Here is a 52,386-nt window from a genome sequence, read left to right on the forward strand (position 1 = left end):
TGGCGGCCGACACCGAGCTGTTGCTGGTGTTCGCCGCGCGCGCCCAGCACCTGGCCCTGGTTATCCGCCCGGCGCTGGCCCGTGGGGCGGTGGTGTTGTGTGATCGCTTCACCGATGCCACCTACGCCTATCAAGGCGGCGGCCGCGGTTTGTCAGTGGAGCGTATTGCTGCGCTTGAGCAGTTCGTCCAGGGCGCCTTACGCCCCGACTTGACACTCGTCTTCGACCTGCCAGTGGAAGTGGGCCTGGCCCGTGCGGCTGCGCGGGGTCGTCTGGACCGCTTCGAACAGGAAGGTCAGGCCTTCTTCGAGGCCGTGCGCCAGGCCTATTTGCAGCGTGCCCAGCGTGAGCCGCAGCGCTACAGCCTGCTGGACGCCGCGCAGCCACTGGAGGCCGTGCAACGTGCCTTGGATGCCCTGTTGCCGAGCATCCTGGAGCGTTGCCGTGGCTGAGGCCTACCCCTGGCAGCAGGCGTTGTGGCAGCAGTTGGCCGGTCGTGCCCAGCACGCCCATGCCTATTTGCTGCATGGGCCTCAGGGCATCGGCAAGCGGGCCTTGGCCGAGCGCCTGATGGCTCGGCTGTTGTGCCAGCAGCCACAAGGGTTGGATGCCTGCGGGCAGTGCAAGTCCTGCCTGTTGTTGAAGGCGGGCAGCCACCCGGACAACTTCGTGCTGGAACCAGAGGAGGCTGACAAGCCGATCAAGGTCGACCAGGTGCGCGAGCTGGTGTCCTTCGTGGTGCAGACTGCCCAGCTTGGTGGGCGCAAGGTGGTGTTGATCGAGCCGGTCGAGGCGATGAACGTCAACGCCTCCAACGCGCTACTCAAAAGCCTGGAAGAACCCTCGGGCGATACCGTGCTGCTGCTGGTGAGCCATCAGCCCAGCCGCCTGTTGCCGACCATCAAGAGCCGTTGCCAGCAGGTCACCTGCCCCCAGCCAGGCCTGGCTCAGAGTCAAGCTTGGCTAGCCACGGCGCTGCCCGACAGCGACGAGGCCGAGCGCGCTGAGCTGCTGGCCCTGGCCGCCGGCTCGCCACTGATGGCCGTGAGCCTGCAGGCGCAGGGTGTGCGTGAGCAGCGGGCCCTGGTCACCGACGGGGTGAAGAAACTGCTCAAGCAGCAGCTGTCACCCAGCCAGTTGGCCGAAGCCTGGAACGGCGTGCCGTTGCTGCTGTTGTTCGACTGGTTCTGCGACTGGTCGCACCTGATCCTGCGCTATCAGTTGACCCAGGATGAAGAAGGGCTAGGCTTGGCCGACATGCGCAAGGTAGTGCAATACCTGGCGCAGAAGAGCCGGCAGGCCAAGGTGCTCGAGGTGCAGGCGTGGATCCTCGAGCAGCGCCAGAAGGTGTTGGGCAAGGCCAACCTCAATCGTGCCCTGCTGCTGGAGGCCTTGCTGGCCCATTGGTTGCAGCTGCCAGGTGCGCGCTGATCTTTAATTTCCTCATGTGTGCCGTATCCCATGCTCGTAGATTCCCATTGCCATCTTGACCGTCTTGACCTAAGCGCCCATCAGGGCTCCCTCGATGCTGCCCTGCAGGCTGCCCGCGAGCGGGGAGTGGGGCATTTTCTGTGCATTGGTGTAAGTGCCGAGAATGCCGGTGCGGTCAAGGCCCTGAGCGAGCAGTATGCCGATGTCGATTGCTCGGTTGGCGTCCACCCGCTTGACCTGGCGCCGGGTGAAACACCGGCGCTGGAATGGCTGCTGCGCGAGCTGGCGCATCCGCATGTCGTGGCCATAGGCGAAACGGGGCTGGACTATCACTACGAGCCGGAGGCTGCTGAGCTGCAGCAGGCATCGTTCCGCCTGCACCTGGAAGCATCGCGCCAGACCGGCAAGCCGGTGATCGTGCATACCCGCGCAGCAAGGGCGGACACCTTGGCGCTGCTGCGCGAGGCGAACCTGCCCCAAGCCGGGGTGTTGCACTGTTTCACCGAAGACTGGGACATGGCCAAGGCGGCCCTGGACCTGGGTTACTACATTTCGTTGTCCGGCATCGTCACCTTCCGTAATGCCGATGCGCTGCGCGAGGTGGCCCGGCAGGTGCCGGTCGACCGCCTGCTGGTGGAAACCGACTCGCCGTACCTGGCGCCGATCCCGTACCGGGGTAAGCCCAACCTGCCGCAGTACGTGCGTGAGGTGGCGGAATATGTGGCGTCGTTGCGTGGGGTGAGTTACCAGCAGTTGGCCGAGCAGACCACGGCCAACTTCAAGCGGTTGTTCCCCTTGGCCCGTGTGGCCTAAGCCAGCCCGGCGCGGCAAGCTCGGGTGTAGCGGCACCATCGCCGCCGTGGCGGCGGGCTTGTCGGCCGAAAAAAAACCCGGGTTCTGGGGGGGGAATCCGGGTTAAGACCATTAGGAGTAAAACAAAGGTACGCGGTCCCTGAGCACCTTTATCGGCGCGCCACTTGGGGGGGATGCGCCGCGCCAACACTTCAAGTATTGGTCAGGTTTGGCGCAGTGCCAGTGCCTGTTGTACGTTTTTTAAACAGATTTGGAATACGCGCGGCGTCCCTTCCTTCTTCAGCGCATGGCCAAGCGCCTTACCTGCTGGACAGCTTCCTCGATAATCTTCGGGTCGGTATAGAAATGCGGCGAAAACCGCACGCCGGGGCCGCGCAATGCGCAGATCGTGCGTTCGGCGAGCAGGCTGCGATAGAGCTCGGTGCTGTCTTGCCCCGCGACACTGAATGTTACGATTGCAGCGCGGCGGCCCTCGCTGACCGGGCTATGCAGGCGCAGCCCCGGGATGCTCGCCAGCCCTTGCAGCAACTGTTCGACGCGCTGCTGCAACAGCAGGGCGACCGCGTCCATGCCGACGTCCTCCAGCAATGACAGGCTTGCCTCAAGCGCGCAGGCACCCAGCATGTTCGGGCTGCCACACTCGAAGCGTCGTGCGCTACGCGCGGGCTGCCACTGGCGGCGCTCGAAATCTCCCAGGTGTTCAAGCATGTGCCAGCCGTAAGCATGGAGCTTAAGTTGTGGGCGCAGCGCGGCGCGGCAGTAGAAGAGACCCAGCCCCTCAGGGCCCAGCATCCATTTGTGGCCATCGGCCATGGCGAAATCGCACTGATAATGCTGCACGTCGAAGGGCAGCGCACCGATCTGTTGAATGGCGTCGACGCAGAACAGCACATTGCGTGTCCGGCAGCCCGCACCGAGGCGCGCCAAGTCCAGGCGCAGCCCGCTGCCGAACTGCACGGCACTGACCGCAAGCAGTCGCGTGCGCTGGCCACAGGCCGCCAGCAGCGACGCCTCCGGGTCGGCGCCGGCAAGGCTCACCTGAAGCACGTCGACACCGCGATCGGCCAGCGCCTCCCACACCACTCGGTTGGAGGGGAATTCCTCATCGCTGATAACAACCTGGTGGCCGTGTTGCCAATCAAGGCCGAACGCAACCAGCGAGAGGGCCTCGGAGGTGTTCTTGACCAGTGCGATGTCGCCGTGTGAAGGCGCGTTTATCAACCGTGCCAGGCGTTCGCGCAGCCGCCGTTCGGTGGCCAGCCAGGTAGAGTAGTCACTGGCCCCCAGGTGCACATTGGTCTGGGCAAAGCGTGCAACGGCTTCGCTGGCCCGGCGCGGCCACGGCGCGATGGCCGCATGGTTCAGGTAGCGCAGCCCTGGGGCCTGGACGAACTCATCGTGAAACATAGACATGGTTGGATGATCCGTGCAATTTGCTGCAAGTTAGGCATAATAAACCGCTTCAATGTCATCCAGTCCTTCCTATGCAGAAAGAACCTCGTAAGGTCCGTGAGTTTCGCCGTCGCGAACAGGAAATCCTCGACACCGCGCTCAAGCTGTTCCTCGAACAGGGTGAAGACAGCGTCACTGTCGAGATGATCGCCGACGCCGTAGGTATCGGCAAAGGCACGATCTACAAGCACTTCAAGTCCAAGGCGGAGATCTATCTGCGCCTGATGCTCGACTATGAGCGGGACCTGAACGCGCTGTTGCACTCAGCCGATGTCGATCGTGACAAGGAGGCGCTGTCGCGCGCCTACTTCGAGTTTCGCATGCGTGATCCGCAGCGCTACCGGTTGTTCGACCGCCTGGAAGAAAAGGTGGTCAAGGGCAACCAGGTGCCGGAGATGGTCGAGGAGTTGCACAGCATCCGTGCCTCCAATTTCGATCGCCTCACCCAGTTGATCAAGGGCCGCATCAGCGAAGGCAAGCTCGAAGACGTGCCACCGTACTTCCACTACTGCGCAGCATGGGCGCTGGTGCATGGCGCAGTAGCGCTTTACCACTCGCCGTTCTGGAGCAACGTGCTGGAGGATCAGGAAGGCTTCTTCCAGTTCCTCATGGACATCGGCGTACGCATGGGCAACAAGCGCAAGCGGGATCCGGAACCTGCCAGCTGAGGCATCTGGCCGTTTGTGAGTAAACCCGGCATGGACAGGGGCTTGCAAAAACCTGAATTTTGAGTCAGGTTTTGCCAGCCCCGATTCATCCATGCCGGAGTCATCCATGATCGTCGATCGTCAAGGCAGGCGTTTTCGCAACCTGCGCGTCAGCCTGACGGCTGCCTGTAACTACGCGTGCACCTATTGCGTACCGGATGGCAAGCGGCTCGTGGCGGCGCAGGACGAACTTCCGGCGCAGGCGCTGGCAACAGGTGTTGCCTACCTGATGGAAACCGCGGGTATCCAGCGCCTGCGTATCACCGGCGGCGAGCCTCTGGTCAGCCCCAGGCTGGATGCATTTCTCGCCGCAGTGGCCAGGCTCGACCTCGAAGACATCACCTTGACCACCAATGGCCAACTGCTTGCGCGCAAGTTGCCGCAACTACAGGCGGCGGGGATCCGCCGCTTGAATGTGTCCCTTGATAGTCTCGACCGGGAGGCTTTCCGACGTATCGCGCGGGGCGGGGACCTGGCCAGTGTCTTGGCCGGCATGCAGCAGGCCCAGGCCATGGGCATGCAGATCAAAGTCAACATGGTGCCCATGCGCGGGCAGAACCTGGACCAGGTGCTGCCAATGCTCGAGTACTGCCTGGCCCATGGTTTTGAACTGCGTTTTATCGAGCTGATGCGCATGGGCCACCTGGCACGTGATCACAACGCCTTTTTGCAGCAGTTCGTGGGGCTCGAGCAGTTGTTGGCGATGATCGGCCGCGAGCATGCGTTTCGACAGGCCGATGCGCCGCCGGACGCTACCGCGCTGCGTTATCACATTATGGGCAAGGGCCATTTTGGCGTGATCGCCAATGAAAGCGTACCGTTCTGCCGGAGCTGTTCGCGCTTGCGTCTGTCGTCCACGGGTTGGCTGCATGGCTGCCTGTCGTCGGGCAATCGTCACTATATCGGCGACGTGCTGGAGCAGCCGCGTCACCAGGCACTGCCCGCCCTGCAGCAATTGCTGGTGAAGGCGCTGGGTGACAAGCAAGCAGTGGCATTTTCCGGTGATGTGATGGTGATGAAAGTGATTGGCGGCTGATCTGGCGCAAAAGCTGCATCCGCCGGCTATTCGCCGGTTTTTCGTCACCGGCCACTGGAGGGAAGATGCGTAGCCTGGTCTTGCCGCTGGCGCTGTTGGCGCTGGGCGGCTGCATGAATGTCAGCGATATGGGCGAGGGCGTCCGTTACCACATGAGCGATGCCGGCCTGCTGGATCACAGCGATACGCGCCGCACCTTGTCGATCCGCCTGCAACCCGATTCGTTCATCTTCATCGGCCAGGGCGCCTTCATGCCGCCGGGCAAAGGCCCGGTGCCAAAGCAGAACGTGGTAGCCGAGGAGGCGTTCAAGAGTTTCGTCGAGTACTTCCCGCTGGTGCGCCGCGCGCAAGGGCCGCTGGGCCTGGAAGAGGCGATCGCCGAAGCGCGTGCGGTCGGCGCCGACTATGTGCTGTATACCCGCTTCGCTCGCACCGATGACCGCATCGGCAATGGTGACGAATGGTATGACGAACAGGCTGTCGACCGCCTGGGGTGGGACACGGGCGTGGTGCAGATGATGCTGATCGAGACCAACACCCGCTACCTGATCGACACGGCGCGGATCAAAAGCCGTGGCGGTTTGTTGACGTTCCACGACAACTCACCGCAGGATTTGCTCGCAGCGCCTATGCGCGAGTACGCTCGTAGCCTTCTGGGCATGAGTGAGTGAGGGCAGGGTAATGACGGATTCCGGCAAGGCCAATGATCTTCTGGCGCAGGTCCCCAAGCACAAGGGCTTGCCGCCGGTGCATCTGTGGAATCCGGATTTCTGCGGTGACATCGACATGCGCATTGCCCGTGATGGCACCTGGTATTACCTGGGCACGCCAATCGGCCGCAAACCGATGGTGCGGCTTTTTTCCACCATCCTGCGCCGTGATGGCGATGACTATTTCCTGATCACGCCCGTGGAAAAGGTGGGTATCCGAGTCGACGATGCCCCCTTTGTTGCCGTTACCCTGGACGTGCAGGGCAGTGGTGAACAACAGGTCCTGCGGTTTACCAGCAATGTCGACGATCAGGCCGAGGCCGGGCCGGACAACCCGGTGCGGGTCGAGATCGATCCACTCACGCAGGAACCCTCGCCTTATGTGCTGATGCGCAGCAACCTTGAGGCATTGATCCATCGTAATGTGTTTTACCAAATGGTGGAGCTGGCGGTACCCCGGGTGATCGAAGGCGAAGAATGGCTAGGGGTCTGGAGCCATGGCCAGTTCTATCCGATCGGGCGTAGTGCCTGACATACCGGCGCAGCAGCGGCCCCCTGCTTTTTCCCTGAATTGGCCATTGGTCACCCACGCGCCAGGGCATACCCTGCTGGCAGTTGCCAATCAGGAGAAACCCCATGAAGCCCTCGCGTCTTTCCCTTGGCTTGCTTGTCAGTGCCGGTCTGCTCACGGGGCAGCCCAGCGCCTGGGCGCACGGTAACGTGACTGATCAGGTCGAAGTCCTGCAGGAACAGCAACCGTCGAACGCCCCCGGCAAGACCGCCGTGATGCTTACCGTCCGCTATGCGCCCGGCCAGGCATCTCCCGCCCACCAGCATCCTGGTGCAGTGATGGCCTATGTGCTCGAAGGGACGGTAGTGTCGAAGCTCAACGACCAGCAGGAAAGGACCTACAGGGCCGGTGATTACTGGTACGAAGCGCCGGGTACGGTACACAGCGTTTCGCGCAATGCCAGCAAGACCGAGCCTGCCAGGTTGCTGGTCTGGAGCCTGGTGGACACGGGTAAGCCTGTTACCGAGCCACTGCTCAATCCGGCCGAGCAGAAATGAAAAAACCTCCAGTGCTTGCGCACTTGGAGGTTTTCAGTATTTGGCTCCGCGACCTGGACTCGAACCAGGGACCCAATGATTAACAGTCATTTGCTCTACCGACTGAGCTATCGCGGAATCTGCGCCTATCTTACTGATTGCTAAGGGGAAGTCAACCCACCCCTTAGCAGTCCAGGCAGCCAGATCAAGCCGTTACAGTACTTCGACGATGGCTTTGGTCACCACGTGGATGTTGCTTTGATTCAGTGCGGCGACCGCGATGCGGCCGGTGTCCAGCGCATAGATCCCGAACTCGTTCTTCAAGCGTGCCACCTGCTCGACGGTCAGGCCCGAGTAGGAGAACATGCCCGCTTGGCGGCCAACGAAGCTGAAGTCGCGCTTGGCGCCATATTCGGCCAGCAGTTCGACCATCTGCTTGCGCATGCCGTGGATGCGGGTGCGCATTTCGGCCAGCTCGGTTTCCCACATCTGGCACAGCTCAGCGCTATTGAGCACGGTGGCGACGATGGTCGCGCCGTGGGTCGGCGGGTTGGAGTAGGTGGTACGGATCACACGCTTGACCTGCGACAGCACACGGGTGCTTTCGTCCTTCGAGCCCGTGACGATCGACAGCGCGCCGACGCGCTCGCCGTACAGCGAGAACGACTTGGAGAACGAGCTGGAAACGAAGAAGTCCAGGCCCGACTCGGCGAACAGGCGCACGGCGAAGGCGTCTTCGGCGATGCCAGCACCAAAGCCCTGGTAGGCCATGTCGAGGAACGGCACATGGCCCTTGGCCTTGACCACTTCCAGGACGTTTTTCCAGTCGTCCAGGGTGAGGTCGACACCCGTCGGATTGTGGCAGCAGGCGTGCAGCACGACGACCGAGCCGGACGGCAGCGCGTTCAGGTCCTCAAGCATGCCGGCGCGATTGACGTCGTTGCTCGGGGCGTCGTAGTAGCGATAGGTCTGTACCGGGAAGCCAGCTGTTTCGAACAGCGCGCGGTGGTTTTCCCAGCTTGGGTCGCTGATGGCCACCACGGCATTGGGCGACAGGCGCTTGAGGAAGTCGGCGCCGATCTTCAGAGCGCCGGTGCCGCCCACGGCCTGCACGGTGACCACGCGGCCAGCGGCCAGCAAAGGCGATTTGGCGCCGAAAATCAGTTTCTGCACGGCCTGGTCGTAGGTGGCGATGCCGTCGATCGGCAGGTAGCCGCGCGATGCATGCTGGGCAGCACGCTGGGTTTCGGCTTCGATCACGGCGCGCAGCAGCGGAATGCGGCCTTCCTCATTGCAGTACACGCCCACGCCCAGGTTGACCTTGTCGGTCCGGGGATCGGCGTTGAATGCTTCGTTGAGGCCCAGAATGGGGTCGCGGGGTGCCAGCTCGACAGCGGAAAACAGGCTCATTGTTACCTTGGCTCTGAATGGAGAGTGATAGGACGTACACGCTCCAGCCGAAATGCACTGAAGCGGTGCACAAACGGGGAGTCAGTATAGTGATACCGACCGGTCACTGCGACACTCTGGCGCAGCTTTTCCAATCATTTGCGCAAATATTTTTCAACCATTGGTCGAATTGGCGGGTCCATCGCAAAGAGTGCTCGCACCTGGGGCTTGAATCTGGACCCCTGCGGGCCTATTTGCGTATAGACTACTGGCTAAATTTACAGTTACTGCGTTACCGCGAGGTCCGTCATGTCCGAGTTCCAGCTCGTCACCCGATTTCAGCCATCCGGCGACCAGCCCGAGGCTATTCGCCAGATGGTCGAGGGCATCGATGCGGGGCTGTCGCACCAGACCCTGCTCGGCGTGACCGGTTCGGGCAAGACCTTCAGCATCGCCAACGTCATCCAGCAGGTGCAGCGGCCGACCCTGGTGCTGGCGCCGAACAAGACCCTGGCTGCCCAGCTGTATGGCGAATTCAAGGCGTTCTTCCCGAACAACGCAGTGGAGTATTTCGTTTCCTACTACGACTACTACCAGCCCGAAGCCTATGTGCCATCGTCGGATACCTTCATCGAGAAGGATGCCTCGATCAACGACCACATCGAGCAGATGCGCCTGTCCGCCACCAAGGCACTGCTGGAGCGGCACGATGCAATCATTGTCACTACCGTATCGTGCATTTATGGCTTGGGTAGCCCCGAGACCTACCTGAAGATGGTCCTGCACGTCGACCGTGGCGACAAGCTGGACCAGCGTGCGCTGCTGCGCCGCCTGGCGGACCTGCAATACACCCGCAACGAGATGGACTTCGCCCGTGCCACCTTTCGCGTGCGGGGTGACGTGATCGATATCTTCCCGGCCGAATCGGACCTGGAAGCCATCCGCATCGAGCTGTTCGATGACGAGGTGGAGAACATCGCCGCCTTTGACCCGCTGACGGGCGAAGTCTTCCGCAAGCTGCCACGCTTTACCTTCTACCCCAAGAGCCACTACGTCACCCCGCGGGAAACCCTGCTGGGCGCGGTGGAAGGCATCAAGGAAGAGCTCAAGGACCGTCTGGAGTACCTGCACAAGGCGAACAAGCTGGTCGAGGCCCAGCGCCTGGAGCAGCGCACCCGCTTCGACCTGGAGATGATCCTCGAACTGGGCTACTGCAATGGTATCGAGAACTACTCGCGCTACCTGTCCGGGCGCCCGGCCGGTGCGCCACCGCCCACCCTCTACGATTACTTGCCGCCCGATGCGCTGCTGGTGATCGACGAGTCCCATGTCAGCGTTCCCCAGGTGGGCGCGATGTACAAAGGGGACCGTTCACGCAAGGAAACACTGGTCGAGTACGGCTTCCGCCTGCCTTCGGCACTGGATAACCGGCCGATGCGCTTCGATGAGTGGGAGGCGGTGAGCCCGCAGACCATCTTCGTCTCGGCCACACCAGGCCCCTACGAAGCCGAACATGCCGGCCGAGTGGTCGAGCAGGTGGTGCGCCCCACAGGCCTGGTCGACCCGCAGGTCGAGGTGCGCCCGGCGCTGACTCAGGTCGACGACCTGCTGTCGGAGATTCGCAAGCGCGTGGCCCAGGGCGATCGGGTGCTGGCCACCACGTTGACCAAACGCATGGCCGAGGACCTGACCGATTACCTGGCCGATCACGATGTGCGGGTGCGCTATCTGCACTCGGACATCGACACGGTGGAGCGGGTCGAGATCATTCGCGACCTGCGCCTTGGCACCTTTGACGTGCTGGTGGGCATCAACCTGCTGCGCGAGGGCCTGGACATGCCTGAGGTGTCGCTGGTGGCGATCCTCGATGCCGACAAGGAAGGGTTCCTGCGCTCCGAGCGTTCGCTGATCCAGACCATCGGTCGCGCTGCGCGTAACCTCAATGGGCGCGCCATCCTCTACGCCGACCAGGTCACCGGCTCCATGCAGCGGGCCATCGACGAAACCGAGCGCCGCCGCGAGAAGCAGATCGCCTTCAACACTGCCAACGGCATCGTGCCCAAGGGCGTGGTCAAGGACATCACCGATATCATGGAAGGCGCCACCGTGCCGGGTTCGCGCAGCAAGAAGCGCAAGGGCATGGCCAAGGCTGCGGAGGAGAGCGCCCGTTACGAAGCCGAACTGCGTACGCCGGGCGAAATCACCAAGCGCATCAAACAGTTGGAAGAGAAGATGATGCAGTTCGCCCGCGATCTGGAGTTTGAGGCGGCGGCGCAGTTGCGCGACGAGATCACTCAGCTTCGGGAGCGCCTGATTACCAGTTGACCGTGCCCGGCATGGCGCTCCGCTCAAGGAGCGCCGTCAGTGCGCCTCTGCGGCCTTCAACCCCTCCGGTAGCTTGCGGGTCAGTAGCACTGCCACCATGCTCACTGCCAACCCGATCCCCACGAAGTGGAAGGCATCGTTGTAGGCCATGATCAGCGCCTGCTGATGGGTAATCTCGCTCAACTTGCCCAGTGCCGCATTGTCATTGCCCAACCGCTCCGCCAGTTGCGCCAGGCGTTCGGCCACCTGTGGATTGCTCGGCACCACGGCCTCGCGCAAGTAATCGAAATACACCTTGGTTCGCGCATCCAGCAAGGTGGCGAGCAGGGCGATGCCAATAGCGCCGCCGAGGTTGCGCAAGATGTTGAACAGGCTCGATGCAGAACCGGCATCCTGCTGCTGGATATAGGCGGTGGCGATCAGTGAGATGGTCACCATGATCATCGGTTGCCCGAGCGCGCGAATGATCTGGATATGGTTGAACTGTGGCCCGGCGAAGTCGGGGTTCAGCACGCCGGACCCGAAGCTGGCGGCGCCGAACAGGCAAAAACCCAGCGCACACAACAGCTTGGGCGGCACCACCTTCATCAACTGCGGCACCAGCGGTATCAAGAACAGCTGTGGCACGCCCATCCACATGATCACCTCGCCAATCTGCAAGGCGTTGTAGCCCTGTATCTGTGCCAGGTACAGCGGCAGCAGGTAGATCGACCCATATAACCCAACCCCCATGCCTAGGCTGGCAATGCTGGACAGGCCGAAGTTGCGGTTGCCGAGAATGCGCAGGTTGATCAACGGGTGCGGTTTGGAAAACTGCAGGATGACAAAGGTGATCAGACTGATCAGGGCGACGCTGCCCAGCCCGACGATCAGGTTGGATTCCAGCCAGTCCTTGCGGTGGCCCTCTTCAAGGAACACCTGCAGGCAGCCCAGCCCCAGGCCCAGGGTCACGATGCCCGCATAGTCGGTACTTTTGAGCAGTTCCCAGTGTGCCTCCTTCTTCTCGAGTCCGTACATCAACCCGGCGATCATGACCAGCCCAGGCGGGATGTTGATGTAGAAGATGTATTCCCAGCCCCAATTTTCGGTCAGCCAGCCGCCCAGAGTGGGGCCGATGGAGGGGGCGAAGGTGGCGGTCATGGCGAACATCGCCATGCCTTTGGCACGGTGGTGTTCGGGCAGCTTGATCAGGGTCAGGGTGAACGCCAGGGGGATCAGCGCACCCCCTGTAAAGCCTTGCAGGGCGCGGAACAGGATCATGCTCTCCAGGTTCCAGGCCATGGAGCACAGCAGGGAGGACAGCAGAAAACCGGCGGAAACCCACACTGCAAGGCGCCGCGCCGACAGCAACTGCACCAGCCAGGCGGTCAGCGGTATCATGATGATCTCCGCCACCAGGTAGGAGGTGGAGATCCACGAGCCTTCCTCCAGGGTCGCCGATAGCGCCCCCTGGATGTCCTTGAGCGAGGAGTTGGTGATCTGGATGTCCAGCACCGCCATGAAGGCGCCGAGCATCACGCTCATCACCGCGATCCAGTCGCGCCGGCTGGGCTCTGCGGCAGGCCGGAGCAACTGATCACCGGCCATTGTGGTCTTTGTCTGCAGTGCGCAGGTCGACGGTGGCGGTTACCGACATGCCGGGGCGGATACGCCCGTGTAGCGGGTTGTCGGCGGCGAAGGTCAGCTTCACCGGGATACGCTGGACCACCTTGGTGAAGTTGCCCGTGGCATTGTCCGGCGGCAGCAGGCTGAACTGCGCGCCGGAGGCGGCGAACAGGCTGTCGACACGGCCCTCGATCGGCGTGTCGGGGTAGCTGTCGAACAGCAACTCGGCGCGCTGGCCGGGCTGCATGCGGCCAATCTGGGTTTCCTTGAAGTTGGCCTGCACCCAGATAGCTTCGTCGGGCACGATCGACAGCAGATAAGCGCCGGCTTGCACCACCTGGCCGTTGCGCGCGTTGCGCTGGCCGATGGTACCGCTGATCGGGGCGCGGATCTCGCAACGGGTCAGGTTCAGTTCGGCCTGGGCCAGGTCGGCACGGGCGTTGGCTATCTGCGCGTCAAGGCGCTTGAGCTCTGCGGACAGCGCATTGACTTGCTGGCGCTGGCTTTGCAGGTCGGCACGGGCTTTGTCGACCTGGGAGCCGGCGACATGGTTTTCCGCCGACAGGGTGGTCACTCGCTCTTCGGAAACGAAGCCCGGTATGCGCAGCTTCTCGGCCCGGTTGAGGTCCAGGCGCGACCGGTCGAAGGTGGCCTGGTTGGCGGCAACCTGGGCCTGGCCTGCAGCGATCAGGCTGCCTTGCTGGGTCAGGCGGCTTTGTGCCTGCACGTATTCCGCTTCGCGGGTGGCCAGGGCTGCGCGTGCGCGTTCCAGGGCCAGGTCGAAGTCTGCCGCTTCCAGGCGCACCAGCAGCTCACCTTTTTCTACATGCTGGTTGTCCTCCACGCGCACCTCGTCGATGCGGGCGCCAAGCTGGCTGGAGATGCGCGTTATCTCACCCTGCACGTAGGCGTTGTCGGTGCTCTCGTAGAAACGGCCCTTGAAATACCAGTGGGCCAGGAAGGCGAGGGCGATGATGGCCACCAGGGTGAAGAAGATCAGCAGGCGGCGTTTGAGTTGAGCGGGCATGGGGACTATCGTTCCAGAAATGTAAGCAAATTTAACAGCGATAGGCAGGCTCACCACAAGTGACGTTCGCGCCATTGCTGGAGCCAGGTGCCTGCTCCCTGCTAACATCCCGCCTTTGTTTCATCTTTCGTTCGAGACTCTCCATGACCACCGTTCGCACGCGTATCGCGCCATCGCCCACGGGCGACCCCCATGTCGGCACCGCCTACATCGCCCTGTTCAACTACTGCTTTGCCAAGCAGCACGGCGGTGAGTTCATCCTGCGCATCGAAGACACTGACCAGTTGCGCTCGACCCGCGAGTCGGAACAGCAGATCTTCGACGCCCTGCGCTGGCTTGGCATCGAATGGAATGAAGGGCCGGATGTCGGCGGCCCGCACGGCCCGTACCGGCAGAGCGAGCGTGGCGAGATTTACGCCAAGTACGCCAAGCAACTGGTCGATGCCGGCCATGCGTTTTATTGCTTCTGCACAGCCGAAGAACTCGAGCAGATGCGTGCCGAGCAGATGGCCCGCGGCGAAACCCCGCGCTACGACGGCCGCGCCCTGCTGCTGAGCGCCGAAGAGGTGCAGCGCCGCCTGGCCGCAGGTGAGCCCCATGTGATCCGCATGAAGGTGCCGAGCGAAGGTATCTGCGTGGTCCCGGACATGCTCCGTGGCGATGTCGAGATCCCATGGGACCGCATGGACATGCAGGTGCTGATGAAGAACGACGGCCTGCCGACCTACTTCCTGGCCAACGTGGTCGACGACCACCTGATGGGCATCACCCACGTGCTGCGTGGCGAAGAGTGGCTGCCGTCGGCGCCGAAGCTGATCAAGCTGTATGAGTACTTCGGCTGGGAACAACCCAAGCTGTGCTACATGCCGCTGCTGCGTAACCCGGACAAGAGCAAGCTGTCCAAGCGCAAGAACCCAACCTCGGTAACGTTCTACGAGCGCATGGGTTTCATGCCTGAGGCAATGCTCAACTACCTGGGCCGCATGGGCTGGTCGATGCCGGATGAGCGCGAGAAGTTCTCCCTGGCCGAAATGGTCGAGCACTTCGACCTGTCGCGCATCTCCCTGGGTGGCCCCATCTTCGACATCGAGAAACTGTCGTGGCTCAACGGCCAGTGGCTGCGTGAGTTGCCGGTGGAAGAATTCGCCGCGCGTGTTCAGCAATGGGCGTTCAACAGCGACTACATGATGAAGATTGCCCCGCACGTGCAGGGCCGGGTCGAAACCTTCAGCCAGATTGCCCCGCTGGGCGGCTTCTTCTTCGAAGGTGCGCTCAGGCTCGACGCCACGTTGTTCGAAAGCAAGAAGCTGTCTGCAGACCAGGTGCGTCAGGTGATGCAATTGATCCTGTGGAAGCTCGAAAGCCTGCGCCAGTGGGAAAAAGACCGCATTACCGGGTGCATTCAGGCGGTGGTCGAAGCGCTGGCGCTGAAACTGCGTGACGCCATGCCGCTGATGTTCGCTGCCATCACTGGCCAGGCCAGCTCGGTGTCGGTGCTCGATGCGATGGAGATCCTTGGCCCGGACCTGACCCGCTACCGTCTGCGTCAGGCCCTGGACCTGCTGGGTGGCGTGTCGAAGAAAGAAAACAAAGAGTGGGAAAAGCTGCTGGCGACCATCGCCTGAGGCGGCCGTAACCCTAACCTGCAAGGGCGGGCATGCCCGCCCTTGCAGGTTCAATTGCTCAGCAATCGTTGCAATGTTTCGGGGCAGGGCGGTAAGTGATTGTTATCTGTGAAAAAACTTTTGAATTTTTTCAAGAATTTGTTTGACAGCACTGCAATCCGATCTTAATATGCGCCCCGTCCACAGCGATGAGCGAAACGAAGCGCAAGGCACCCAGCCAGCGACTTCAGCTCAAAGCGACATTGTGGGGCTATAGCTCAGCTGGGAGAGCGCCTGCATGGCATGCAGGAGGTCAGCGGTTCGATCCCGCTTAGCTCCACCAAATTCCGCTTGGTAGCCAAGGCTGCCAGGCAAGACCGGTTCCAGCAAACGGGTCTTGAAGGTAAGAAGGTTCGTCCCCTTCGTCTAGTGGCCTAGGACACCGCCCTTTCACGGCGGTAACAGGGGTTCGAGTCCCCTAGGGGACGCCAGTTTTGCACAAGCGATGTTTTAGGATGTCGCTGGGCCGAGAGGCTAGAAATCCGGGGCTATAGCTCAGCTGGGAGAGCGCCTGCATGGCATGCAGGAGGTCAGCGGTTCGATCCCGCTTAGCTCCACCAATTTAGCCAGGGTTCGCGTTGGCGGATCTTAGCGAAGGTTTCGTCCCCTTCGTCTAGTGGCCTAGGACACCGCCCTTTCACGGCGGTAACAGGGGTTCGAGTCCCCTAGGGGACGCCACTTTACCCGCGTTTTGCGGGGCTTTAAGAGGCTCATTCGCACATTGGATGAGCCTTTTGTTTTCGGGGCTATAGCTCAGCTGGGAGAGCGCCTGCATGGCATGCAGGAGGTCAGCGGTTCGATCCCGCTTAGCTCCACCAATTTAGCCAGGGTCTGCGCAGCAGATCTTCGCGAAGGTTACGTCCCCTTCGTCTAGTGGCCTAGGACACCGCCCTTTCACGGCGGTAACAGGGGTTCGAGTCCCCTAGGGGACGCCACGTTTACCCGCGTTTTGCGGGACTTTAAAGGCTCATTCGCTTATTGAATGGGCCTTTTGTTTTTTTACCCTTCCCAAAACCAGCGCGCGGCGATAGAGGCGGCAGATTCTGCTTGCGGAAAAATATGATGAGTATAATATTTCGATCATCATATTTCCCCGGTGAACTGCACCATGAGCGACAAGAAGACCAAAACCCGCGAGCGCATTCTCGAGGCTGCCTGCAGTGCGCTGATCCAGCATGGCCCGGCGGAGCCGAGCGTCAGCCAGGTCATGGGCGCTGCGGGGCTTACTGTAGGGGGCTTCTATGCCCACTTCGACAGCAAGGACGAGCTCATGCTCGAGGCCTTTCGCCAATTGCTTGGCGAGCGCCGGGCCTTGCTCGCCCACGTTGACCCCACCCTGGATGGTGCAGGGCGGCGAGCGCTGGTAAGCGCTTTCTACCTTTCGCGCAAGCACCGTGATGCCGAAGTGCATGCTTGCCCGTTGCCCAATTCGATCGGCGAGATGCAGCGCCTGCCGGACATCTTTCGTGAAGTGCTGGCCGAACATATCGAGCTGATGACTGCGGCGATGGTCGATCGCCCCGAAGACGCCGACAAGGCTTTGGCTGACTTGGCCCTGATGGTCGGTGGTCTGGCGCTGGCCCGTGCCTTGGGCACCGGCGAGTTGTCCGACCGTATCCTGCGCGCCGCCAAGTCGGCGGTTATCTGAAGCCTCTGACCTGGAGCACGGTGATGACTACCTTGAGCTGGATTCGTGGTGTGAATGGCTCCCTCGGCCGCCTCGCCCCCGAACATATCGCCGGCAAGATGCGCCGCGCCTTCATGACCCCGCGCAACCTGCCACCTCGGCAATGGGAGCTGCCCTTGCTGGCCAGCGCCGAGCGCATCACGCTGCGCTTTGGGTTGTCTGCCTTGCGCTGGGGCAAAGGGCCAACGGTGTTGTTGATGCACGGCTGGGAAGGGCGCCCGACCCAGTTCGCCGCGCTGATTGACACCCTGGTGCAAGCGGGGCACACCGTGGTCTCGCTGGAAGGCCCGGCCCATGGTTGCTCACCGGGGCAGCAGGCGCATGTGGTGCTGTTCGCCCGAGCGCTGCTGGAAGCTGCTGCCGAGTTGCCGCCGCTACGTGCCGTGATCGGTCATTCAATGGGCGGTGCCAGTGTCTTGCTGGCCCTGCAGATGGGCCTGCGGGCCGAGGCTGCGGTGAGTATCGCCGCACCTGCGCAACTGCTCGGCGTGCTGCGCCGCTTCGCCCGGCACTTGGGCCTGCCCGCGCGGGCCAGGGCCGCCTTCATTCGCCAGGTCGAACGGGATGTCGGGATGCAGATAGCCCGGCTGGATGTCAGTGGCTACCAGTTGGAGTTGCCGGGCTTGGTGGTGCATGCGGCCGATGACACGCTGGTACCCGCCACTGAAGCCGAGGCCATTCACAAGGCCTGGTTCGACAGCCGCCTGCTGCGCCTGGAGGAGGGGGGACATCAACGGGTGCTGGCTGATCCACGCCTGGGCGAGGCGGTGCTTGATTTGCTCAGCCGTGCCAGCGCACCTGCGCGGCAAAGCGCCTGAACATCCGATACACTCTGCCCGTTTACTGACAAGGGGAGCGGGCATGAGCTGGGACCTGGCAACGCCATTCATCATTGACCTGCGCGTCGGCAGCGAGGATATCGACGGCCTCGGCCACGCCAACAACGCCGTCTATGTCACCTGGTTGGAGCGTTGCGCGTGGCGCCACTCCCAGCGGCTGGGCCTGGACTTGGCCGAATACCGGCGCCTTGACCGGGCCATGGCGGTGGTGCGCCACGAAATCGACTACCTCGCTGCGGCCTACGAAGACGACGAGCTGCAACTGGCCACCTGGATCATCGACTGGGACCAGCGCTTGCGCATGACTCGTCGGTTTCAGCTCAAGCGCCCGCGTGATGGCGTGACCTTGCTACGCGCGCAGACCACCTTCGCCTGTATCGAACTGTCCAGCGGCAAACCCAGGCGCATGCCGGCAGCGTTCATCGAAGGTTACGGCCCGGCGCTGATCGGCGCCTGAAACGCTGGCATTTTTTGCTAGACTGCCGCCTTTTCCCGCCGAGAGCCTTACATGCAAATTGCCCTGGCCCCCATGGAGGGGCTGGTCGACAACATCCTGCGCGATGTCCTGACCCGCGTGGGGGGGATTGATTGGTGTGTCACCGAGTTCATTCGGGTGTGTGACCGCCTGCTGCCCCCCTCATCGTTCGACAAGCTCGCCCCTGAGCTGCGCCAGGGTGCCCGCACCGCTGCCGGTGTGCCAATGCGTGTGCAGTTGCTGGGTTCTGATCCAGTCTGCCTGGCTGAGAACGCCGCGTTGGCCTGTGAGCTGGGCGCGCCGGTGATCGACCTGAATTTCGGCTGCCCGGCCAAGACCGTTAACAAGTCACGGGGCGGCGCGGTGCTGCTCAAGGAGCCGGAACTGCTGCATGCCATCGTGCAGGAGGTGCGCCGTGCTGTGCCAGCGCACATTCCGGTCACTTCAAAAATGCGCCTGGGTTTTGACAGCCCAGATGGTGCGCTGGCGTGTGCCACAGCGTTGGCGGAAGGTGGCTCGGCCCACCTGGTGGTGCATGCGCGAACCAAAGTCGAAGGCTACAAGCCCCCGGCGCACTGGGAGTGGGTGGCGCGGGTGCAGGATGTGGTCAAGGTGCCGGTATTTGCCAATGGCGAGATCTGGACGGTTGATGACTGGCGGCGTTGCCGTGAGGTCAGTGGCGCCGAAGACATCATGCTAGGGCGGGGGCTGGTGTCGCGACCGGACCTTGCCTTGCAGATTGCAGCCGCACGTGACGGGCGTGACTATCAGCCGATGAGTTGGGAGGCGTTGTTGCCATTGCTGCGTGAGTTCTGGCGTCAGGCACAGGCCAAGCTGTCGCCGCGCTATGCACCCGGTCGGATGAAGCAGTGGTTGGCGATGCTGACGCGCAGTTATCCGGAGGCGGTGGTGCTGTTTGCCGAGTTGCGGCGCGAGGACGATTGTCAGCGTATCAGCCGTTTGCTTGGGGTTGAGGTACCGGCCGTCGAGGCATGCGTCGCCTGATCCAGCCCAGTCGCCGGCAAGCCGGCCCCCTTAATCATGCTCAGGCTCAACTTCTAAAAACCATCCAAAAAAAATCACATTTTTTTTGCACTTGCCCCCTTGAAAGCCGTCTCCTGACCCCTATTTATTCAGTACGCGATGCCGAAGACGGGTCGCGTAATGACTCACTTGCTGAATTTCAGGAGTTTATGACCATGACTAGCGCTTTCTCTCTTGCACCCCTGTTCCGCCATTCCGTTGGCTTCGACCGTTTCAATGACCTGTTCGAGTCCGCGGCGCGTAACGAGGCGGGTAGCAGCTACCCACCCTACAACGTCGAAAAACATGGCGATGACCACTATCGAATCGTGGTTGCCGCAGCCGGTTTCCAGGAGCAGGACCTCGACTTGCAAGTCGAAAAAGGTGTTCTGACCGTAACCGGTGGCAAGCGCGAGAACGGCACCGCTGAAGTGACCTACCTGCACCAGGGCATCGCCCAGCGTGCCTTCAAGCTGTCGTTCCGCCTGGCTGACCATATCGAGGTCAAATCCGCCGGCCTGGCCAACGGCCTGCTCAGCATCGATCTGCTGCGCATCGTGCCTGAAGACGCCAAGGCCAAGCGTATCCCGATCAATGGCGAGCAGCCTGCGCTGAACTAAGTTCGGCGAATGAACGAAAGGGCACCTTCGGGTGCCCTTTCTTCGTTGCAGCAGCGTCAGTAATCGGCGGGCGCTTCCATCAGCATCTGCCGAAACGCCTGCAAGGGCAGCGGCCTGCTGTGCAGGTAGCCCTGATACAGGTGGCAACCCAGCCGCTCGAGAAACGCCAGTTGCTCGGTCAACTCCACACCCTCGGCAATCACCGCCAGGTCCAGGCTGCGTGCCATGGCCACGATGGCGCGGACGATCTCGGCGTCGTTGGGGTCGTCGGGTGCGTCGCGGACGAACGTCTGGTCGATCTTCAGTGCATCCACCGGCAAGCGTTTGAGGTAGGTCAGTGACGAATACCCGGTGCCGAAATCATCCATCGCGAAGCTCACGCCGTAACGTTTGAGTTCGCGCATCTTGCTGATGGTGTCTTCAAGGTTCTGGATCACAATGCCCTCAGTGATCTCCAGCTTGAGGATCTGCCGTGGCAAGCGGTAATCGTCCAGGCTGCGCAGCACCCGTTCGACGAAGTCGTTCTGACGGAACTGGCGCGGGCTGATGTTCACGCACAGGCTGAAATCATCAGCGTCGATCAACCCATCCTCAAGCATGCGCGCGCAGGCATCGCAGGCTTCATCAAGAATCCAGCTACCCACCTCAAGAATCAGGCCGCTTTCTTCAAGGACCTGAATGAACTGCGACGGCGCCTGCTGGCCCAATTGCGGGTGGTGCCAGCGCAGCAGCACCTCGGCACCGACGATGCGGTTGTCGCGGGCATCCACCTGCGGTTGAAAATGCAACGCCAGCTCGCCTCGGGCCAGCGCCAGGCGCAGGTCGCTTTCCATGCGTAGGCGTTCGCTGGCGGCTTTTTGCATGGTGGTATGGAACAGCTGAGTGGTATTGCGCCCTGAATCCTTGGCCCGATAGAGGGCGATATCGGCCCGCTTGAGCAGGTCGGCCGGGGTGGCGCCGTGGTCGGGGATCAGCGCCACGCCAATGCTGGGGGTGACCTGCAGGCGCTGGCCGTCCAACGACATGGGCTCGGCCAGCAACTCGCGTAGGGTGTCGGCCAGCTCACGAACCTTGTTTTCTACCGCTTCACGACTGCCTTCCAGGCCGCTGATCAGCACCACGAACTCGTCGCCGCCCAGCCTCGCCACGGTGTCCTCCAGGCGTACGCTGGCTTCCAGCCGTGCGGTGATGATCTTCAGTACGGTGTCGCCCACCGGGTGCCCCAGTGAGTCATTGATGTGCTTGAAGTGGTCAAGGTCGAGGAACAGCAGGGCGCCGCGCAGGTTGTGCCGTCGCAGCAGCGCGATCTGCTGGCTGAGGCGGTCCATCAGCAGGGCACGGTTGGGCAGGTTGGTCAGCGGGTCGTGGTAGGCGAGGTGACGTATCTGCGCCTGGGCGTTCTTCAACTGGCTGACATCGCGGGCGGTGAGCAGCAGGCAATCGACCTCGTTGAGGCTGATCGGCTCCACCGACACTTCCACGGTAAGGATGTCTCCACGCTTGTTGCGCCCTAGCATCTCCCGGTGGTGTACTCGGCCACGCTCCTTGAGCTCGTTGAGCAGGGCGCTGCGCTGTTTGTCGTCGGCCCAGATACCCAGCTCGAAGACACTGCGGCCCACCACCTCGCTGGCGCTGTAGCCGGTCAACCGGCAGAAGCCGTCGTTGACCTCCAGATAGCGGCCGCTGCGGCGCTCGGTGATGGTGATGGCATCAGGGCTGGAGTGGAAGGCCTTGGCGAACTTCTCTTCGCTGGATTTGAGTGCTGCCTCGGCGCGTTGTTGCTGGGTGATGTCGCGCAGCGTGGTGACACTGCAGGGCTGGTCGTCGACGCTGATCAGGCGGCTGGAGATCACGCACGTCAAGGGCGAGCCGTTGCGGTGGTTGACCACCACCGCGACATTGCTCAGCGCCTGTTCGCGGATGACGCGTTCTATGCGCTTGGCGCGCTCGATCGATTCGGCCCACAGGCCGATTTCCTCGGCGCTGCGGCCAATCACCTGCTCTGCGCTCCAGCCGAACGTCTGGGTGAAGGCCGGGTTGATCTCGATGAACTGGCCAGTGTCCTGACGGGTCACACAGATCGGATCGGGACTGACCTGGAACAGGCTGGCGAATTTTTCCTCCGAGGCGCTCAGGCGCTGTTCGCGCTCCACCTGCTCGGTAATGTCAAGCAACGTGCCGGCCATGCGCAGGGGGTTGCCCCGTTCGTCACGGTACAGGCGCGCGCGGCTTTCGATGTAGCGCGAAGCACCGTTTTCCAGTTGCACTCGGTAGGTGATCTGGTAGTTGCCTGCCGGGCCTTCGCGCAGGCTGCGATAGGCCTGGCGCATCGCATCGCGCTCTTGTTCGGGGACTCCCTCGAAGAACGCATCGAACGATTCATGAAACGGTATCGGGTCCAGCCCGTGCAATTGCGCCGCACGGGCTGAGCCGTAGAGCATGCCGCTGGGGATGTGCCAGTCCCAGGTGCCTAACTGCGCCGAATCCAAGGCCAGGTCAAGGCGCTCCTGGCTGTCCTTGAGCGCCTGCTCGGCGCGCTTGCGCTCGGAAGTGTCGACGAAAGTGCTGAGCAGAAAGGTCACGCCTTCGAGCTCGATGCCTTGGGTACACAAGATGCCGTCGTGGACGTTGCCGCTGCTGGCCCGGAACTGCACCTCCATGATCACCGGGCCACCGCTGGCGCGGGTCGAGTCCAGTACCAGGTGGCGCTGCTCGGGGTTCACCCATAGGCCAAGCTCCAGGCTGGTCTTGCCAATCACCTGGTCCCCGGGCCAGCCGAACATGTCTTCGAAATGTTGGTTGACCTCGAAGATCATGCCGTCGTGGCGACGGGTGAGCAGGATGGCGTTGGGGCTCAGGTGAAACAGGGTCGCAAAGCGCTTTTCCGAATTGATCAGCGCCGTCTCTCGTTCGCGTTGGCGGGTAATTTCGCGGATTACCCCGATCATCTGCGGCCGACCAAGGCGGTCGTGGGTCAGGCTGCCGTTGATTTCCAGCCAGTGCAGACTGCCGTCTTGCCAGCGGATGCGATGGCGCATGGCCTTCTCTGCAGGCTCGCCATTGACCACAGCCTGAAACAACTGGCGGGTACGGGCGCGATCTTCTTCTGGCAGCAGGTCGAGGTAGTCAATGTCGTTGGGCAGAGGCCGGTGCGGATCGAAGCCGAACAGTGCCTGGGTGCCGCGGGACCAACTGACCCGTCCGCTTTCGATATCCCATAGCCATGCACCCAGGCGGGCGCCATTGAGCGCGGCCAGCAGTTGCGGGGCGTTCTGCCAGGCTTGCTCCGACTCCTGAGGGTCAGCAGCGGGAATGCGCGGCAGGCGCGGAAAGCGTTTTGCTGATTTGGGCATTGGTACCAGACCTTTGGCGGTTGACGCGTCCTTGAGTGGAAGTGCCGGGCTGACGACCGGTCAGGCGGACCCTGCGTGGCTGTCGAGCAGGGCCATGAAGGCCCTCGCCGCGTTCGATAGCGTTCGCTCCGTATGCAGTATGTAGCCTAGCTGGCGCGACAGGTGTATGCCGGGCAAAGCGATCGGTGCGACCTGATGGTCGAGCATCGTGCGGGGCAGTACGCTCCAGGCCAGGCCGATGGAAACCATCATTTTGATGGTTTCCAGGTAGTTGGTGCTCATGGCGATATTGGGGGCCAGGCCCTGGCTTTCGAACAGCCGTTGGACGATATGGTGGGTGAAAGTGTTGCCGCCCGGAAATACCGCTGGATGGCGTGCCACGTCGGCGAGGCTGACCTGGGCATTGTTGGCCAGTGGGTGTTCAGGGGCAGCGACGAAATCCAGGGCATCGACCCATACCGGCACCGCCTTGACCAGGTGATGGGGCTCGGGCGCGAGGGTGATGACCGCAATTTCGGCGCGCCCGTGGAGAATCTCGTCGTAGGCTGCTTCTGAATCCATGAACTGAATATCCAATGCAACAGCTGGATACTGACGGGTGAAGGCCCGCAACAGCGGGGGCAGGCGGTGCAGCCCGATGTGGTGGCTGGTGGCGAGGGTCAGGCGACCGCTGACCTCTCCGGTCAGATTCGTCAGCGCACGTCGGGTATCATCGAGTACGTTGAGAATCTGGTAGGCACGTGGCAATAGGGCCCGGCCAGCTTCGGTCAGGGTTACCTCGCGGCCCAGGCGGTCGAACAGGCGCACATCAAGCTGCTGCTCAAGGCCCGCGATGCGTTTGCTGATTGCCGGCTGGGTCAGGTGCAGGCGCTCGCCTGCCCTGGAGAAGCTCCCGGCTTCGGCGATGGCGATAAAAGCACTGAGATTGGCCAGGTCCATTTCTCGGATTCCTGATGGTTATGCAAAGCATGAAAATTATGAATTTGAGTTATTCAATCTATCGCCATAGCATCGTCCGTACAAGCCAAGGGGTCTTTGGCATAGAAAGACGCTGATGAGGAACAGTCTGATGGCTGGCAAAACGCTCTACGACAAACTCTGGGAAGCCCATGAGGTCAAGCGCCGTGATGACGGCTCGTCCTTGATCTACATCGACCGCCATATCATCCACGAAGTGACCTCGCCACAGGCCTTCGAAGGCCTGCGCCTGGCCAACCGCAAGCCATGGCGCATCGATACCAACATCGCCACGCCCGACCACAACGTGCCGACCACGCCAGAGCGTAAAGGCGGTATCGAAGCCATCGCCGACCAGGTGTCGCGCCTGCAGGTGCAGACCCTCGATGAGAACTGTGACGAATATGGCATCGTCGAATTCAAGATGAACGACGAGCGCCAGGGCATCGTCCACGTCATCAGCCCGGAGCAGGGCGCCACCTTGCCAGGCATGACCGTGGTCTGCGGCGATTCGCACACTTCCACCCACGGCGCCTTCGGTGCCTTGGCCCACGGCATTGGCACCTCCGAGGTCGAGCACGTGCTCGCCACCCAGTGCCTGGTTGCCAAGAAGATGAAGAACATGCTGGTGCGCGTCGAGGGCCAATTGCCCGCAGGCGTCACTGCCAAGGACATCGTGCTTGCCGTGATCGGCAAGATCGGCACCGCAGGTGGCAATGGCCACGCCATGGAGTTCGCCGGCAACGCCATCCGTGAGTTGTCGATGGAAGGCCGCATGACCATCTGCAACATGTCCATTGAAGCGGGCGCCCGGGTAGGCCTGGTGGCGGTCGACGATACCACCATCGCTTACGTCGAAGGCCGCCCCTATGCGCCCAAGGGCGAGCAGTGGACGCAGGCGGCGCAGGCCTGGAAAGGCTTGGTCTCGGATGCCGACGCCGTGTTCGACACCGTGGTCGAGTTGGACGCCGCACAGATCAAACCACAGGTCAGTTGGGGCACTTCGCCCGAGATGGTTCTGGCCGTCGACCAGCGCGTGCCGGACCCGGCCGCCGAGCCCGATCTGATCAAGCGTGGCTCGATCGAGCGTGCCCTCAAGTACATGGGGCTCGCTGCCAACCAGGCGATCACTGACATCAAGCTCGACCGCGTCTTCATTGGTTCGTGCACCAACTCGCGCATCGAAGACCTGCGCGCCGCCGCCGAGATTGCCAAGGGCCGCAAGGTCGCTGCCAACGTCAAGCAGGCGCTGGTGGTGCCAGGCTCCGGGCTGGTCAAGGCCCAGGCCGAGCGTGAAGGCCTGGACAAGATCTTCCTCGAAGCTGGCTTCGAATGGCGCGAGCCTGGCTGCTCGATGTGCCTGGCGATGAACCCGGACCGCCTGGAAAGCGGCGAGCATTGCGCGTCCACGTCCAACCGCAACTTCGAAGGCCGTCAGGGTGCCGGTGGTCGTACCCACCTGGTCAGCCCGGCCATGGCCGCCGCCGCCGCGGTGACCGGCCACTTCATCGATGTCCGCGAGTTGATCCAAGGGAGCGCAGCATGAAAGCCTTTACCCAGCACACCGGTCTTGTCGCCCCGTTGGACCGTGCCAACGTCGACACCGACCAGATCATCCCCAAGCAGTTTCTCAAGTCGATCAAACGGACCGGCTTCGGCCCCAACCTGTTCGATGAATGGCGCTATCTGGATGTGGGCCAGCCTTACCAGGACAACAGCAAGCGCCCGTTGAACAAGGAGTTCGTGCTCAACCACGAACGCTATCAGGGGGCCAGCGTATTGCTGGCGCGGGAGAACTTCGGTTGCGGCTCGAGCCGTGAGCACGCCCCGTGGGCGCTGGACGAATACGGCTTCCGCAGCGTGATCGCCCCGAGCTTCGCTGACATCTTCTTCAACAACAGCTTCAAGAACGGCCTGCTGCCGATCATCTTGAGCGATGAGGAAGTCGACGAACTGTTCAAGCAGGTCGAAGCCAACCCAGGCTACCAGCTGACCATCGACCTGCAGGCGCAGGCGGTGACCCGCCCGGATGGCAAGGTGCTGCACTTCGAGATCGATGCGTTCCGCAAGCATTGCCTGCTCAATGGCCTCGATGATATCGGCCTGACCCTGCAGGACAGCGATGCGATCAAGGCCTTCGAAGGCAAGCACCGTGCCGGCCAGCCTTGGCTGTTCCGTGATGCCTGATTGATGCAGTTGGGTTGGCTGGCCTCATCGCTGGCAAGCCGGCTCCTGCAGGGGCTGCACAGGTCTTTTGAATCTGTGGAGTCCCTGTGAGGGCCGGTTTGCCGGCGATATCGGCAGTACAGGCAACCTGAAACCAGAAGGAACATCCCATGACCAGCACCTCCCACACCGATGTTGTCCAGCGCCAGTTCGGCGAACAGGCCAGCGCCTACCTCAGCAGCGCCGTGCATGCCCAAGGCAGTGAATTTGCGCTGCTGCAGGCCGAGCTGGCAGGGCAGGGCGCAGCCCGCGTACTGGACCTGGGCTGTGGTGCCGGTCACGTCAGCTTCCATGTCGCGCCCTTGGTCGCCGAAGTGGTTGCCTACGACCTGTCGCAGTCGATGCTCGACGTGGTCGCCAGTGCCGCCGCCGAACGCGGGCTGGGCAACGTCAAGACCGCCCATGGCGCCGCCGAACGCTTGCCGTTCGCCGATGCTTCGTTCGACTTCGTCTTCAGCCGCTATTCGGCGCACCATTGGAGCGATGTGGGCCTTGCGTTGCGTGAAGTACGTCGGGTGCTCAAGCCCGGCGGGGTAGCGGCGTTCATCGACGTCATGTCGCCAGGCAGCCCACTGCTCGACACCTACCTGCAGTCGGTGGAAGTGCTGCGCGACACCAGCCATGTGCGCGATTATTCTGCTGCCCAGTGGCAACGCCTGGTCAGCGAAGCGGGCCTGCATGTGCGCAGCCACTCGCGCCAGCGCCTGCGCCTGGAATGGGCGTCGTGGGTAGAACGCATGCGCACCCCCGAGCCGTTGCGTGTGGCCATCCGCCAACTGCAGCAGGCCATGGGCGAGGAAGTGCGGCAGTATTACCAGATTGAAGCCGATGGCTCGTTCAGCACTGATGTCATCGTGCTGTGGGCCGAGCGCTGAGTTTTTTACGGTGCGGCCGAGCCGGTCGCGCCGCTTGAATGGATAGAGGAAAGCATGAGCAAGCAGATTCTGATTCTCCCAGGTGATGGCATCGGCCCGGAAATCATGGCCGAGGCGGTCAAGGTGCTGGAGCTGGCCAATGACAAGTTCCAGCTCGGTTTCAGCCTTGAGCACGACGTGATCGGCGGCGCGGCCATCGACAAGCACGGTGTGCCCCTGGCCGACGAGACCCTGGAGCGTGCGCGCAAGGCCGATGCCGTGCTGCTGGGCGCCGTGGGCGGCCCTAAATGGGACAAGATCGAGCGTGACATCCGCCCTGAGCGTGGTTTGCTGAAAATCCGCTCGCAACTGGGTCTGTTCGCCAACCTGCGCCCGGCCATTCTTTACCCACAGCTGGCCGATGCCTCTTCGCTCAAACCGGAAATCGTCTCAGGCCTGGACATCCTCATCGTACGTGAGCTGACTGGCGGCATCTATTTCGGTGCACCGCGTGGCCAGCGTGAACTCGAAGGCGGCGAGCGCCAGGCTTACGACACCCTGCCTTACAGCGAAAGCGAAGTGCGCCGTATCGCCCGTGTCGGCTTTGACATGGCGCGGGTGCGGGGCAAGAAGCTGTGCTCGGTCGACAAGGCCAACGTCCTGGCTTCCAGCCAGCTGTGGCGTGAGGTGGTCGAGGACGTGGCCAAGGACTATCCGGATGTCGAGCTGAGCCATATGTACGTCGACAATGCCGCCATGCAGCTGGTGCGTGCGCCCAAGCAGTTCGACGTGGTCGTGACCGACAACATGTTCGGTGACATTCTGTCGGATGAAGCTTCCATGCTGACCGGTTCCATCGGCATGCTGCCTTCGGCGTCGCTGGATGCCGACAACAAGGGCATGTACGAACCTTGCCATGGCTCGGCGCCAGACATCGCAGGCCAGGGCATCGCCAACCCGCTGGCGACCATTCTGTCGGTCTCGATGATGCTGCGTTACAGCTTCAACCAGCAGGCTGCTGCTGAGGCCATCGAGCGGGCAGTCAGCCTGGTGCTGGACCAGGGCCTGCGCACCGGCGACATCTGGTCGGCCGGTTGCAGCAAGGTCGGTACACAGGAAATGGGCGACGCAGTAGTCGCAGCGCTGCGGAATCTGTAATCTCTCTGGCCCGCCACCGTTTTTGGTCGGTGGCGGCCCACTTTTAGCAAAGGTGTAGTTGCGATGAAACGTGTAGGTCTGATCGGTTGGCGCGGTATGGTCGGTTCCGTGCTCATGCAGCGGATGCTGGAGGAGCAGGACTTCGACCTTATCGAGCCGGTGTTCTTCACCACCTCCAATGTCGGTGGCCAGGGCCCGAACGTGGGCAAGGATATTGCTCCGCTCAAGGACGCTTATTCGATTGAAGAACTCAAGACCCTCGACGTGATCTTGACCTGCCAGGGTGGCGACTACACCAACGAGGTCTTCCCCAAGCTGCGCGAAGCCGGTTGGCAGGGGTACTGGATCGACGCCGCCTCGTCCCTGCGCATGCAGGACGATGCGGTGATCGTGCTCGACCCGGTCAACCGCAAGGTAATCGACCAGCAACTCGATGCCGGTACCAAGAACTACATCGGTGGCAACTGCACTGTCAGCCTGATGCTGATGGGCCTGGGCGGCCTGTTCGAGGCGGGCCTGGTCGAGTGGATGAGCGCCATGACCTACCAGGCGGCTTCCGGTGCCGGCGCGCAGAACATGCGCGAGCTGATCAAGCAGATGGGGGCTACCCACGCTGCCGTAGCGGATGACCTGGCCAACCCGGCCAGCGCTATCCTCGACATCGACCGCAAGGTGGCTGAGGCCATGCGCAGCGAGGCCTACCCGACCGAGAACTTCGGCGTGCCGCTGGCGGGTAGCCTGATCCCGTGGATTGACAAGGAACTGCCGAACGGTCAGAGCCGTGAAGAGTGGAAGGCTCAGGCCGAAACCAACAAGATCCTCGGCCGCTTCAAGAGCCCAATCCCGGTCGATGGCATCTGCGTGCGTATCGGCGCTATGCGCTGCCACAGCCAGGCGCTGACCATCAAGCTGAACAAGGATGTGCCGCTGGCCGATATCGAAGGCATGATCAGCCAGCACAACCCATGGGTGAAGCTGGTGCCGAACCAGCGCGAAATCAGCATGCAGGAGCTGAGCCCGACCCACGTCACCGGCACCCTGAACATTCCAGTGGGGCGCCTGCGCAAGCTGAACATGGGTTCCCAGTACCTGGGTGCGTTCACCGTTGGCGACCAGCTGTTGTGGGGCGCTGCGGAGCCGCTGCGCCGTATGCTGCGTATTCTGTTGGAGCGTTGATCGCTCTGCAGTAGCTAAAAACCCGCGCTGGCAACAGCGCGGGTTTTTTTATGCATTTGCTTCCGCGTTCGCTCTTGCTCTGCTCTGCTCTGCTCTGCTCTTGCTCTTGCTTCTAAGCGCGCGAGGGTCCAGGCGACGCTGAGTGCGACTTCAGGAGGCCGAGCGCAGGTCTTGCGGAGGGAGGTGACGGGCATGGATGCCCGTCAAGCGCTGGGCCCCAGGAGGGGGCCTGCAGCGCGGTCCTCCCGGGAGCAAGGCCGGAGCGAGGGGACCCCGGAGCGTAGCGTAGGGGCCGGATGATGGGAGCCGGGGTTTTTGCCTACTTTTTGCCCAGTCAAAAAGTAGGTCGCCGTAAAGGCGAAAAGGTGAAGTGGCGCCACCATGGCAAATGAATTTCAGCCAGGTTTTCAAAGCCAAAAGGCAAAAAGCCAAACAAATCGTGAGGGTAGTTCCCCAGCGAGAATATCCATTTGCGATGGCGACGCGGAATCACCTTTCCGCCCTTACGGCGGGTCCCTTTTTGTCGTGGCAAAAAGGAACCAAAAACCGTTGGCTCCCATCATCCGGCCCCTACGCTGCGCTTCGGGGTTCCCTCACTCCGGCCTTGCTCCCGGGAGGACCGCGCTGCAGGCCCCCTCCTGGGGCCCAGCGCTTGACGGGCATCCATGCCCGTCACCTCCCTCCGCAAGGCCTGCGTTCGGCCTCCTGAAGTCGCATCCTGTGTTGCCTGAGCTACCGCGCGCTTAGAAGCAAGAGCAAGAGCAAGAGCAAGAGCAAGAGCAAGAGCAAGAGCAAGAGCAAGAGCAAGAGCAAGAGCAAGAGCAAGAGCAAGAGCAAGATCATCCGCTTTGGGGGGCACAGACAAAACTCTACAATCCAAGTAAAGTGCCGCCCCCGCCGTTTCAGCAAAAGGATCCCTGACATGACCCAACCCCTGGATATCGCCGTCGTCGGCGCCACCGGTAGCGTCGGTGAAACCCTCGTACAGATCCTCGAAGAGCTGGACTTCCCGGTCGCGACACTGCACCTGCTGGCCAGCATGGAGTCGGCGGGCAGCAGCGTCATGTTTGCCGGCAAGAAGATCAAGGTGCGCGAAGTGGACAGCTTCGACTTCACCCAAGTCAAGCTCGCCTTCTTCGCCGCCAGCCCCGCCGTCAGCCGCAGCTTCGCCAGCAAGGCCCAGCAGGCAGGTTGCACGGTCATCGACCTCTCCGGCGGCCTTGACGATGCCCTCGCCGTAGTGCCCGAAGCCAACGCCCACAGCATTGCCAACCTCACATTGCCCGCGCGCATCGCCAGCCCCAGCTGCGCAGCCGTCGCCCTGGCTGTCGCCCTGGCGCCCCTCAAGGGCCAGCTCGACATCGAACGGGTGCAAGTCATGGCCGCATTGGCGGTATCCGCCCAAGGCCGAGAGGCGGTGAACGAACTGGCCCGCCAAACCGCCGAACTGCTCAATGCCCGTCCGCTCGAGCCGCAGTTCTTCGACCGCCAGATGGCATTTAACCTGTTGGCCCAGGTCGGGGCTGCCGACGAACAGGGCCATACGCTGCTGGAACACCGCCTAGTCAACGAATTGCGGGTGCTGTTGGGCCTGCCAGAACTCAAGATTTCCGTGACCTGCGTTCAAGTCCCGGTGTTTTTCGGCGATAGCTTCAGTGTGGCCCTGCAAAGCCGTAGGCCGGTCGACCTGGGCGCAGTCAATGACGCGCTCGAGGGCGCAGACAGCGTTGAGTTGGTGGAACGCGACGATTATCCGACCCCGGTCGGTGACGCAGTAGGGCAAGACGTGGTCTATGTTGGTCGTGTACGCCATGGTGTCGACGAAAACCAGCAGCTCAACCTCTGGCTGACCACCGACAACCTGCGCAAAGGCGCCGCGCTCAACGCTGTGCAGGTGGCGCAATTGTTGATTAAACACATGGCGTAAAAGATACTGGCGAGCACTTTTGTCCCACGCCATGTGCGGGTTTTCGGGACGATTCATACAAGGGAAGAGGTCATGCTTCGAATTCGCAAACTGGTTCTGGCCATGGCGGCAGCGTCGGCGCTGTCGTCTGGCATGGCGAATGCCCTGGGGTTGGGTGAGCTGACGCTCAAGTCAGCGCAGAACCAGCCGCTGGACGCCGAGATCGAATTGCTCGATGTGCGCGACCTCACCGCTGCCGAAGTAGCGCCGAGCCTGGCGCCGCCGGAAGAGTTCAGCAAAGCCGGGGTGGCGTATCCGACTTATCTCGAAGACCTGACCTTCACGCCGGTGATCAACCCCAACGGCAGGAGCGTGCTGCGGGTCACCTCCAGCCAGCCGCTGCCAGGTACGGTGGTCAAGTTCCTGGTTCAGGTGATGTGGCCCCAGGGCCGCCTGCTGCGTGACTACAGTGTGCTGCTCGACCAGGCCAAGGCCCAGGGCCAGCAGCCAGCCGCAGCGAATGTCGCCCCGGCGGTGAGCAGTGCCGGCAGCTATACCACCAAGCGCCGCGATACCTTGTGGCAGATTGCGGCGCGCAACACCCAGGGCGGTGGCTCGGTGCAGCAGACCATGATCGCCATCCAGGCGCTGAACCCGGATGCCTTCATCGGTAACAACATCAACCAGCTGAAAGTAGGCCAGGTGTTGCGCCTGCCCGATCAGCAGCAGATCCAGAGCATTCCCCAGGGCGAAGCCAACCGCGAAGTGGCCGAGCAGTATGCGGCATGGCGTGAAGGCCGCCGCCTGGGTCCGCGTGCCCGCCAGCTCGATGCCACCCGCCGCGGTGCTGCCGACGCTGCGCCCGAGCGTATCGCCCAGGGCGATAACCTGCGCCTGGTCAGCCCGGGCAACCAGGCGGGTGCCGGCACAGCCAAGGCAATCAACGACAAGCTGGCCGTCGCCCAGGAGAGCCTGGACACCAGCCGTCGTGACAACGAAGAACTCAAAAGCCGGATGAGCGACCTGCAGAGCCAGTTGGACAAACTGCAGCGCCTCATCCAGCTCAAGAATGACCAGCTGGCCCGCCTGGAGGCGCAGGGTGCCGAAGGCGCAACCCCGCCCGCAGCGTTGCCGGGTGAGCCGGCGCAGCCCGCTGCAGATGCCCAGGCCGCTCCAGCCGAGCCTGTCGTGCAGCCAGCGCCTGCGGCCGTCGATACCGCACCAGAGGCAGCACCTGCCAATGAGCCTGCACCTGCCGCCGAGCAGCCAGGTGCCCTTGACCAGGTGTTGGGTAACCCGCTTTTGCTTGGCCTGATCGCAGGTTCTGCATTCCTCGTGCTGCTGCTTTTGCTGTTGCTGCTGGCGCGCAAGCGCAAGGCCCAGCAGGAAGCCGAAAAGCACCTGCGCATGGCGCGGGCGCTGGCTGAGGAGAGCGCGCCTGGCCCAGACCTTGACCTGCCGCCAAGCAGCTTCGACGAGCTGGAGGTTGCATCACCTACCGTTACCCTGTCGCCGGCCGTGGTGGCCGCTTCCGCTGCAGCGGCCGTGGCCGCGGAAAAACCCACCACTCCCACACCCGCGGCGCCGGTTGCAGAGCCTGCACCTGTGCAAGACCCGAACGCCGAACTGCTGGCCGAGGTGGAGCAAAGCCTGGCGCGCGGTCGCCTGAACCATGCTGCCGATCTGCTGGAGACTGCAGTGGCGGCGCAGCCTGAGCATGATGGCCTGCGCCTGAAACTGATGGAAGTCTATGCCCGCCAAGGCGACCACAGCGCCTTCGTCGAGCAGGAACGCAAGCTGCCAGGCAATGATGACAATATCGCCCAGGTCAACGGGCTCAAGGAACGCTACCCCGCCATGCTCGGCCTTGCGGCTGCAGGCCTGGGTGCTGCAGCGTTGGCCGCCGAGCTGGATCAACAGTACGTACACGACCTGCTGCAGGACGCACCCCAGGACCCTGCTGCGGTGGAGTCAGAGGCCGATCCAGCCGTGCAAGCGGTTGTGGAGCCCGAGCCAGAAGCAGCGTCTGACCCTGAGCCTGAGGTGGCGCCTGAGCCGGTCATCGAGCCTGCCGCCGACGAAGCTGGCGAAGCGTCAGTTCTCGATGACAACGATTTCGACAGTGCCTTCGACCTGAGCCTGGGTGATGACCTGCCGTTGGACGACACACTCGAGCCGCCAGTGTTGGATGAAGCCGCGTTGGCCGAGCTGCAGGAAGACGCTGAGCCCGTTGCACCGGCGGCCGAGTCGCCAACCGATGCCGATGACGATTTCGAAACGTTGCTGGCCCAGGCCCATGCCGAACCGCAGAACGTTGACGACCTGGCCGACTTCGATCTGGATATCGCCGAGCCCACCGCAGCGGATGCTGTGGACGAACCTCCTGTGGACGTTGCCGCCGAGCTGGCAGCCTTCGACGCCATCCCGGAGTTCGACCCGATCTCGGAACTTGAGCTGCCTGAAGACTTCGATCTGTCATTGTCGCTGGATGACGAATCGCCGGCCGCCAAAAGCTTTGCCTCAGAGCTGAACGACGTCAACGCCGAACTCGACAAACTGTCGCAAAGCCTTGAGTCGCCGTCGCTGGAGCCGCACTTCACCGCTGCGGACGCCGCTCAGGAGCCGGAGCCGCTGGACGATCTGGACTTCGACTTCTTCTCCGGCAGCGACGAAGTGGCGACCAAGCTCGACCTGGCGCGTGCCTATATCGACATGGGTGACCACCAGGGCGCCCGCGACATCCTCGACGAAGTGGTCAAGGATGGTGACGATACTCAGCGTCAGGAAGCCGAGGACATGCTGTCCCGGCTGATCTGAGGTTGTCTGTGCCGGCCTTCATGTAGGCAACCTGCGAAGGGGCCGGCCAAGCAAGTGCGAACCCAACGGCAGCCCAACAAGGCTGCCGTTGTCGTTATAATCTCCGCCATTCCGTATACCCCACAGGTTTCACGCTCTTGGACATCATCGACACCGCCGCCACCGAAGCCGCCGCCGAAGGCTACACCCGTATCGCCCTGGGCGTGGAATACAAAGGCTCGCGCTACCGCGGCTGGCAGCGCCAGGCCAGCGGTGTGCCGAGTGTCCAGCAGGCGCTGGAGCAAGCGTTGTCGAAGGTGGCCAACGAGCCGATCAGCGTGGTCTGTGCCGGGCGCACCGATGCCGGCGTGCATGGCTGCGGCCAGATCGTGCACTTCGACACCCAGGCGGTGCGTGACGAGCGCGCCTGGACGCTGGGCAGTAACTTCAACCTGCCCCACGACATCAGCGTGGTGTGGTCGCGGCCAATGCCAGCGGACTTCCATGCCCGCTTCAAGGCCACCGCTCGGCGTTACCGCTATGTCATCTACAACGACCCGATCCGCCCGGCACACCTGGCCGAGGAGGTCACCTGGAACCACCGCCCGCTGGATGTCGAGCGCATGGCCGAGGCAGCGCAGTTCCTGCTCGGCACCCACGACTTCAGCGCCTTCCGTGCCAGCCAGTGCCAGGCCAAGTCGCCGATCAAGCATATCCACCATCTGCGCGTGACCCGCCATGGCCGGATGATCGTGCTGGATGTACGTGCCACGGCCTTCCTGCATCACATGGTGCGCAACATTGCCGGGGTGCTGATGACCATCGGTGCGGGCGAGCGCCCCGTGGCCTGGGCCCGCGAAGTACTGGAAAGCCGCAACCGCCGCGAGGGGGGCGTGACCGCCCATCCCTATGGCCTGTACTTGGTGCAGGTGGAATACCCGGAGGCATTCCAGCTGCCGCAGCGTTACATTGGCCCACACTTTCTCAGCGGCTATGAGGCACTGGCAGACTGACGGGCGAAAAGTCATTTGCTACCATCGGGCCTTTCACCCGCTCCTTCAGCACAACAGCAGGGTTCGTCGTTCATGAGCAACGTTCGCAGCAAGATCTGCGGGATTACCCGCATCGAAGACGCGCTAGCCGCCGCCGAGGCGGGGGCTGATGCCATCGGTTTTGTCTTCTATGCCAAGAGCCCGCGTGCCGTTGACGTACGCCAGGCGCGGGCGATCATTGCCGAGCTGCCACCGTTCGTGACCACCGTGGGCCTGTTCGTCAACGCCTCGCGTTGCGAGCTGAACGAGATCCTCGAGGTCGTGCCGCTGGACCTGCTACAGTTCCACGGCGACGAAACGCCGGCCGATTGCGAAGGTTATCACCGGCCCTGGATCAAGGCGCTGCGGGTGCGCCCGGGGGACGATATCGAGGCTGCTTGCCAGCGGTATTCCGGGGCCCGTGGCATGCTGCTCGACACCTACGTTGCCGGCGTTCCGGGTGGAACGGGTGAGGCGTTCGACTGGTCACTGGTACCGGCACGGCTGAGCAAGCCGATCATCCTCGCGGGCGGGTTGTCCGCAGCCAATGTCGGCCAGGCCATTGCCCAGGTGCGGCCGTACGCGGTGGATGTCAGCGGGGGGGTGGAGCAGGCCAAGGGCATCAAGGATGCGGCGAAGATCGAAGCCTTCATGCGCGCGGTGAAACAGGCGTGATGCCAGATGTGACGGCTGGCTGCGCGCCATCGTCCATAGCTATCGCAGCCCTGCGGGGCGGCACGCTGGCATGCCCGGCGGCCAGAGAACACATTGAAGACGGCGCGGTACGCAGGCAGCCCCTGTGGCCGATTCGTCATCGTTTCATAGAAGAATTTGAGCTCAAAGGGCAGGGCATGGCCGGCCAGACCGGTCCCCGCCCGCCAATACTGGAGAAATAAAGCATGAGCAACTGGTTAGTCGACAAACTGATCCCTTCGATCATGCGTTCCGAGGTGAAGAAGAGCTCGGTGCCAGAAGGCCTGTGGCACAAGTGCCCGGCCTGCGAGGCCGTGCTGTATCGTCCGGAGCTGGAAAAGACCCTGGATGTCTGCCCCAAGTGCAACCACCACATGCGCATCGGTGCGCGGGCGCGCATCGACATCTTCCTCGACGCGCAGGGCCGTGCTGAACTGGGCGCCGACCTGGAACCGGTCGACCGCTTGAAGTTCCGAGACGGCAAGAAGTACAAGGACCGCCTGGCCGGGGCCCAGAAGCAGACTGGCGAAAAGGACGCACTGATTTCCATGAGCGGTACCCTGATGGGCATGCCGATCGTGGTCAGCGCCTTCGAGTTCTCCTTCATGGGGGGCTCCATGGGTGCCATCGTCGGCGAGCGTTTTGTGCGCGCCGCCAACTACGCCCTGGAAAACCGCTGCCCGATGGTCTGTTTCTCGGCCTCCGGTGGCGCGCGTATGCAGGAAGCGCTGATTTCGCTGATGCAGATGGCCAAGACCTCGGCGGTGCTGGCGCGTCTGCGTGAAGAAGGTATCCCGTTCATCTCCGTGCTGACCGACCCGGTATACGGCGGGGTGTCCGCCAGCCTGGCGATGCTTGGCGATGTCATCGTCGGTGAACCGAAGGCGCTGATCGGCTTTGCCGGCCCGCGTGTCATCGAGCAGACCGTGCGTGAAAAACTGCCTGAAGGTTTCCAGCGCAGCGAGTTCCTGCTGGAACACGGCGCCATCGACCTGATCATTTCCCGTGGCGAGTTGCGCCCACGCCTGGCTCGCTTGCTGGCGCAGATGACTGGCCAGGAAACGCCTGAGCAGGCACGTGAGGCGGCTGCGGTCGCGTGATGAACGAAAGAACCCTGGGCGAATGGCTCGCCTACCTCGAGCAGTTGCACCCCTCGGCCATCGACATGGGCCTGGAGCGCTCGCAAAAGGTGCTTGCCCGCTTGGCGCTGGGCAAACTGGCGCCGCGTGTGGTAACGGTTACCGGCACCAATGGCAAGGGCTCGACCTGCGCCTTCGTGGCGTCGATGCTGCGTGCCCAGGGGCTCAGAGTCGGCGTGTACAGCTCGCCACATTTGCTGCGCTACAACGAGCGGGTGCTGATCGACGGCCAGGAGGCCAGCGATGAGCGCCTGTGCGAAGCGTTCGCTGCCGTGGAGGCGGCGCGCGGCGAGGTTTCCCTGACCTATTTCGAGATGGGCACCCTGGCCGCGTTCTGGTTGTTCTATCAGTCGCAACTGGATGCCGTGGTGCTGGAAGTGGGCCTGGGTGGCCGCCTGGATACCGTGAACGTGGTCGATGCCGACCTGGCGCTGGTCACCAGCATTGGCGTCGACCATGTCGATTACCTGGGTGATACCCGCGAGCAGGTGGCCTTCGAGAAAGCCGGTATCTTCCGTCCGGGCAAGCCTGCGCTGTGTGGCGACCTCGATCCTCCTCAGCCGCTGCTGGACAAGGCCCGAGAGTTGGCTGCGCCTTTGTACCTGCGGGGCCGTGACTTCGACCTGGTCAGCGCCGACGGTGTCTGGCACTGGCGGGGGACGACCCTTGAAGGTGCGCTGGTAGAGCTGCGTGACCTGCCCTTGCTCGACCTGCCGATGGAAAACGCCACCCTGGCCTTGCAGGCCTACCTGCTGATGGGCCTGCCATGGGAGGCCGGGCAGTTGTGCCAGGCATTGCTCGATACCCGTATTACCGGGCGCCTGGATCGTCGCGTGGTGGCCTGGCAAGGCACGCCCGTGGAGCTGCTGCTGGATGTGGGGCACAACCCCCATGCGGCCGACTACCTGGCGCGCCGCTTGGCGGCGCGTGAGCTCAAGGGCCGTCGCCTGGCGGTCTTCGGCCTGCTCGCCGACAAGGACCTGGACGGCGTCATCGCGCCGCTGCAGGGGTTGGTCGACGATTGGGCAGTTGCGCCGCTGGCCACGCCCCGCAGTCGTCCGGCGGCCGAGCTGGCGGGCGCGTTGACGAACCTTGGCGCCGCCGTGAAGTCTTATGCCAGTGTTGAAGCCGCTCTGCAGGCGCAGTGCGCACAGGCGACGGCGGATGACCAGATCCTGTTGTTCGGTTCGTTTTTCTGTGTCGCCCAGGCCCTGGAGTGGCTGGAGCGGCAGGCCCTGGAGGGGTGAGTAGATGGCAGTGCTGGATAAAGGGATGAAACAGCGCATGGTGGGTGCGTTGGTGCTGGTGGCGCTGGCGGTGATCTTCCTGCCGATGCTGTTCACCCGCGAGGACGAGATGCGTCAGGTACGCGTCGAAGCCCCGCAGGCACCGGCCATGCCGAGCCTGCCGGAGGTCAAGGTGGACCCGGTTGTGGTGCCCGAGCCCCAGCCGCTGCCGGAGGAACCTCAACAACCGCCGGTGGTGGTCAACGAGTCCAGTGCCCCGGTCGCCACGCCAAGCCAGCCAATCAGCCCCTCGCCGCAGACGCAGGCTCAGCCTCGGCAACAGGCGCCGGTGGCAACGCCGGCACCCGCGCCCAAGGCTGAAACCCGCGCCTCGGCCACTCCCGCACCGGCAGCGACGGCCAGCGCACCGTCGAAGATCGATACCAACGGGTTGCCGGTGAGCTGGTCGATCCAGCTGGCCAGCCTGTCCAACCGCGCAGGTGCCGAAAGCTTGCAGAAAACCCTGCGCAGCCAGGGTTACAACGCCTACATCCGTTCGGCCGGAGGCATGAACCGGGTGTATGTCGGGCCTTTGATCGAGCGTGCCGAGGCCGAGCGCCTGCGCGACACCATCAACCGGCAGCAGAACCTCAAGGGCTTCGTGGTGCGCTTCCAGCCGGAACGCGGTTGATTCAAGGGTTGCCTTGTGGCTCATTGACGGGCTTGCCCGTAAATGAGCCACTGCTAATCGGCCTGACATTCCGCTTACTCCCGGCCCATCGCTCTGGTAAAATGCGCCGCCTCAAACGTCTGCAGGCAGCACCGTGGCATTTACCTGGGTTGATTGGGCGATCATCGCGATCATCGCCGTCTCCACACTGATCAGTCTCAAGCGCGGCTTCGTCAAGGAAGCCTTGTCCCTGCTCATCTGGATCATTGCCGGGGCGGTTGCCTGGATGTTCGGCGGGTCGCTCTCGGTGTACCTTGAAAGCTATATCCAGACCCCGTCGATGCGCATCATCGCCGGCTGCGCCATTCTTTTCGTCGCCACCTTGCTGGTGGGCGCCATGGTCAACTTCCTTGTTGGCGAACTGATTCGCGTGACCGGGCTGTCCGGCACCGATCGTTTTCTCGGCATGGCCTTCGGCGCCGCGCGCGGGGCCTTGCTGGTGGTGGTGGCCATTGGGCTGCTGAGCCTGGGGCCAGTGCAACAAGATACCTGGTGGCAGGAATCGCGCCTGATACCACAATTTCTATTGGTCGCTGATTGGTCGAAAAACCTGATCCTGGGTTTCACCAGCCAGTGGATGTCCAGTGGTGTGATCAGCACTCCGGCTGATCTCCCGTTCAAGGAACAGTTGCTCGGGCCCGCAAAGCCTTGAGCGCTATTCACTCAAGTTTCATCAAAGTAGGGGTTGCGTCGCATGTGTGGCATCGTCGGTATCGTCGGTAAGTCGAACGTCAATCAGGCGCTGTATGACGCGCTTACGGTCCTCCAGCACCGCGGCCAGGACGCTGCCGGTATCGTGACCAGCCACGACGGCCGGTTGTTCCTGCGCAAGGATAATGGCCTGGTGCGCGATGTCTTCCAGCAGCGCCACATGCAGCGCCTGGTTGGCCACATGGGTATCGGCCACGTGCGCTACCCGACCGCGGGCAGCTCGACCTCGGCCGAGGCCCAGCCGTTCTACGTCAACTCGCCGTATGGCATCACCCTGGCGCACAACGGCAACCTGACCAACGTCGAGCAGTTGGCCAAAGAGATCTACGAGTCCGACCTGCGTCATGTCAACACCAACTCCGACTCGGAAGTGCTGCTGAACGTGTTCGCCCATGAGTTGGCGGTGCGCGGCAAGCTGCAGCCGACCGAAGACGACGTGTTTGCCGCGGTGTCCCACGTGCATAGCCGCTGTGTTGGCGGTTATGCGGTGGTGGCGATGATCACCGGTTACGGTATCGTCGGCTTCCGTGACCCCAACGGCATTCGCCCGGTGGTGTTCGGCCAGCGCCACACCGACGAAGGCGTGGAATACATGATCGCCTCGGAAAGCGTGGCCCTGGACGTGCTCGGCTTCACCTTGATCCGCGACCTGGCACCGGGCGAAGCGGTATACATCACCGAAGAAGGCCAGCTGTACACCAAGCAGTGCGCCGAAAGCCCGAAACTGCAGCCGTGCATCTTCGAGCACGTCTATCTGGCCCGCCCGGACTCGATCATGGACGGGGTGTCGGTGTACAAGGCGCGCCTGCGCATGGGCGAGAAGCTGGCCGAGAAGATCCAGCGCGAGCGCCCGGACCACGACATCGATGTGGTCATCCCGATTCCGGACACCAGCCGTACCGCGGCCCTGGAACTGGCCAACCACCTGGGCGTCAAGTTCCGCGAAGGCTTCGTCAAGAACCGCTACATCGGCCGTACCTTCATCATGCCCGGCCAGGCTGCGCGCAAGAAGTCGGTACGCCAGAAGCTCAACGCCATCGAGCTGGAATTCCGCGGCAAGAACGTGATGCTGGTCGACGACTCGATCGTGCGCGGCACCACCTGCAAGCAGATCATCCAGATGGCCCGTGAAGCCGGCGCGAAAAACGTCTACTTCTGCTCTGCGGCCCCTGCGGTGCGCTACCCCAACGTCTACGGCATCGACATGCCGAGCGCTCACGAACTGATCGCCCACAACCGTACCACCGAACAGGTGGCCGAGTTGATCGGCGCCGACTGGCTGGTCTACCAGGACCTGCCAGACCTGATCGAATCGGTCGGTGGCGGCAAGATCAAGATCGAGCACTTTGATTGCGCGGTGTTCAACGGTGAATACGTCACCGGCGACATCGACGAAGCCTACCTCGACCGTATCGAGCAGGCCCGTAACGACTTGGCCAAGGTGAAGAACCAGGCTGTCAGCGCGATCATCGACCTCTACAACAACTGATTTAGGGAGCGACGGCATGACGGATCAATGGGATGCCGGTCGACTGGACAGTGACCTCGAGGGTGTCGGTTTCGACACCCTGGCGGTGCGTGCCGGTCAGAACCGTACACCGGAGGGTGAGCACAGCGAAGCGCTGTTCCTGACCTCCAGCTATGTCTTCCGCACAGCGGCTGATGCAGCCGCGCGCTTTGCGGGCGAAACACCGGGCAACGTCTATTCGCGCTACACCAACCCGACCGTGCGTGCCTTCGAGGAGCGCCTGGCGGCCATGGAAGGTGCCGAGCAGGCCGTGGCGACGTCCACCGGCATGGCGGCGATCCTCGCCGTGGTCATGTCGCTGTGCAGCGCTGGCGACCATGTGCTGGTATCGCAGAGCGTGTTCGGCTCGACCATCAGCCTGTTCGAGAAGTACTTCAAGCGCTTCGGCGTCCAGGTTGACTACGTACCATTGGTCGACCTGGCGGGCTGGGAAAAGGCCATCAAGGCCAATACCAAGCTGCTGGTCGTCGAGTCGCCGTCCAACCCGTTGGCCGAACTGGTGGATATCACGGCCCTCAGCGAGATCGCCCACGCCCGTGGTGCCATGCTGGTGGTGGATAACTGCTTCAGCACGCCGGCGTTGCAGCAGCCGCTCAAGCTCGGCGCTGACATCGTGTTCCACTCGGCAACCAAGTTCATTGACGGCCAGGGCCGTTGCATGGGCGGTGTGGTGGCCGGGCGTAGCGAGCAGATGAAGGAAGTGGTCGGCTTCCTGCGGACCGCCGGCCCGACCCTGAGCCCATTCAACGCCTGGATCTTCACCAAGGGTCTGGAAACCCTCAAGCTGCGTATGCGTGCCCACTGCGAGAGCGCCCAGGCACTGGCCCAGTGGCTGGAGCAGCAGGATGGTGTGGAAAAGGTGCATTACGCCGGCCTGCCGAGCCACCCGCAACATGAATTGGCCAAGCGCCAAATGAGCGGTTTCGGCGCCGTGGTCAGTTTCGAGGTCAAGGGGGGCAAGGAGGGCGCCTGGCGCTTCATCGATGCTACCCGGGTGATTTCGATCACCACCAACCTGGGCGACAGCAAGACCACCATCGCACACCCGGCCACCACCTCCCATGGGCGCCTGACGCCGCAGGAGCGTGAAGCGGCGGGTATTCGCGACAGCCTGATCCGCGTAGCCGTGGGTCTGGAAGACGTGGCCGACCTGCAAGCTGACCTGGCGCGTGGGCTGGCAGCGCTGTGATCGACTGGAAGGGTGGCGGGCCGGGCCATAACGGCCGGGTAGCCCTGGTAACCGGTGCCGCACGCGGCATCGGCCTGGGCATCGCTGCCTGGTTGATCTGCGAAGGCTGGCAGGTGGTGCTCAGCGACCTTGACCGCCCGCGCGGTGCCAAGGTGGCCAAGGCGCTGGGCGATAACGCCTGGTTCATCACCATGGATGTGGCCGATGAAGCACAGGTCAGTGCCGGGGTGTCCGAAGTGCTCGGGCAGTTTGGTCGGCTGGACGCGCTGGTGTGCAACGCGGCTATCGCCAATCCGCACAACCAGACCCTGGAGAGCTTGAGCCTGGCGCAATGGAACCGGGTGCTGGCGGTCAACCTCAACGGCCCCATGCTGTTGGCCAAGCATTGTGCGCCGTACCTGCGCGCACACAATGGTGCCATCGTCAACCTCACCTCCACCCGTGCCCGGCAGTCCGAACCGGACACCGAAGCCTACGCGGCGAGCAAGGGCGGCCTGGTGGCGCTGACCCATGCCCTGGCCATGAGCCTGGGCCCGGAGATCCGTGTCAATGCGGTAAGCCCTGGCTGGATCGATGCGCGTGATCCTTCCCAGCGCCGTGCCGAGCCGTTGACCGAAGCCGACCATGCCCAGCATCCAACCGGCAGGGTAGGGACGGTGGAGGACGTGGCGGCCATGGTGGCATGGCTCCTGTCGCGCCAGGCAGCATTCGTCACCGGCCAGGAGTTCGTGGTCGATGGTGGCATGACCCGTAAGATGATTTACACCTGAACCTGAGCGACGCGCTGTAAGCTGCAAATGACAAGAAGGGACCGCCAGGTCCCTTCGTCATTTGCAGGGTTGGGAAATCGAACAGGCGACACCTGGCTTTTTCTGACCGCCGAAAGCCTGAGGCGCGTAGTGACTTTTTTGCCCTTTTTTAAAAAAATTCAACAGGGGTATTGACTTAGCATCGGTACCTGCGTAAATTTCGCGGCCTCAGCGAAGCAAACGCAACAAGCAACATCGCGGGGGTGATTAGCTCAGCCGGGAGAGCATCTGCCTTACAAGCAGAGGGTCGGCGGTTCGATCCCGTCATCACCCACCACTTCCTGAGAGTTCCTGGCGCAGGACGCTTCGAAAGAAGCTGATGCCAGAGAGGAACAAGGCCTAGTAAGCCACTATGCGCAGCGGTAGTTCAGTCGGTTAGAATACCGGCCTGTCACGCCGGGGGTCGCGGGTTCGAGTCCCGTCCGCTGCGCCACTTTCAAGTAACAGATGGGTGCTTTGCACCGGTATGAAGCCAAAAGGCAAATAAGCCTGAGGCTGATCCCAGTTTCAATCGGGCGCAAGCCTGAACGATACGCAGCGGTAGTTCAGTCGGTTAGAATACCGGCCTGTCACGCCGGGGGTCGCGGGTTCGAGTCCCGTCCGCTGCGCCATCTTCGTTTCGAGGCCCTTGAACTCCTCGAAGCAACCACAAAGAGAGCGATCATCGTGTCGCTTTTTTTGTGCCTGCCCTGAGGCCTTAGTGCCGGAAGGGTAGCCCCAGGTTTCAACCGGGCGCAAGCCCGAGCGATACGCAGCGGTAGTTCAGTCGGTTAGAATACCGGCCTGTCACGCCGGGGGTCGCGGGTTCGAGTCCCGTCCGCTGCGCCATCTTCGCCTCGAGGCCTTGAACTCCTCGAAGCAACGTGAAAAGCGACCTTAGGGTCGCTTTTTTCGTTTCTGCGTCCTGTCATCGTGCGGTAGGAGCCAGCTTTACACCAAGCTGACACACTCTTCACTGATGAACGGTTTCAGTGTCCGTGCGCTGTGATGCACAATAGGCACCTCTCGACTTTCCCGGAATTCGCAATGACCAGATCATCCGTCTTTGGTGCGCTCGGGCTGGCCCTGGTGCTGGCGGGCTTGTCCGGTTGCTCTTCGAAAAAAACCGCCATCTACGAGCACGAAAACTTCGACGACTCCGGGACGTTCTCCCGCAGTTTCCCGGTGAGTGATGCCGGCTCGTGCGAGGCTGCCCGGCGCGCGCTGCTGAGCCAGGGTTACATCATCACCAGCAGTGGCCCGAGCCAGATCGCCGGTAACAAGAGCTTCCAGCAAAACAGCGAAAACCACCTGCAAATCAGCTTCAGCGTGACCTGTGCACCGGACAGCAGTGACGAGCAGCGCTCGACGATGTTCGCCAATGCCCTGCAGGACCGTTACGCCCTGAAAAAGTCCAATACCTCGGCCAGCCTCGGCGTAGGGGTACTGGGTTCGGTATCGATGCCGATCGGCTCCAGCGATGACTCCATGGTCAAGGTCGCGAGCGAGACGGTGACTGCGCCGCAGTTTTACGAACGGTACTTTGCCCTGGTCGAGAGCTACCTGCCGAAACCGAGAAAGGTCAGCAAGGCCAAGGCTGAGGCGCCTGCGCCGAAGGTCGAAAAACCCGCGCCTGATCTTGGGCTGCCGGAACAGGTCTCCGCGGCACCTGTCGCTGCCCCTGCAGTTGCCCCAGCAGCATTGGCTGCTCCTGCCCCCGTTCCTGCACCGGCGCCTGCGGTAGCCTCACCGGCAAACGAAGCGGCCATAGCGCCAGCAGTGGATGACAGCCAGGGGTCAAAGCCCGTAGCACCGCCGGCCGCACCCGCGCCCATTCAGGTGCAGCAAGAGCCGCAGCCCGCCGAAGGCGCACCGCCGGCCCAGTGAACGGCTGGCAGTGCGCTGGCCCGCTAGCGGGTTTCATTCGCTGTTACAGATCAACGGCAATAATGTCCAGAACACCTGCTACGTTTACCACTCATACGCTTGTCATCATGCCTTCATCCAACCTGCCTAGGTTGAAGGCATGACCTTACGAAGAACATGAGTGAAGAGGACGCAGGGCAATGGACGACTATCAGGAAGAGCTGCTCGAATACCAGGCCTATGAGCTGGACACCCCAGAACCTGCTGACGATGCCACCGAGCTTTAACCCGCCTGCCGCTGGCTGCGGCGAAACTCCCCTGGCGTAAGGCCTGTCCAGCGCTTGAATGCGCGCTGGAAGGCTTCTGCCGATGCGAACCCCAACAAATAGGCGATCTCGCCAAAGGCCAGTTCCGTATCACGGATGTAGGTTTCGGCCAGGTCGCGTCGGGTATCGTTGAGCAGGCTGCGAAAGCGCGTGCCTTCTTCTGCCAGTTTGCGCCGCAAGGTCCACGTGGGCAGTTGCAGGTGCAGCGCCACTTCTTCCAGATCAGGTTCGCGGCCACCGTTGAGCAAGGGCCCCAGCAGGTGCGTGATGCGTTCGCCCAGGCTACGCACCCGCGTGCGTTGAAGCAGTTCTGCTTCGCACAGTTGCAGCAGATGCTGCCAGGTACTGGGGCAATGCTGAGGGTTGCTCAGCGCCAGCGTTGCACGGCTCAGGCGCAGTTGGTTGGCACTGGCGCCAAATTGCACTGCAGTGCTGCACAAGGGCTGGTACTGGGCGGCATAAGAGGGGGGCTGGAATTCGATCTCCAGGCGTTCCGCCTGCAAGGCAACACCGGCCAGAGCCGCAAGTTGGGCCAGCCAGCCGCTCAGCAGCGAGTCGACCACAAAGCGGTTGTAGGCGTTGTAGGGGCTGATCGAGTAGAAGCGCAGCCAAGCCCCCTGGGCATCTTCCTGAAAGCTTGAATGGCCGCGGTAGTTGGCAGCGTACAGCGGCTCGAAACGCAACAGCGTGCGTGCAGCTTCGCCCAAGGTAGGGGCCTGGGCCGCCGTGATACCTGCAAGGCCGGCGTGGGCCAGCCGGCTGAGGCGTCCCATGTGTAAACCAAGAGCGGGCTCCCCGCACAGTTCAATGGCCGCATGGCCAAGGTGCATGTAACGGGGTATCGACAGGCGCGCACTGGCTTCGGCCAGGCGGGGCGCGTCCAGCCCATAGCGGCGCAACAACGGTGATGGGTCATGGCCCAGGCCGCGCAGCGCCTCGGCCAGGGGCTGAACGAAACCGACCGACAGATCGCCCAGGCGCATGCGGGGGCGGGCCATGCGCTTATAACCACACGTTCAGCAGACGTGCGCCGTGGCTCGGCGGCCCGGCCAGTAACTCGCCCGCCTGGAGGGCAAAGCCCTGGCCGTCGCTGCCCTGTTCCCAGAACTGGCCACGCATGAATACGCTCATGCTGCTGACGCCTTCGCCAGCGGCCTGGGTAAGGCGTTGCCAGGCCGTCTGCTCGCTAACCTCGCCCCGCTGCAGGGCCAGCTCGGCGGCGGCGTCCTGATGGCGGTTGCCACGCCACGGCGCCTCCCAGCTGCCTTTGCCGCTGAGAAATACAGGGTTGGCGATCAACTGCACCTGTTGCCGTTGCAACTGCTGGTGGTTTTCCGGGTACCAGCTGTCGCTGCCAATCAATACACCCAGGCGCCCTGCAGGGGTCTGCAGGACCTGAAGCGGTTGCTGGCGGCCGTCATGGATAAAGCGGCGCACTTCGCTGTCGGGAAACTGTTGGCGCTGGGGCTGGCCCAGTAACGAACCGTCACCGGCAAACACCAGGCTGCTGTTGAACAACGGGCCGCTGCCAGCGTGCAGCACACCTTGTTCGACGTAGGGGGCGGGCAGCACGATGGAACCGGCCACCAGGGTCACGCCGAACTCGCGGGCCAAGCCGCCGAACAGCTGTTGGTAATCGCTGGCCATCTGCTGGGCTTTCATGCGCAAGTGGGCGTCGGCGCGGCGGTCATCGCCGCTGGCGCGCAACATGGCCAAGCCATAGCGCAGCGGGTTGCTCAGTTCCAGCCATTGCTCGGCTTCACGGCTGCGGGTGACCTGGTACAGCTCGTTTTTTTCACCACGGGCCCACAGCCAGGTACCGATGTGCTCGGGCAGCACCACGACCGTGCGTGGGCCGATCAGGCCTTGGGCACGCGCCTGTTCCAGGTAGGCCGAGAGCTTGCGGTGCAGACGGTGCAGGTTCTGGTAGTCGCTGGGGTACAGCAGTGGCTCGACGCCCAGCAGGTTGCCCTGCTCGCCGGGCACGCCATGGTTGAGCGCCAGTTCGATGCGCAGGTCGGAAAGGTAGTGGCCTTCCGGGCGCTGCTGGGTCCAGAAGCCATAGCCGCAGAGGGCGGCGATCATTACCAGCGCCAGGGCGCTTGCCAAAAGTTTTCGCATGAAGCGGTACAGCGCCTTGGGGAACGAGGTTCCTAGGGTAGACCTGCTGTGCGGGAGGATCAATAAGTTGTCAGTTTCGATCATTGAGCGCATTCAAACGGCTGTTTAATGTCGGTGGCAGACAAACGACGGGGCCCGCTGAGGCTTCCGCATTCCGTGATCACGCCACCTGGGGAACCGTTCCATGGCTGCCAACCGTTATCCGCACTTGCTGGCCCCGCTTGACCTGGGCTTCACCACGTTGCGCAACCGTACCTTGATGGGTTCGATGCACACCGGCCTGGAAGAACGCCCTGGTGGCTTCGAGCGCATGGCGGCGTACTTTGCCGAGCGTGCCCGCGGCGGCGTCGGCCTGATGGTCACAGGCGGTATCGCGCCCAACGATGAAGGCGGTGTGTATTCCGGCGCGGCCAAGCTCAGCACCGAGGAAGAAGCGGCCAAGCACCGCATCGTCACCGAGGCCGTGCATGCCGCAGGCGGCAAGATCTGCCTGCAGATCCTGCATGCCGGGCGATATGCCTATAGCCCGCGGCAGGTAGCGCCCAGCGCGATTCAGGCACCCATCAACCCGTTCAAACCCAAGGAACTGGACGAGGCGGGTATCGAGAAGCAGATCGCCGACTTCGTCCATTGTGCCGTGCTGGCCCAGCGCGCCGGCTACGATGGCGTCGAGGTCATGGGGTCGGAAGGCTACTTCATCAACCAGTTCCTCGCCGCCCATACCAACCACCGTACCGACCGCTGGGGCGGCAGCTACGAGAACCGCATGCGCCTGGCCGTGGACATCGTCAGCCGCGTGCGGGACGCGGTGGGGCCGAATTTCATCATCATCTTCCGCCTGTCCATGCTCGACCTGGTCGAGGGGGGGAGCACCTGGGAGGAGATCGAGCTGTTGGCCAAGGCCATCGAGCGGGCCGGTGCGACGCTTATCAACACCGGTATCGGCTGGCATGAGGCGCGCATCCCGACCATCGCCACCAAGGTGCCGCGGGCTGCGTTCAGCAAAGTCACGGCCAAGCTGCGGGGCGCCGTGAGCATTCCGCTGATCACCACCAACCGTATCAATACCCCGGAAGTGGCCGAACAGGTGCTGGCCGAGGGTGATGCCGACATGGTGTCGATGGCACGGCCGTTCCTGGCCGACCCGGACTTCGTCAACAAGGCGGCGGCAGGGCGAGGCGACGAAATCAACACCTGCATCGGCTGCAACCAGGCGTGCCTGGACCATACCTTCGGCGGCAAGCTGACCAGTTGCCTGGTCAACCCGCGCGCCTGCCACGAGACCGAGCTTAATTACCTGCCGGTGCAGGCGGTGAAGCGCATTGCCGTGGTTGGCGCGGGTCCCGCAGGCCTGGCAGCGGCCACCGTGGCGGCAGAGCGCGGGCATGAGGTCACCCTGTTCGACGCCGCAGGCGAAATCGGCGGGCAGTTCAACGTCGCCAAGCGGGTGCCGGGCAAGGAAGAGTTCTTCGAGACCCTGCGCTATTTCCGCAACAAGGTGGACCGCACCGGTGTCGACCTGCGCCTTGATACCCGGGTCGATGTACCGGCGCTGGTGGCGGGTGGTTTCGATGAAATTGTCTTGGCCACCGGCATCGCGCCGCGTACACCGGCCATCCCCGGTATCGACAATGCCAAGGTGCTCAGCTACCTGGACGTGTTGCTCGAGCGCAAGCCGGTCGGCGAGGCGGTTGCGGTCATCGGTGCCGGCGGCATCGGCTTCGATGTCTCGGAGTACCTGGTGCACGAGGGCGTGGCGACCAGCCAGGACCGCGACGCGTTCTGGAAGGAATGGGGCATCGATACCCAGCTTGAAGCGCGTGGCGGGGTGGCGGGCATCAAGGCCCAGCCGCACCCGCCGGCGCGGCAGGTATACCTGTTGCAGCGCAAGACGTCCAAGGTCGGTGACGGCCTGGGCAAGACCACCGGCTGGATCCACCGTACCGGGCTCAAGAACAAGCAGGTGCAGATGCTCAACGGCGTCCAATACCTGGGCATCGATGAGGCGGGCCTGCACATTCGTGTCGGCGAGGGCGAGCCGCAGGTGCTGGCAGTGGACAACGTGGTGATCTGCGCCGGGCAGGAGCCGCTGCGTGAACTGCATGACGGGTTGGTGGCAGCGGGGCAATCGGTACACCTGATCGGGGGCGCGGATGTGGCGGCGGAGCTGGATGCCAAGCGTGCGATCGATCAAGGCTCGCGACTGGCAGCAGCGCTTTGAGATAGTCAGGGGCAAGCCCGCTCCGACAGGTACGCCACTGCCCTTGAAATGGGTGGCGCACCTGCAGGCGCGGGCTTGGACCGGGCTTTCACTGGTAAACTGATGCCTTCGCATCAGGCGTTGAACCATGTCTACCCGCTTCCATGACCTTCCTCAGGCCCCTCTACAGCGCCTCGAGCTACCCTGGCTGACAAGCGCCAAGGTTGAAGCCGCCATCCTGCGCCTGGACCTGATTGACCCGCTGATCAGCGGCAACAAATGGTTCAAGCTGCGTCACCACCTTCTGCACGCTCATGAAGCAGGCGCCCCCGGGCTGATCAGCCTCGGCGGTAACCACTCCAACCACCTCCATGCCCTGGCCGCTGCCGGCAAACGCTTCGGTTTCGCCACTGCAGGCCTGTTGCGCGGGCACCCTCAGGACACCTCCACGGTGCGTGACCTCCAGGCGCTGGGCATGGACCTGCACTGGCTGGGTTACGGCGGCTACCGCGCCCGCCACGAAGCCCGCTTCTGGGAGCCCTGGCAGGCGCGCTACCCCGGCTGGCACTGCATTCCCGAAGGCGGTGGAGGCTTTGCCGGGGCGCAGGGGTGTGCATTGATCGTCGAGCAGGCGCGGGCACAACTGGCGACGCTGGGCTGGCCCGACTATCACGCCTGGTGGCTGGCTGCCGGCACTGGCACCACCCTGGCTGGCCTGGTGCTCGCCGAGGCGGGCAGGCATGCGGTGCATGGCGCCCTGGCGGTGCCATTGGATCATGGTGTACCTGAGGCGGTGGCACGGCTGGCGGGTACTGGCGGCTACCAGCTGCATGAGGCTTGCCGCGGCGGCTTCGCCAAGGTCGATGCGCATCTGCTGGGTTTTATCGACGCTGTCGAATGCCGCAGCGGCATCCCGTTAGAGGCACTCTATACCGGCAAAGCCCTGCTGGCCCTGCATGAGCGAGTGCACGCCGGGCTGTTCGCGCCCGGCACGCGGCTGATTTTCCTTCATACCGGTGGCCTGCAGGGCCGGCGCGGTTACTTGTAGGGCAGCATGCGCAGCAGCGTGTTGTCGCGCTGCACGTAATGGTGGTAAAGCCCAGCCAGTGCGTGCAGGCCGATCAGCCAGTAACCCCAGGTAGCCACCCGCTCATGCCAGCCTTTGATGAACTTGGCCTGGTCCGGATCCGGGCCGATCAGGTGTGGCAGTTCCAAACCATAGAACGGCACGGGCTTGTCGGCGGCGCTGAGGATCAGCCAACCGGCGAGCGGCAGACCGATCATCAGCAGGTACAAGGCCAGGTGCATCAGGTGGGCGAGGCCGGTCTGCCAGGCGGGTGGCTTGGGCATGATCGGCGGCGCAGGGCGAATCAGGCGTACGGCCAGGCGTAGCCACACCAGCACGAATACGCTCAGGCCGAGCATGAAGTGCAAGTCCTTCATCAGGTTGCGCTCGGCGCTGTCTTTGGGGAACAGGCCGCGAAACTCCATGCAGGCATAGACGGCGGCCAGCAGCACCAGCATCAGCCAATGCAAGGCGATGGACAGGCGCGAGTAATGAATCGCAGGGGTGGATGAAACCATGGGGGTTCCTCGTCATCAGGTCGGGGTGGCGCTCTTGGCGGCGCTCACTGCTAACTCTAACCGCTGATTGTGATAATGCTTTGCTCCAGGTCGTGGTATTGCGTCATCTGCATCGGCGCCGACCCGGGCAAGCACACCTAGTCACTGGCCAGGTGCGGCCAGCTATTCGCCACCAGAAACACGCGCTCGCCCTCGTGCCAGGCGTTATCCGAGCCTGGCTCCAGCCTGACCAGCATCTGCGCTGGCGCATGCGGCGCCAGCAACTGCAACCACGCTGCGAACTGCTGCGCCGCCCAGCACGCATCTGCCTCGACCCGAGCCGGCGCCAGCCAGGCCTGGCGAGGCAGGGGCTGCCAGCGTTCACCCGCGGCAATTGACCAATCCCGCCGCCTAACCCAGCGCCCCCGCAGGTGCAGCGGATTGGCGCCCTCGGGCGGGGCAGCATGCCCTGGCCAGGGATAGAACAGATAACCCGCAAGCCACAGATGGGCCTGCACCTGCTGCACGCCCACCCTGGCCAGCGCCTCGCGGCTCTGCGCGTCACTGGACATGGGCAGCTGATGCCCCGCCACGTGCGCCAGCTTGCTGCCCAACCGGTCGTGGCAGCCCGGTCCGAGCCACTGCGCCGGGTCACTCCCTGAGGCGTGCGTTGGCCCCAGGTACAGCTTGATCGCCAGTTCCAGGTGGTGCGTGCCGTCCCGGTCGCGCAGCAGGATATCCAGCTCGCCCAGGGTCCGTGCGCTGGAGCGGATCGCCAGGTTGGCCGCCAGCAGTTCGATCCCGGGTGCCTGGCCGAGGGCGAATTGCCACAGCCCTTCGTAGTACAGGCCCAGGCGCCGGCTGGTGATTTTCGCCAGCCAGTCACGCAAGGGCTGGTCGTCGCTGTCCAGAGCCTGCAACCAGTCCACCAGCCGTTGCGGGTCATCCGCCCACGCGCTGCCTGTCAGCGGGTGGGCGGATGACCCGCAACGGCTGGTG

44 protein-coding genes and 11 tRNA genes (1 of these 55 cut by a window edge) are annotated in these 52,386 nt (G+C 63.0%); 44 read left to right on the plus strand and 11 right to left on the minus strand.

What is annotated here, in order from left to right; translation table 11 throughout:
* The 3 genes in view from tmk to L6D80_RS22725 are tightly spaced (at most 30 nt apart) and all read left to right on the plus strand, a layout consistent with a single transcriptional unit that may run on beyond the window.
* Positions 1-452: the 3' portion of a dTMP kinase gene (gene tmk / locus L6D80_RS22715; protein WP_054901160.1), read on the plus strand. Its footprint begins 181 nt before the window's first position; 452 of the gene's 633 nt are visible here — the last part of the coding sequence; the start codon falls outside the window, past its left edge; its stop codon occupies positions 450-452.
* Positions 445-1,431 carry a DNA polymerase III subunit delta' gene (locus L6D80_RS22720; RefSeq protein ID WP_054901159.1) on the plus strand — a complete coding sequence of 329 codons (987 nt, stop codon included), beginning with the start codon at positions 445-447 and terminating at the stop codon, positions 1,429-1,431. Before tmk ends, L6D80_RS22720 begins: the two co-directional genes overlap by 8 nt.
* Positions 1,432-1,461: 30 nt before the next feature.
* Positions 1,462-2,244 carry a TatD family hydrolase gene (locus L6D80_RS22725; RefSeq protein ID WP_054901158.1) on the plus strand — a complete coding sequence of 261 codons (783 nt, stop codon included), beginning with the start codon at positions 1,462-1,464 and terminating at the stop codon, positions 2,242-2,244.
* A 279-nt stretch (positions 2,245-2,523) separates the two neighbouring features.
* Here L6D80_RS22725 and L6D80_RS22730 read toward each other — a convergent pair whose 3' ends face one another.
* Entirely contained in the window at positions 2,524-3,657 is a 1,134-nt protein-coding gene (locus tag L6D80_RS22730; RefSeq protein ID WP_176516225.1) for an aminotransferase class V-fold PLP-dependent enzyme, read from the minus strand.
* A 71-nt stretch (positions 3,658-3,728) separates the two neighbouring features.
* On the opposite strand from L6D80_RS22730, the gene L6D80_RS22735 reads away from it, so the two are divergent.
* The 5 genes from L6D80_RS22735 (at position 3,729) to L6D80_RS22755 (ending at position 7,217) form a co-directional block, all read left to right on the plus strand.
* The gene (locus tag L6D80_RS22735) at positions 3,729-4,364 is read left to right on the plus strand and encodes a TetR/AcrR family transcriptional regulator (RefSeq protein WP_012313442.1); all 636 of its coding nucleotides are present in this window, start codon (positions 3,729-3,731) and stop codon (positions 4,362-4,364) included.
* 106 nt (positions 4,365-4,470) lie between these two features.
* Positions 4,471-5,439 (plus strand): GTP 3',8-cyclase MoaA, encoded by a 969-nt coding sequence (locus L6D80_RS22740; protein ID WP_054901156.1) that lies wholly within the window; start codon positions 4,471-4,473, stop codon positions 5,437-5,439.
* A gap of 65 nt (positions 5,440-5,504) precedes the next feature.
* The gene (locus L6D80_RS22745; RefSeq protein WP_054901155.1) at positions 5,505-6,110 is read left to right on the plus strand and encodes a DUF4823 domain-containing protein; all 606 of its coding nucleotides are present in this window, start codon (positions 5,505-5,507) and stop codon (positions 6,108-6,110) included.
* A gap of 10 nt (positions 6,111-6,120) precedes the next feature.
* On the plus strand, positions 6,121-6,681 hold the full coding sequence (locus tag L6D80_RS22750) for a DUF1285 domain-containing protein (RefSeq protein ID WP_176516223.1): 561 nt from the start codon (positions 6,121-6,123) through the stop codon (positions 6,679-6,681).
* Between the two features lie 104 nt (positions 6,682-6,785).
* Positions 6,786-7,217 carry a cupin domain-containing protein gene (locus L6D80_RS22755; protein WP_176516213.1) on the plus strand — a complete coding sequence of 144 codons (432 nt, stop codon included), beginning with the start codon at positions 6,786-6,788 and terminating at the stop codon, positions 7,215-7,217.
* A 41-nt stretch (positions 7,218-7,258) separates the two neighbouring features.
* On the opposite strand, the gene L6D80_RS22760 is transcribed toward L6D80_RS22755, so the two are convergent.
* Positions 7,259-7,334 (minus strand) — tRNA-Asn (locus L6D80_RS22760).
* A 75-nt stretch (positions 7,335-7,409) separates the two neighbouring features.
* Positions 7,410-8,606: an amino acid aminotransferase gene (locus tag L6D80_RS22765; RefSeq protein WP_176516211.1), complete on the minus strand. Its 1,197-nt coding sequence runs from the start codon at positions 8,604-8,606 to the stop codon at positions 7,410-7,412.
* 288 nt (positions 8,607-8,894) lie between these two features.
* Between L6D80_RS22765 and uvrB the strand changes: the two genes are divergently transcribed.
* Positions 8,895-10,910 carry an excinuclease ABC subunit UvrB gene (gene uvrB / locus L6D80_RS22770; RefSeq protein ID WP_176516209.1) on the plus strand — a complete coding sequence of 672 codons (2,016 nt, stop codon included), beginning with the start codon at positions 8,895-8,897 and terminating at the stop codon, positions 10,908-10,910.
* Between the two features lie 36 nt (positions 10,911-10,946).
* On the opposite strand, the gene L6D80_RS22775 is transcribed toward uvrB, so the two are convergent.
* Positions 10,947-12,497, minus strand: coding sequence for an MDR family MFS transporter (locus L6D80_RS22775; RefSeq protein WP_220462512.1), 1,551 nt, complete (start codon positions 12,495-12,497; stop codon positions 10,947-10,949).
* Positions 12,487-13,542: an HlyD family secretion protein gene (locus L6D80_RS22780; protein ID WP_054901149.1), complete on the minus strand. Its 1,056-nt coding sequence runs from the start codon at positions 13,540-13,542 to the stop codon at positions 12,487-12,489. The genes L6D80_RS22775 and L6D80_RS22780 overlap by 11 nt, the downstream gene beginning before the upstream one ends.
* A 143-nt stretch (positions 13,543-13,685) precedes the next feature.
* On the opposite strand from L6D80_RS22780, the gene gltX reads away from it, so the two are divergent.
* From gltX to L6D80_RS22840, 12 genes are all read left to right on the plus strand, one after another.
* Positions 13,686-15,167, plus strand: coding sequence for a glutamate--tRNA ligase (gene gltX / locus L6D80_RS22785; RefSeq protein WP_176516207.1), 1,482 nt, complete (start codon positions 13,686-13,688; stop codon positions 15,165-15,167).
* A gap of 246 nt (positions 15,168-15,413) precedes the next feature.
* Positions 15,414-15,489: transfer RNA gene (locus tag L6D80_RS22790), tRNA-Ala, on the plus strand.
* Positions 15,490-15,561: 72 nt separating this feature from the next.
* Positions 15,562-15,637, plus strand: a tRNA-Glu gene (locus L6D80_RS22795).
* A 53-nt stretch (positions 15,638-15,690) separates the two neighbouring features.
* A tRNA-Ala gene (locus L6D80_RS22800) sits at positions 15,691-15,766 on the plus strand.
* Between the two features lie 42 nt (positions 15,767-15,808).
* Positions 15,809-15,884: transfer RNA gene (locus tag L6D80_RS22805), tRNA-Glu, on the plus strand.
* A gap of 64 nt (positions 15,885-15,948) precedes the next feature.
* Positions 15,949-16,024: transfer RNA gene (locus L6D80_RS22810), tRNA-Ala, on the plus strand.
* A 41-nt stretch (positions 16,025-16,065) separates the two neighbouring features.
* Positions 16,066-16,141 (plus strand) — tRNA-Glu (locus L6D80_RS22815).
* Between the two features lie 173 nt (positions 16,142-16,314).
* On the plus strand, positions 16,315-16,854 hold the full coding sequence (locus tag L6D80_RS22820) for a TetR/AcrR family transcriptional regulator (RefSeq protein WP_054901147.1): 540 nt from the start codon (positions 16,315-16,317) through the stop codon (positions 16,852-16,854).
* Between the two features lie 23 nt (positions 16,855-16,877).
* Positions 16,878-17,711 (plus strand): alpha/beta fold hydrolase, encoded by an 834-nt coding sequence (locus L6D80_RS22825; protein ID WP_176516205.1) that lies wholly within the window; start codon positions 16,878-16,880, stop codon positions 17,709-17,711.
* Positions 17,712-17,754: 43 nt separating this feature from the next.
* On the plus strand, positions 17,755-18,189 hold the full coding sequence (locus L6D80_RS22830) for an acyl-CoA thioesterase (RefSeq protein ID WP_054901145.1): 435 nt from the start codon (positions 17,755-17,757) through the stop codon (positions 18,187-18,189).
* Between the two features lie 51 nt (positions 18,190-18,240).
* The gene (locus tag L6D80_RS22835) at positions 18,241-19,212 is read left to right on the plus strand and encodes a tRNA dihydrouridine synthase (RefSeq protein ID WP_176516203.1); all 972 of its coding nucleotides are present in this window, start codon (positions 18,241-18,243) and stop codon (positions 19,210-19,212) included.
* A 194-nt stretch (positions 19,213-19,406) separates the two neighbouring features.
* The gene (locus L6D80_RS22840; RefSeq protein ID WP_054901143.1) at positions 19,407-19,850 is read left to right on the plus strand and encodes an Hsp20 family protein; all 444 of its coding nucleotides are present in this window, start codon (positions 19,407-19,409) and stop codon (positions 19,848-19,850) included.
* Positions 19,851-19,906: 56 nt separating this feature from the next.
* On the opposite strand, the gene L6D80_RS22845 is transcribed toward L6D80_RS22840, so the two are convergent.
* Positions 19,907-23,203 (minus strand): PAS domain S-box protein, encoded by a 3,297-nt coding sequence (locus L6D80_RS22845; protein ID WP_176516202.1) that lies wholly within the window; start codon positions 23,201-23,203, stop codon positions 19,907-19,909.
* Positions 23,204-23,263: 60 nt separating this feature from the next.
* Entirely contained in the window at positions 23,264-24,142 is an 879-nt protein-coding gene (locus L6D80_RS22850; protein ID WP_176516200.1) for a LysR family transcriptional regulator, read from the minus strand.
* Positions 24,143-24,272: 130 nt separating this feature from the next.
* Between L6D80_RS22850 and leuC the strand changes: the two genes are divergently transcribed.
* The 21 genes from leuC to L6D80_RS22955 all read left to right on the plus strand — a co-directional run bounded on the left by leuC (position 24,273) and on the right by L6D80_RS22955 (position 45,198).
* Positions 24,273-25,706: a 3-isopropylmalate dehydratase large subunit gene (gene leuC, locus L6D80_RS22855; protein ID WP_176516198.1), complete on the plus strand. Its 1,434-nt coding sequence runs from the start codon at positions 24,273-24,275 to the stop codon at positions 25,704-25,706.
* Positions 25,703-26,347 carry a 3-isopropylmalate dehydratase small subunit gene (gene leuD / locus L6D80_RS22860; RefSeq protein ID WP_054901139.1) on the plus strand — a complete coding sequence of 215 codons (645 nt, stop codon included), beginning with the start codon at positions 25,703-25,705 and terminating at the stop codon, positions 26,345-26,347. Before leuC ends, leuD begins: the two co-directional genes overlap by 4 nt.
* Positions 26,348-26,496: 149 nt before the next feature.
* Positions 26,497-27,261 carry a class I SAM-dependent methyltransferase gene (locus L6D80_RS22865; RefSeq protein WP_176516196.1) on the plus strand — a complete coding sequence of 255 codons (765 nt, stop codon included), beginning with the start codon at positions 26,497-26,499 and terminating at the stop codon, positions 27,259-27,261.
* Positions 27,262-27,315: 54 nt separating this feature from the next.
* Complete coding sequence (gene leuB / locus L6D80_RS22870; protein WP_176516194.1) at positions 27,316-28,398, plus strand: 3-isopropylmalate dehydrogenase; 1,083 nt, start codon at positions 27,316-27,318, stop codon at positions 28,396-28,398.
* A gap of 63 nt (positions 28,399-28,461) precedes the next feature.
* On the plus strand, positions 28,462-29,574 hold the full coding sequence (asd, locus tag L6D80_RS22875) for an aspartate-semialdehyde dehydrogenase (protein WP_054901136.1): 1,113 nt from the start codon (positions 28,462-28,464) through the stop codon (positions 29,572-29,574).
* 922 nt (positions 29,575-30,496) lie between these two features.
* Complete coding sequence (locus L6D80_RS22880) at positions 30,497-31,501, plus strand: aspartate-semialdehyde dehydrogenase (protein ID WP_054902378.1); 1,005 nt, start codon at positions 30,497-30,499, stop codon at positions 31,499-31,501.
* A gap of 72 nt (positions 31,502-31,573) precedes the next feature.
* Positions 31,574-34,297 (plus strand): FimV/HubP family polar landmark protein, encoded by a 2,724-nt coding sequence (locus L6D80_RS22885; protein ID WP_176516834.1) that lies wholly within the window; start codon positions 31,574-31,576, stop codon positions 34,295-34,297.
* 137 nt (positions 34,298-34,434) lie between these two features.
* Positions 34,435-35,289 (plus strand): tRNA pseudouridine(38-40) synthase TruA, encoded by an 855-nt coding sequence (gene truA, locus L6D80_RS22890; RefSeq protein ID WP_054902376.1) that lies wholly within the window; start codon positions 34,435-34,437, stop codon positions 35,287-35,289.
* Between the two features lie 72 nt (positions 35,290-35,361).
* A complete protein-coding gene (locus L6D80_RS22895) occupies positions 35,362-35,982 on the plus strand; it encodes a phosphoribosylanthranilate isomerase (RefSeq protein WP_054902375.1) in 621 nt (206 codons plus the stop codon).
* Positions 35,983-36,206: 224 nt separating this feature from the next.
* The gene (accD, locus tag L6D80_RS22900; RefSeq protein WP_054902374.1) at positions 36,207-37,100 is read left to right on the plus strand and encodes an acetyl-CoA carboxylase, carboxyltransferase subunit beta; all 894 of its coding nucleotides are present in this window, start codon (positions 36,207-36,209) and stop codon (positions 37,098-37,100) included.
* Positions 37,100-38,386: a bifunctional tetrahydrofolate synthase/dihydrofolate synthase gene (folC, locus tag L6D80_RS22905; RefSeq protein ID WP_176516836.1), complete on the plus strand. Its 1,287-nt coding sequence runs from the start codon at positions 37,100-37,102 to the stop codon at positions 38,384-38,386. The genes accD and folC overlap by 1 nt, the downstream gene beginning before the upstream one ends.
* Positions 38,387-38,390: 4 nt before the next feature.
* The gene (locus L6D80_RS22910) at positions 38,391-39,056 is read left to right on the plus strand and encodes an SPOR domain-containing protein (protein WP_176516838.1); all 666 of its coding nucleotides are present in this window, start codon (positions 38,391-38,393) and stop codon (positions 39,054-39,056) included.
* A 133-nt stretch (positions 39,057-39,189) separates the two neighbouring features.
* Entirely contained in the window at positions 39,190-39,747 is a 558-nt protein-coding gene (locus L6D80_RS22915; RefSeq protein WP_012313468.1) for a CvpA family protein, read from the plus strand.
* 42 nt (positions 39,748-39,789) lie between these two features.
* Positions 39,790-41,295, plus strand: coding sequence for an amidophosphoribosyltransferase (purF, locus tag L6D80_RS22920; RefSeq protein WP_054902371.1), 1,506 nt, complete (start codon positions 39,790-39,792; stop codon positions 41,293-41,295).
* 16 nt (positions 41,296-41,311) lie between these two features.
* Complete coding sequence (locus tag L6D80_RS22925) at positions 41,312-42,523, plus strand: O-succinylhomoserine sulfhydrylase (RefSeq protein WP_054902370.1); 1,212 nt, start codon at positions 41,312-41,314, stop codon at positions 42,521-42,523.
* Positions 42,520-43,293 carry an SDR family oxidoreductase gene (locus L6D80_RS22930; protein WP_054902369.1) on the plus strand — a complete coding sequence of 258 codons (774 nt, stop codon included), beginning with the start codon at positions 42,520-42,522 and terminating at the stop codon, positions 43,291-43,293. The genes L6D80_RS22925 and L6D80_RS22930 overlap by 4 nt, the downstream gene beginning before the upstream one ends.
* 240 nt (positions 43,294-43,533) lie before the next feature.
* Positions 43,534-43,609, plus strand: a tRNA-Val gene (locus L6D80_RS22935).
* 79 nt (positions 43,610-43,688) lie between these two features.
* A tRNA-Asp gene (locus L6D80_RS22940) sits at positions 43,689-43,765 on the plus strand.
* Positions 43,766-43,866: 101 nt separating this feature from the next.
* Positions 43,867-43,943, plus strand: a tRNA-Asp gene (locus tag L6D80_RS22945).
* Positions 43,944-44,083: 140 nt separating this feature from the next.
* Positions 44,084-44,160, plus strand: a tRNA-Asp gene (locus tag L6D80_RS22950).
* Between the two features lie 198 nt (positions 44,161-44,358).
* A complete protein-coding gene (locus L6D80_RS22955) occupies positions 44,359-45,198 on the plus strand; it encodes a DUF2242 domain-containing protein (RefSeq protein WP_176516840.1) in 840 nt (279 codons plus the stop codon).
* 262 nt (positions 45,199-45,460) lie between these two features.
* On the opposite strand, the gene L6D80_RS22960 is transcribed toward L6D80_RS22955, so the two are convergent.
* Both L6D80_RS22960 and L6D80_RS22965 read right to left on the minus strand, forming a co-directional pair.
* Positions 45,461-46,501, minus strand: a complete 1,041-nt coding sequence (locus L6D80_RS22960) for an AraC family transcriptional regulator (protein ID WP_054902367.1) — start codon at positions 46,499-46,501, stop codon at positions 45,461-45,463.
* Between the two features lie 4 nt (positions 46,502-46,505).
* Entirely contained in the window at positions 46,506-47,624 is a 1,119-nt protein-coding gene (locus L6D80_RS22965) for a nitrilase-related carbon-nitrogen hydrolase (protein ID WP_054902383.1), read from the minus strand.
* A gap of 184 nt (positions 47,625-47,808) precedes the next feature.
* Here L6D80_RS22965 and L6D80_RS22970 point away from each other — a divergent pair, with 184 nt between their 5' ends.
* Together L6D80_RS22970 and L6D80_RS22975 are read left to right on the plus strand one after the other, a co-directional pair.
* The gene (locus L6D80_RS22970; protein ID WP_176516842.1) at positions 47,809-49,845 is read left to right on the plus strand and encodes an NADPH-dependent 2,4-dienoyl-CoA reductase; all 2,037 of its coding nucleotides are present in this window, start codon (positions 47,809-47,811) and stop codon (positions 49,843-49,845) included.
* Between the two features lie 127 nt (positions 49,846-49,972).
* On the plus strand, positions 49,973-50,872 hold the full coding sequence (locus tag L6D80_RS22975; protein WP_176516844.1) for a 1-aminocyclopropane-1-carboxylate deaminase/D-cysteine desulfhydrase: 900 nt from the start codon (positions 49,973-49,975) through the stop codon (positions 50,870-50,872).
* Here L6D80_RS22975 and L6D80_RS22980 read toward each other — a convergent pair.
* Entirely contained in the window at positions 50,863-51,408 is a 546-nt protein-coding gene (locus L6D80_RS22980) for a cytochrome b (protein WP_054902364.1), read from the minus strand. The genes L6D80_RS22975 and L6D80_RS22980 overlap by 10 nt on opposite strands.
* Positions 51,409-51,545: 137 nt before the next feature.
* On the minus strand, positions 51,546-52,386 hold an 841-nt coding region (locus tag L6D80_RS22985; protein WP_236183069.1), incomplete at its 5' end, for a DUF1853 family protein.

Source organism: Pseudomonas ceruminis, from assembly GCF_021602025.1.
Classification (GTDB): domain Bacteria; phylum Pseudomonadota; class Gammaproteobacteria; order Pseudomonadales; family Pseudomonadaceae; genus Aquipseudomonas; species Aquipseudomonas ceruminis.

Bases quoted from the DNA above. Each gene is read 5' to 3' on its own strand.
- L6D80_RS22750 (WP_176516223.1), top strand. From the start codon at position 6,121: ATGACGGATTCCGGCAAGGCCAATGATCTTCTGGCGCAGGTCCCCAAG.
- L6D80_RS22980 (WP_054902364.1), bottom strand. From the start codon at position 51,408: ATGGTTTCATCCACCCCTGCGATTCATTACTCGCGCCTGTCCATCGCC.
- L6D80_RS22775 (WP_220462512.1), bottom strand. From the start codon at position 12,497: ATGGCCGGTGATCAGTTGCTCCGGCCTGCCGCAGAGCCCAGCCGGCGC.
- L6D80_RS22765 (WP_176516211.1), bottom strand. From the start codon at position 8,606: ATGAGCCTGTTTTCCGCTGTCGAGCTGGCACCCCGCGACCCCATTCTG.
- L6D80_RS22730 (WP_176516225.1), bottom strand. From the start codon at position 3,657: ATGTCTATGTTTCACGATGAGTTCGTCCAGGCCCCAGGGCTGCGCTAC.
- L6D80_RS22735 (WP_012313442.1), top strand. From the start codon at position 3,729: ATGCAGAAAGAACCTCGTAAGGTCCGTGAGTTTCGCCGTCGCGAACAG.
- gltX (WP_176516207.1), top strand. From the start codon at position 13,686: ATGACCACCGTTCGCACGCGTATCGCGCCATCGCCCACGGGCGACCCC.
- L6D80_RS22960 (WP_054902367.1), bottom strand. From the start codon at position 46,501: ATGGCCCGCCCCCGCATGCGCCTGGGCGATCTGTCGGTCGGTTTCGTT.
- L6D80_RS22725 (WP_054901158.1), top strand. From the start codon at position 1,462: ATGCTCGTAGATTCCCATTGCCATCTTGACCGTCTTGACCTAAGCGCC.
- L6D80_RS22850 (WP_176516200.1), bottom strand. From the start codon at position 24,142: ATGGACCTGGCCAATCTCAGTGCTTTTATCGCCATCGCCGAAGCCGGG.
- L6D80_RS22755 (WP_176516213.1), top strand. From the start codon at position 6,786: ATGAAGCCCTCGCGTCTTTCCCTTGGCTTGCTTGTCAGTGCCGGTCTG.
- L6D80_RS22885 (WP_176516834.1), top strand. From the start codon at position 31,574: ATGCTTCGAATTCGCAAACTGGTTCTGGCCATGGCGGCAGCGTCGGCG.
- folC (WP_176516836.1), top strand. From the start codon at position 37,100: ATGAACGAAAGAACCCTGGGCGAATGGCTCGCCTACCTCGAGCAGTTG.
- leuC (WP_176516198.1), top strand. From the start codon at position 24,273: ATGGCTGGCAAAACGCTCTACGACAAACTCTGGGAAGCCCATGAGGTC.
- purF (WP_054902371.1), top strand. From the start codon at position 39,790: ATGTGTGGCATCGTCGGTATCGTCGGTAAGTCGAACGTCAATCAGGCG.
- L6D80_RS22830 (WP_054901145.1), top strand. From the start codon at position 17,755: ATGAGCTGGGACCTGGCAACGCCATTCATCATTGACCTGCGCGTCGGC.
- L6D80_RS22955 (WP_176516840.1), top strand. From the start codon at position 44,359: ATGACCAGATCATCCGTCTTTGGTGCGCTCGGGCTGGCCCTGGTGCTG.
- L6D80_RS22975 (WP_176516844.1), top strand. From the start codon at position 49,973: ATGTCTACCCGCTTCCATGACCTTCCTCAGGCCCCTCTACAGCGCCTC.
- L6D80_RS22745 (WP_054901155.1), top strand. From the start codon at position 5,505: ATGCGTAGCCTGGTCTTGCCGCTGGCGCTGTTGGCGCTGGGCGGCTGC.
- accD (WP_054902374.1), top strand. From the start codon at position 36,207: ATGAGCAACTGGTTAGTCGACAAACTGATCCCTTCGATCATGCGTTCC.
- L6D80_RS22845 (WP_176516202.1), bottom strand. From the start codon at position 23,203: ATGCCCAAATCAGCAAAACGCTTTCCGCGCCTGCCGCGCATTCCCGCT.
- uvrB (WP_176516209.1), top strand. From the start codon at position 8,895: ATGTCCGAGTTCCAGCTCGTCACCCGATTTCAGCCATCCGGCGACCAG.
- L6D80_RS22840 (WP_054901143.1), top strand. From the start codon at position 19,407: ATGACTAGCGCTTTCTCTCTTGCACCCCTGTTCCGCCATTCCGTTGGC.
- L6D80_RS22965 (WP_054902383.1), bottom strand. From the start codon at position 47,624: ATGCGAAAACTTTTGGCAAGCGCCCTGGCGCTGGTAATGATCGCCGCC.
- L6D80_RS22820 (WP_054901147.1), top strand. From the start codon at position 16,315: ATGAGCGACAAGAAGACCAAAACCCGCGAGCGCATTCTCGAGGCTGCC.
- L6D80_RS22825 (WP_176516205.1), top strand. From the start codon at position 16,878: ATGACTACCTTGAGCTGGATTCGTGGTGTGAATGGCTCCCTCGGCCGC.
- L6D80_RS22895 (WP_054902375.1), top strand. From the start codon at position 35,362: ATGAGCAACGTTCGCAGCAAGATCTGCGGGATTACCCGCATCGAAGAC.
- L6D80_RS22925 (WP_054902370.1), top strand. From the start codon at position 41,312: ATGACGGATCAATGGGATGCCGGTCGACTGGACAGTGACCTCGAGGGT.
- asd (WP_054901136.1), top strand. From the start codon at position 28,462: ATGAAACGTGTAGGTCTGATCGGTTGGCGCGGTATGGTCGGTTCCGTG.
- L6D80_RS22865 (WP_176516196.1), top strand. From the start codon at position 26,497: ATGACCAGCACCTCCCACACCGATGTTGTCCAGCGCCAGTTCGGCGAA.
- leuB (WP_176516194.1), top strand. From the start codon at position 27,316: ATGAGCAAGCAGATTCTGATTCTCCCAGGTGATGGCATCGGCCCGGAA.
- L6D80_RS22880 (WP_054902378.1), top strand. From the start codon at position 30,497: ATGACCCAACCCCTGGATATCGCCGTCGTCGGCGCCACCGGTAGCGTC.
- L6D80_RS22910 (WP_176516838.1), top strand. From the start codon at position 38,391: ATGGCAGTGCTGGATAAAGGGATGAAACAGCGCATGGTGGGTGCGTTG.
- leuD (WP_054901139.1), top strand. From the start codon at position 25,703: ATGAAAGCCTTTACCCAGCACACCGGTCTTGTCGCCCCGTTGGACCGT.
- L6D80_RS22740 (WP_054901156.1), top strand. From the start codon at position 4,471: ATGATCGTCGATCGTCAAGGCAGGCGTTTTCGCAACCTGCGCGTCAGC.
- L6D80_RS22970 (WP_176516842.1), top strand. From the start codon at position 47,809: ATGGCTGCCAACCGTTATCCGCACTTGCTGGCCCCGCTTGACCTGGGC.
- L6D80_RS22780 (WP_054901149.1), bottom strand. From the start codon at position 13,542: ATGCCCGCTCAACTCAAACGCCGCCTGCTGATCTTCTTCACCCTGGTG.
- L6D80_RS22835 (WP_176516203.1), top strand. From the start codon at position 18,241: ATGCAAATTGCCCTGGCCCCCATGGAGGGGCTGGTCGACAACATCCTG.